The following is a 55,828-nucleotide window of genomic DNA, read 5'->3' on the forward strand; positions in this document are numbered from 1 at the left end:
CGTCGACCACGCCGCCCAGGTCTACGAAGAAGCCCGCGCGCTGGCCGAGCGCACCGGCGGCCACTACATGGACCAGTTCACCTACGCCGAACGCGCGACCGACTGGCGTGGCAACAACAACATCGCCGAGAGCATGTTCCAGCAGATGGCGCGCGAGCGCCATCCGGTGCCGAAGTGGATCGTGGTGGGCGCCGGCACCGGCGGCACCAGCGCCACCATCGGGCGCTACCTGCGCTTTCGCTGCCACGACACGCAGGTGTGCGTGGCCGACCCCGAAGGCTCGGTGTTCTCGGCCTACCACCGCACCGGCGACACCACGCTCACCGCCGCAGGCTCGCGCATCGAAGGCATCGGCCGCCCGCGCGTGGAACCGAGCTTCATCCGCACGCTGGTCGACCGGATGATCGAGGTGCCCAACCTCGATTCGGTGGCCGCCATGCATGCGCTGTCGGCGCTGCTGGGACGCAAGGTCGGCCCGTCCACCGGCACCAACTTCGCCGGCATGCTGGCCATTGCGAACGAGATGCGCGCGGCCGGCCAGCAGGGCTCGATCCTGTCGCTGCTGTGCGACGCGGGCGAGCGCTACCTGCCGAGCTACCACGACGCCGCATGGGTGAAGAACGCGTTCGGCGACATCGCCCCCGTGCAGCAGCGCATCGACGCGCTGGTGGCCGCGTGATGTCTCGCCCCCCGCGGCTGTCGCGCCGCGCCCTGCTGCTGGCGGCACTCGCGGCCGGGCCGTTGGCAGCCTGGGCCTTGCCCGAACGCCGGCTCGAGTTCCCGCGCGACTTCGGCAGCCACCCCGACCTGCACACCGAGTGGTGGTACATCACCGGCCACGCGAAGACGCCGGCGGGCCGCGAGTTCGGCTTCCAGGTGACCTTCTTCCGCTCGCGCGTCGAGGCCGCGCTGGGCATGCGCTCGGCTTTCGCCGCCAAGCACCTCGTGTTCGCGCACGCGGCCGTCACCGATCTCGAAGGCCGCGTGCTGCTGCACGACCAGCGCATCGCGCGCGCCGGCTTCGGCGTGGCGGAGGCGAGCGCGAGCGACACCGACGTGCGCATCCGCGACTGGTCGCTGATGCGCGAGAACGGCATCTACGCCGCGCGCATTCCCGCCGGCGAATTCATGCTCGACCTGCGCTTCACGCCGACGCAGCCGGTGCTGCTGCAGGGCAAGGCCGGCCTGTCGCGCAAGGGACCTGAAGAATCGCAGGCAAGCTACTACTACAGCGAACCGCAGCTCAAGGCGCAGGGCAAGCTCACGCTCAAGGGCCAGGCCTTCGACGTCGGTGGCTCCGCCTGGCTCGACCACGAATGGAGCGAGGCGCTGATGCACCCGCAGGCCGTGGGCTGGGACTGGATCGGCATGAACCTCGACGACGGCAGCGCCCTCACCGCCTTCCACCTGCGGCGCAGCGACGGCAGCGCGCTGTGGGGCGGCGGCTCGTTCCGCCCGCGCGACGGCGCGGCGCGCATCTTCGCAAACGACGAGGTGCACTTCGACGCCATCAAGTCCTGGGACAGCCCGCGCACCCAGGCGAAGTACCCGACGCAATGGCGCGTGCGCACGCCCTCGGGCAACTTCGAGGTGCGGGCCCTGCTCGACGACCAGGAGCTCGACAGCCGCGGATCGACCGGCGGCGTGTACTGGGAAGGCCTGAGCGACCTGCTCGACGCGCAGGGGCGCCGCGTGGGGCGCGGCTACCTGGAGATGACGGGCTATGCCGCGCCGCTGAAGTTGTAGTTGCGCGGTGGCTGCTGGCCGCCGTGACCCGGCCCCCGACAACCGATTCCGCGCCAAGGGCGTTGGAACCCATGTTCCCCAAAAAATCACTCGAAAAACCAAGGACCCCCATGAAGATTCGACTTGCCGTGCTGGCCGTGGCCGGCGCCCTTTCCATCCTCGCGAGCCCGCCGGCGGCCAACGCGCAGGTCTCGGTCAACATCAACGTGCCCGGCCTCGTGATGGCCGCGCCGCCGCCGCCGCGCTACGAACCGCTGCCGCCACCGCGCGGGGGCTTCGTCTGGATGCCGGGCCGCTGGGCCTGGGACGGCCGTGCCTATGCATGGCGCCAGGGCGGCTGGCAGCGCGAGCGCGCAGGCTATGTGTACGCGCCGGGCCGCTGGACCGAAGACCGCGGCGGCTGGCGCTGGGCGGAAGGCGACTGGCGCCAGCGCGAGGCCTACCGCGAAGCCCGCCACGAACGCGAGCGTGAACGCGAATGGAACGACCGCGACGACCATCGCCGGCACGACCGCGACCATGGGCGCGGCCATGACCACGGTGACCGCGGTGATCGCGGTGATCGCGGTGATCGCGGTGATCGCGGCCGCGATTTCTGCCCGCCGGGACAGGCGAAGAAAGGCAACTGCTGAACGGCGGAGCGACAAGGAAGAAAGGGAGCCTCGGCTCCCTTTCTTCATGCAGGCCCTGCGCCTTGCGTTGCGTTGCTCAGGGCGCTACTTCGTGCGCCGCCGGTCGATGAACGCAATGATCTCGCCCATGATCCCCTTGCGGAACGCAAGCACGCAGATCACGAAGATCAGGCCCGTCACCATGGTCACCGACTCGCCCAACGTGTTGAACCAGTCGAGCGTGGTGATGCGCGCGAGCAGGTTGCCCAGTTCGCCGATCTTGTTCTCCAGCAGCACGACCACGGCGGAGCCCACCAGCGGACCCGACAGCGTGCCCAGGCCGCCGACCAGCGTCATCAGGATGACCTGGCCCGAAGCGGTCCAGTGCACGTCGGACAGCGTGGCGAAGCCCAGCACCAGCGTCTTGAGCGAACCCGCGAGGCCCGAGAGCGCGGCGGAGATCACGAAGGCCAGCAGCTTGAAGCGGCTCACGTCGTAGCCCAGCGACAACGCACGCGGCTCGTTCTCCTTGATGCCCTTCAGCACCTGCCCGAACGGCGAGTGGATGGTGCGCACGATCAGCAGGAAGGCCAGTACGACCACCACCAGCGCCACGTAGTACATGGTGAGGTCGTTCGACAGGTCGATGAGGCCGAAGAGCTTGCCGCGCGGCACGCCCTGCAGGCCGTCTTCGCCGCCCGTGAACTTGGCCTGCAGCGCAACGAAGAACATCATCTGCGCGAGCGCCAGCGTGATCATCGCGAAGTAGATGCCCTGGCGGCGGATGGCCAGCACGCCGAAGAGCCAGCCGAGGAAGGCGCCGGTGAGCGTGCCCGCAACCAGGCCCAGTTCGGGCGTGAGGCCCCAGACCTTGATGGCATGCCCCGCAACGTACGCGGAGCCGCCCAGGAAGGCCGCATGCCCGAACGACAGCAGGCCCGTGAAGCCCAGCAGCAGGTTGAAGGCCGCAGCGAACAGTGCGAAGCACATGAGCTTCATCACGAACACCGGGTACGCACCAAAGAACGGCGCCGCCAGCAGCGCGGCCAGCAGCAGTGCGTAGACGACGAGAGAGATCTTTTTCGTGTTCATGCCGCTCGCCTTATTTCTCTTTGCCGAACAGGCCGGCGGGGCGGATGAGCAGCACGATGACCATGATCACGAACACAACCGTTGACGATGCCTCCGGGTAGAAGACCTTGGTGAAACCTTCGATCACGCCCAGGCCCAGCCCGGTGAGGATGGCGCCCATGATCGAGCCCATGCCGCCGATGACGACCACGGCGAACACCACGATGATGAGGTTCTGCCCCATCAGCGGCGACACCTGGATGACGGGCGCGGCCAGCACGCCGGCGAAGGCCGCGAGCGCGCAACCGAAGGCGTAGGTCAGCGTGATCATCAGCGGCACGTTGACGCCGAAGGCCTCCACCAGGCGCGGGTTCTCGGTGCCAGCGCGCAGGTAGGCGCCCAGGCGGGTCTTCTCGATCACGTACCAGGTGGCGAAGCACACCGCCAGCGAAGCCACGACGACCCAGGCGCGGTAGTTGGGCAGCACCATGAAGCCGAGGTCGGTGGCGCTCGACAGCGCGTCGGGCGCGTCGTAGGCCAGGCCCGAGACGCCGTAGACCGAGCGGAACACGCCTTCGATCAGCAGCGTGAGGCCCAGCGTGAGCAGCAGGCCGTAGAGGTGGTCGAGCTTGTAGATCCAGCGCAGCAGCAGGCGCTCGATCAGGATGCCGAAGATGCCGATGACGATGGGCGCCGCGATCAGCATCACCCAGTAGTTGATGCCGAGGTACTCCATGGCCATCCAGGTCAGGATGGCGCCCATCATGAACAGCGCGCCGTGCGCGAAGTTGATGACGTTGAGCAGGCCGAAGATCACCGCCAGCCCGAGGCTCAGGATGGCGTAGAAGGAGCCGTTGACCAGCCCCAGGAGGAGCTGGCTCAACAGGCCGGAAAGGGAAATGTTCATGGGCGTTTCAACGAACCCGGGCGCCGCGATGGCGCCCGCGGAGGGTCACTTCCAGAGGGCGCACCGGCTCTCGGCCTTCGTCGTGTAGACGTCTTCGCCCTTGAGCTTCTGGACCACCTTGTAGTAGTCCCACGGCTGCTTGGACTCGGCCGGCGACTTGACCTGCATCAGGTACATGTCGTGCACGAAGCGGCCGTCCTCGCGCACATAGCCCTTGGCGTAGAAGTCGTCGATCGGCGTCTTCTTGATCTGAGCCATCACCGTGTCGGCGTCGGTGCTCTTGGCGGCCTGCACGGCCTTCAGGTAGGTCATGGTGGCCGAGTAGTCGGCGGCCTGGATGTCGGTGGGCATGCGCTTGGTCTTCTCGAAGAAGCGCTTGCCGAAGGCGCGCGTCTTGTCGTCGAGGTTCCAGTCCCAGCTGGTGGTCAGCAGCAGGCCTTCGGTGTTCTTCAGGCCCAGGCTGTGCACGTCGGTCACGAACACCAGCAGGCCGACCATCTTCATGGTCTTGGAGATGCCGAATTCCTTCGCTGCCTTGATCGCATTCTGCGTGTCGCCGCCCGCATTCGCGAGCGCCAGCACCTGGGCCTTGGAGTTCTGCGCCTGCAGCAGGAACGACGAGAAGTCGGAGGTGTTCAGCGGATGCTTCACGCTGCCCACCACGGTGCCGCCCTTCTCCTTCACGACCTTGGAGGCATCGGCTTCCAGGGCCTGGCCGAAGGCGTAGTCGGCCGTCAGGAAGTACCAGCTCTTGTCGCCGCGTGCGATGACCGCGCTGCCCGTGCCCTTGGCCAGCGCCACGGTGTCGTAGGCGTAGTGCACGGTGTAGGGGCTGCACTGCTCGTTGGTGAGCGCCGAGCTGCCGGCGCCGTTCACGACGAACACGCGCTTCTTCTCCTGCGCCACCTTGGCCATGGCCAGGCCGGTGCCCGAGCTGGTGCCGCCGAACAGCATGGTCAGGCCTTGCGTGTCGATCCACTCGCGCGCCTTGGAGGCGGCGATGTCGGCCTTGTTCTGGTGGTCGGCCTGCAGCAGCTCGATGGGCATGCCGTTGACCTTGCCGCCGAAGTCGTCGATGGCCATCTGGATCGCGAGGGCGCCGTTCTTGCCCTCCACGTCCGCGTAGAGGCTCGACATGTCGGTGATGAAACCGATCTTGACCTTCTCCTGGGCCTGCGCCGCGCCGGCGGCCATGAGGCCCGCGAGGCCGGTCGCGACGAGACAGGCGGAGGCGGTGAGCGTGCGTTTCATGGGATGGTTCTCCTCGTTGACTTCGGTGGTTGTGTCTGCGGCGGCTTCAGCCGTTCATTTCCAGGCGGCGCACTTGGTCTCGGCCTTGGTCGTGAAGACCTGGTCGCCCGGCAGCGTCTTGAGCACCTTCAGGTAGTCCCAGGGCTTCTTCGACTCGGCGGGCGACTTCACCTCGACCAGGTACATGTCGTGGATGAAGCTGCCGTCGGCGCGGATCTGGCCCTTGCCGTAGAAGTCGTCGATCTTCATGCTCTTGAGCTGCGCCATCACCTTGTCGGAGTCGGTGGTCTTGGCGGCGGCCACGGCCTTCAGGTAGGTCATGGTGGCCGAGTAGTCGGCGGCCTGCACGTCGGTGGGCATGCGCTTGGTCTTCTCGAAGAAGCGGTTGGCGAACTTGCGCGACTCGTCGTTCAGGTCCCAGTACCAGCTGGTGGTGTGCAGCAGGCCTTCGGTGTTCTTCAGGCCCAGGCTGTGGATGTCGCTCAGGAACACCAGCAGGCCGGCGGTCTTCATCGTCTTGTTGATGCCGAATTCCCTGGCCGCCTTGATCGCGTTGATGGTGTCGCCACCGGCATTGGCCAGGCCCAGGATCTGCGCCTTCGAGTTCTGCGCCTGCAGCAGGAACGAGGAGAAGTCCGACGCGTTCAGCGGATGGCGCACCGCGCCCACCACGGTGCCGCCCTTCTCCTTCACCACCTTGGTGGTGTCGGCTTCGAGCGCATGGCCGAAGGCGTAGTCGGCGGTCAGGAAGAACCAGCTCTTGCCGCCGCGGTCGACCACCGCGGCGCCCGTGCCCTTGGCCAGCGCCACGGTGTCGTACGCGTAGTGGATGGTGTAGGGGCTGCACTGCTCGTTGGTGAGCACCGAGCTGCCCGCGCCGTTGTTGAAGTACACGCGCTTCTTCTCTTCGGCCACCTTGGCGGTGGCCAGCGCCACGCCCGAATTGGTGCCGCCGAAGACCATCGTCACGCCGGCGGTGTCGATCCATTCGCGGGCCTTGGAGGCGGCGATGTCGGCCTTGTTCTGGTGGTCGGCGGTGAGCAGCTCGATGGGCTGGCCCAGCGCCTTGCCGCCGAAGTCGTCGATGGCCATCTGGATGGCCGTGGCGCCGCCCTTGCCTTCGAGGTCGGCGTACAGGCTCGACAGGTCGGTGACGAAGCCGATCTTCACTTTTTCCTGTGCCTGCGCGGCGCCTGCGCCCAGTGCGAGGATGCCGACGGCGGTGGCGATGAGGCCGAGTTTCTTGTTCATGCTGTTGTCTCCTGAAGGAATCTTTGTGGGATGGGAGGGAGGGTCTTGTGGACGTGCGCTTGTCTCAGACGCCCAGCAGCTCGGTGAGCACGGGCATCTTGGCTTCGAGCTCGGCGGCGCCGAACTTCAGCGCGATGCGGCCGTGCTCCATCACGTAGAAGCGGTCGGCCAGCGGCGCGGCGAAGCGGAAGTTCTGCTCCACCATCACGATGGTGTAGCCCTTGGCGCGCAGCGTGGTGATCATGCGGGCCAGCGCCTGCACGATGACCGGCGCGAGGCCTTCGGAAATCTCGTCGAGCAGCAGCAGCTTGGCGCCCGTGCGCAGGATGCGCGCCACGGCCAGCATCTGCTGCTCGCCGCCCGACAGGCGCGTGCCCTGGCTGTGGCGGCGCTCGGCCAGGTTGGGGAACATGGCGTAGATCTCGTCGACCGACATGCCCGGCCCGGCGCCCTTGAGCTCGGGCGGCAGCAGCAGGTTTTCCTCGCACGAGAGGCTGGCGAAGATGCCGCGCTCTTCGGGGCAATAGCCGATGCCCAGGTGCGCGATGCGGTGCGTCGGCATGCCGATGGTCTCTTTGCCGTTGACCTCGATGCTGCCCTTGCGCGCGCCCGTCAGGCCCATGATGGCGCGCAGCGTGGTGGTGCGGCCCGCGCCGTTGCGCCCCAGCAGCGTGACGACCTCGCCGGGCTGCACGACCATGTCGACGCCGTGCAGCACGTGCGACTCGCCGTACCAGGCTTGCAGGCCCTTGATTTCCAATGCGGCGGTCATCGGGCCTCCTGCCGGGCCGCCCCAAAGGAGGCCCGCGCCCCCTCGGGGGGCAGCGAATACACGAAGTGAGAAGCGTGGGGGCTCATGTCAGTGCGCCCCCTGCAGTTGGCCGTCGGTGGTGCCCATGTAGGCCTCCATGACCTGGGGGTTGCGCGAGACTTCGGCGTACGGGCCTTCGGCCAGCACGGCGCCGCGTTGCAGCACGGTGATGGTGTCGGCGATGGTCGAGACCACGCTCATGTTGTGTTCGACCATCAGGATGGTGCGTCCGGCCGACACGCGCTTGATGAGCTCGGCCACGCGGTGCACGTCCTCATGGCCCATGCCCTGCGTGGGTTCGTCCAGCAGCATCAGCTCGGGCTCCATGGCCAGCGTGGTGGCGATTTCGAGTGCGCGCTTGCGCCCGTAGGGCAGGTTCACGGTCTGCTCGTCGGCAAGGTCTTCCAGCCCCACTTCGGCCAACAGTTCGCGCGCACGCGCGTCCAGCGGCTTGAGCGACTTCTCGCTCTTCCAGAAGTGGTACGAGGTGCCCAGCCGGCGCTGCAGGCCCAGGCGCACGTTCTCCAGCAGCGTGAGGTGCGGGAACACGGCCGAGATCTGGAACGAGCGGATGATGCCGCGCCGCGCAATCTGCGCGGGGCGCTCGCGCGTGATGTCCTGGCCGTTGAAGAGGATCGTGCCGGTGGTCGGCTCGAGGAACTTCGTCAGCAGGTTGAAGCAGGTCGTCTTGCCGGCGCCGTTGGGACCGATGAGTGCGTGGATCGAGCCGCGCACCACCGACAGGTTGACCTTGCTGACCGCGGTGAACCCTTTGAATTCCTTGGTGAGCTGGCGTGTTTCGAGAATGACGTCGCTCATCTCGCGAAGTCGCCCGGGTTCTGAAGAAGAATGTGAGTCATGCGGTCCATCTCGATACGCCACCAGCGGGCGCGGACTGATTGTTGGTGGGCGAGTTGCAATTGCATACTGGGGCAAATGCCTATGCTGCAGTGCAACCTTCACGGCCCCGCCGACGCACGCCGAAGCACGCGTTCGGGCGACTGTCGTCGCAACGACAATGCCGCCGCACACGGCCTGTTCTCGACGGGCGCCCGCCCCCGCGCGCAGCACGACCGATGCCCTCCACGCCCGTGACCATCCGCGACGTGGCCGATGCGGCCGGCGTGTCGATCAGCACCGTGTCGCGCGCGCTGAAGAACCAGCGCGGGCTGTCGGACGCCACGCGGCGCCACGTGCGCCAGGTGGCGCGGAAGATCGGCTACGACGCCGCGCGGCTGCGCAGCGCGAAGGCCGCCCGGCTGGTGTTCATGGTGCACCGCCAGCACAGCCACTTTGCGAGCAACCCGTTCTTCTCCGACGTGCTGCAGGGCGTGGAGGCCGCGTGCCGCGAAGCGGGCCTCGTGCCCACGCTGCTGAGCTGCGGGCCGACCGACCCGATCCGCGAACAGTTGCGGCTGCACGAGCCCGACATGATCCTGGCCGCGGGCTTCTTCGAGACCGAGGTGCTCGACCTGGTGACGGCGCTGGAGCTGCCGGTGGCACTGGTCGACTTCTCGCTGCGCGACCTGCCCGCGGTGAACCCCGACAACGAGACCGGCGGCTTCCTCGCGACGCGGCACCTGCTGGACATCGGCCGGCGCCGCATTGCATACATCGCAGGGCCGCTGGCGCACACCAGCATCCGCGAGCGCGCGCACGGCTACCGGCGCGCGCTGTTCGAAGCCGGCATGCTGGCCGACCCCGAACTCGAAGCGACGGCCACGCCGGGCCTGCCGCACGACGTGGGTGCGGCGCAGGCTATGCAGCAACTGCTGCGGCTGCGCGAGCCGCCCGATGCCGTGTTCGCATGCAACGACGCGGCGGCGCTCGCGGCCATCGGCGCCTGCCACGCGGCCGGACTGCAGGTGCCGCGCGACGTCGCCGTGGTGGGTTTCGACGACATCCGGATGGCTGCAGCCACCCAACCTTCGTTGACGACGCTGCGCGTCGACCGGCAGGCGCTGGGGCGCATGGGTGTCGAGCTGCTGTTGCATGGAACCTCGATGCCGCGGCTCAACACGTTGCCGGTGGAGCTGGTGGTGCGTCAAAGCACGGGCGGCCGCTAGACCGCCTGCCGCGCGCGGCCTGCCTGTTGCGCGCCGCTTGTTGCGCGGCCGACGCCGTGTTCCCTCGGGGAAACCACAAGCCCGCGCGGGTGGGGTGCCTGCCTACACTGGCCTGGCGACCCACGCCCCACCCTGCTTGCCATGCCGAACTTTCGCTCGACCGATTTCCTGACCGACCATATCCTGCACACGCTCGCGTTCTACGAGCCGCGCTGCATCGACGCCTCGGGCGGCTTCTTTCATTTCTTCAAGGACGACGGCACGGTGTACGACCGGCGCACGCGCCACCTGGTGAGCAGCACGCGCTTCGTGTTCAACCACGCCATGGCGCACCGCCGCTTCGGCAACCCGGAACACCTGGCGGCCGTGCGGCACGGGCTGGCCTTTCTTCACCGCGCCCACGCGCAGCCCGAAGGGGGCTACGCCTGGCAGATCGACTGGCACCAGCAGCGCGCCACCGTGCAGGACGGCACCCGCCATTGCTACGGCCTGGCCTTCGTGCTGCTGGCGCACGCGCATGCGCTGATGGCCGGCGTCGAGGAGGCCTATGCGGGCCTCACGCACACCTGGCAGTTGATGGAGCAGCATTTCTGGGAGCCGCTGCACCAGCTGTACGCCGACGAGGCTGCGGCCGGCTGGCAGGTCGGCCCCTACCGCGGGCAGAACGCCAACATGCACGCCTGCGAGGCGATGCTGGCGGCCTTCGAGGCCACGCAGGAAGTGCGCTACCTCGACCGCGCGCTGGCGCTGGCCCAGTCGGTCACCGGCAAGCTGGCCACGCAGGCCGACGGGCTGGTGTGGGAGCACTACGGCGAAGACTGGTCGGTCGACTGGGCCTACAACCGCGGCGACAAGACCAACATCTTCCGGCCCTGGGGATTCCAGACCGGCCACCTGACCGAGTGGGCCAAGCTGCTGCTGCAACTGGAGCGCCAGCTGGCAACCGCCGACCGCACGGCCGACTGGGCCTTGCCGCGCGCGCGCCATTTCTTCGACACCGCCATGTTCCGCGGCTGGGACGCCGACAACGGCGGGCTGGTGTACGGCTTTGCGCCCGACGGCGGCGTGTGCGACGGCGACAAGTACTTCTGGGTGCAGGCCGAGAGCTTCGCGGCGGCCGCGCTGCTCGCGGTGCGCACCGGCGAGGCCAGCTACTGGGACTGGTACGACAGCATCTGGACCTACAGCTGGGCGCACTTCGTCGACCACCGGCACGGCGCGTGGTACCGCATCCTCTCGCCGACGAACGAAAAGCTCAGCGACGAGAAGAGCCCAGCCGGCAAGACCGACTACCACACGATGGGCGCGTGCCACGACGTGCTGCGCGCGCTGGAATCGTGACGCTCCGAATGTGAAAACCCCCGGGTCTTCATGAAGAAGCCCGGGGGTTCGTGGGTCGATCGCTCGGCTTTGGCCGCTCAGTGCGCGCCCGCCGCGGCATCGCCGCCGGCGCCGCCCTTCTGCGGCCTGGCGAACCACACCAGCGGAATCAGCAGCAGGAACAGGATCGCCGACGCATAGAAGATGTCGTTCGTGGCCAGCATGAAGGCCTGCTGGTCGACGATGCGGTTGATCTGCCCCATCACCTGCTCGGTGCTGAAGCCGCTGCCCGTGAGGCCCGAGATCGCGCTGGTGGCCGCGCTGTTGCCCTGGGTCACGCTCTCGGCCAGCTGCGAGTGGTGCAGCGCCGCGCGGTTCTCCCACAGCGTGGTGGTGATCGACGTGCCCATGGCGCCCGCGGTGATCCGCAGGAAGTTCGACAACCCCGAGGCGGCCGGAATGCGGTCGGGCGTGAGGCCCGACAGCGTGATGGTCACCAGCGGAATGAAGAAGAACGCCATTGCCACGCCCTGGATGATCGTCGGGATGATGATCGTCACGAAGTCGGCCTGCGTGTTGAAGTTCGAGCGCATCCACAGCACCAGCGCGAACACCAGGAACGAGAAGGTCGCATAGCGGCGCGGATCGATCTTGGACACCGTGAGCCCCACCACCGGCGAGAAGAAGATCGCCAGCAGCCCCACGGGCGCCATGATCATCCCCGCCTGCGTGGCGGTGTAGCCCATCCACTGCTGCAGCCACAGCGGCAGCAGCACCACGTTGCCGAAGAACAGGCCGTAGGCCACGGCCGTTGCCACGGCGCCCGACCAGAAGTTGCGGCGCTTGAACAGCGACAGGTCGACCACCGGGTGCTTGTCGGTCAGCTCCCAGACCAGGAAGAACGCGAAGCCGACCACCGCCACCACCGCCATCAGGACGATCTGCGGCGAGTGGAACCAGTCGAGCTCCTTGCCCTTGTCGAGCATGAGCTGCATCGAGCCGACCCACAGCACCAGCAGCGCCAGGCCGATGGCGTCGATGGGCACCTTGTGCGTGTTGCTCTCGCGCTTGCGGTACAGCGTCCAGGTGATGGCCGCGGCCACGATGCCCACGGGGATGTTGATGTAGAAGATCCACGGCCACGAGATGTTGTCGGTGATCCAGCCGCCGAGCAGCGGCCCCATCACCGGCGCGACCAGCGTGGTCATCGACCACATCGCCATGGCCAGGCCCGCCTTGGCGCGCGGATAGCTCGACAGCAGCAGCGTCTGCGACAGCGGGATCATCGGCCCCGCGACGAAGCCCTGCAGCGCGCGAAACGCGATCAGCGTGGTCATGTTCGGCGCCAGGCCGCACAGCAGCGAGCTGATCATGAACAGGATCACGCTGGCCATGAACAGGCGCACCTGTCCGAAGCGCTGGGTCATGAAACCCGTGAGCGGCACCGCGATGGCGTTGGCCACCGCGAAGCTGGTGATGACCCAGGTGCCTTGCGTGGTGCTCACGCCCAGGTCACCCGAGATGGCGGGCAGCGACACGTTCGCGATCGACGAATCGAGCACGTTCATGAACGTTGCCGCAGACAGCGCAATCGTGCCCCAGACGCGGGCTGCGCCCTCGAGCGGGGGATGCGCGACGTAAGCAGGAGCGGCGGTGGCCATTGAGCTCGCGCGAACTGTTCAGTGAAAGGGTGCGCCGGCGATCAGCCCGGCTGGCCCTGCACGGCAACCGAGGCGCCGCCGGCCGGGGCCGGGGCCTTCGACGGCGCGTTGGCCGTGGCCGGTGCGCTGCGCCCGAGGTTGGCCGCGACGATGCGGTCCACTTCGGCGTCGGCGCCGCGGTCGAGCTGGCTGTACACGGCGGTCTGCGTCAAGGCGGCGGCGCGCGGCGCGTCGGCCAGCATCTTGCCGCTCTTGGACGAGATGTCGATCTCGGCGTCCATCGACAGGCCGATGCGCAGCGGGTTGGCCTTGAGCTGCTCGGGGTCGAGCGCAATGCGCACGGGCACGCGCTGCACCACCTTGATCCAGTTGCCGGTGGCGTTCTGCGCGGGCAGCAGCGCAAAGGCGCTGCCGGTGCCCACGCCCAGGCCCGCGACCTTGCCGCTGTACTCGACCTTCTTGCCGTACACGTCGGCGGTGAGCTTCACGGGCTGGTCGATGCGGATGTTGCGCAGCTGCACTTCCTTGAAGTTGGCGTCGACCCACAGCTGGTTGAGCGGCACGATCGACATCATCGGCGTGCCGGCCGCGACGCGCTGGCCGAGCTGCACGGTGCGCTTGGCAACATAGCCGTCGACCGGCGCGGGCATGGCGACGCGCTGCGTGGCCAGGTAGGCCTCGCGCACCTTGGCGGCGGCGGCCAGCACGCTCGGGTGCTGCGCCACGCTGGTGCCGTCGGTCAGCGACTGGTTGCTGGCCAGCGCTTCCTTGGCGGCGACCACGCCGGCCTGCGCGGCGGCGAGCTGGCTCTTGGCGGTGTCGAGCTGCGTCTCGGCATGGTTGAGTTCTTCCTTCGACACGGCGCCGTTGCCCGACAGCGCACGGCGGCGCTGCAGGTCGTCCTGCGCCTTGGCGATGTCGCTCTGCGCCTTCACGATGTCCGACTGGCGCAGCGTGACCTGCGCGGCCAGCGAGCCGTTGTTGGCGTACAGGGTGCGCACCTGGCGCACGGCCTGCGCGAGCGCGGCCTCCGACTGCTCCAGCGACACCTTGGCGTCGGCCGGGTCGAGCTGCACCAGCGGCTGGCCGGCCTTCACGAAGTCGGTGTCGTCGGCGTTGATGGCCATCACGGTGCCGCCGATCTGCGGCGTGATCTGGATCACGTTGCCTTGCACGTAGGCGTTGTCGGTGTCCTCGTAGTGGCTGGCGACCAGCCATTCGTAGACGCCCCAGCCGCCGCCGGCGACGATGACCACCGCGGCAAGCGCGGTGAGTGCGCGGCGGCGCTTGCCGTTGCCGGCGGGCGCCTCGGGGGCTGCGGAAGCTGTGGCTGCAGCGGGCGTCGGAGTGTTGTTGTCGCTCATGATGAAGTTCTTTCCGAAGACGAAATGGTCAGTTCAAGCCGGTTCAGTTCACTGCGCCCGGGGCAGCGCCCGACGCCGATGCCGAGGCCGTGTTGCTGGCCGGAGGCTGCCAGCCGCCGCCCAGTGCACGCGCCAGGCCCACCTGCGTGTCGAGCGCGCGCGCGGCGAGGTCGACCGCCAGTCGGCGTTGCGCCAGCACGGAGGTTTCCGCGGTCAGCACGTTGAGGTAGTTGCCCAGGCCCGCGCGGTAGCGCTGCACGGCGATGTCGTAGGCGCCCTCGGCCGCGGTCTGCGCGGCGCGCTGCTCGGCCTGCTGGCGGGCGATGGATTGCGCGCTGGAGAGCTGGTCGGCCGCGTCGCGCACGGCGTCGATCACGGTGGCGTTGTAGCTTTCGATGGCCACGTCGAGGTCGGCCGACTTGCCGCGCAGGTTGGCGCGCAGCTTGCCGCCTTCGAAGATCGGCAGCGTGACGGCCGGGCCCACGCCCCACTGCTCGCTGCCCGACTTCAGCAGCTTGCCGAAGCCCAGGCTCTGGAAGCCGGCGAAGGCCGTGAGGTTCACGTTGGGATAGAACAGCGTCTTGGCGTTCTTCACGTCGCTGGTGGCGGCCTCGACGCGCCAGCGCGCGGCGGCGATGTCGGCGCGGCGGCCCAGCAGGTCGGCCGGAATGTTGGCCTGCAGCGCCATCGGCTTCACGTTGCCTAGCAGCGGCGGCTTGAGCGACTGCGACACGTTGGGCTGGCCCACGAGCGCGTCGAGCGCGTGCTGCTGCAGCGCGATCTGTTCGTTCAGCGCTTCGATCTGCTGGCGTGCCTCGGGCAGGCCGCCTTCGCTCTGGCGCAGTTCGAGGCGGGTGTCCAGGCCGGCGGAGACGCGGTCGCGTACCAGCTTGAGGGTTTCGTCGCGCTGGGCCAGCGTGCGCTGCGCCACGGTGAGCTGGTCGTTCAGGCGCGCCCACTGGAAGTAGCTGCGTGTCACGTTGCTGGCCAGCAGCACGCGGGCCGCGTCGGCATCGGCGGCCGCGGCGTTGGCCGTGCCGATGACGGTGTCGAGCGCGCTGCGGTTCTTGCCGAAGAAATCGAGCTCCCAGCTCGCGCTGAGCTGCAGCAGGCCGATGTTCTGCGTGGAGCCGCCCAGCGGCGCCGGGTAGATGTAGTTGCTGTTGAACTTCTGGCGGTTCAGGTTCAGGTCGCCCTTGACCTGCGGCAGCAGCGCGGCGCCCGCGATTTCGGCCGAGGCCTGCGCGCGCGCGAGGCGGGCCTGCGCGACCTGCAGGTTCGGGTTGCCGGCCACGGCCTGGCCGATCAGCGTGTCGAGTTGGGTGTCGCCGAACGCGGTCCACCATTGGCTGTCGAGCGTGGCGGCGGGTGCGGCGGCGCTGTCGGGCGCGATGCCCAGCGACGAGGCGTCGCGCAGCGAGGCCTGCGAGCCGATGCCGGCCATGTCGGCACAGCCGGCCAGCGCGATCACCAGCAGCGCGGCGGCCACGACGGGTGTGCGACGCAGCGTGCGCACGGCGAAGGAATCAGTCATTTTTATCTCCACGGACCGCAATGGCCTGGGCGTTGTCGAGGATGCGGCGCAAGTAGCCCTTGAGCTGCTCCCATTCCTCGTTGGAAAAACCTGCAAGATGTTCGTTCTGCACGCGGCTCAGCACGTACGGCACTTCCTTGGCGGCGGAGCGGCCTTCGTCGGTGAGCTCGATGTTGACCACGCGGCGGTCTTCGAGCGAGCGCACCCGGCGGCACAGGCCCTTGGCCTCGAGGCGGTCGAGCAGGCGCGTCATGGCGCCGGTGTCGAGCTCGCAGGCGCGGGCCAGTTCGGCCACCGTGGTGGCGGCGCCAACGTGCAATTTGTAGAGGGGCACCCACTGCGGATAGGTCGGGCTGCCAGGCTCGCAGATGCGGCTTTCGATGGACTGGCCCACGGCCGTCACGATGCGGCGCATCAGGTAGCCGATGCTCTCCTCGGCCTGGTAGGTTTCCGGCCGGTAGAAGGCGGCAGGCGCGCGACGCTCGGCGTCGGCTAGCGCAGACGTGGCTTTGGTGGAATTTGCATCGCTCATGGGTCAAATATTAGTTGCCGCGGCAGTTATTGTCAAGGCTGCCTTTGTAGGGGCAAGGGATCGTTAGAATCGCCGGATGGCTTCTAACCCTCCGTCTTCCATGGCCAAGGGCTCGCCCCGGTCGCTGTCGGGCCTGAGCCCTTTTCTCCGCCCCTACCGGGTCCAGATCGTCCTGGCGGCCGTCTTTCTGGTGATGGCGGCGATCACTACGCTGGCTTTCCCTATCGCCTTGCGCAGCCTGATTGACGGAGGCTTGATCAACCCCGACAAGGGCGCGCAGACCATGGCGCTGCGCGAGCACTTCGGCGCCCTCTTCGCGGTGGCGGTGGCGCTGGGCCTTTTCTCAGCGGCGCGCTTCTATACGGTGAGCTGGCTGGGCGAGCGCGTGACGGCCGACATCCGCAATGCGGTCTACGGCCACGTTCTGACGCAGAGCCCCGCGTTCTTCGAGACGACCCAGACCGGCGAGGTGCTGTCGCGCCTCACGGCCGACACCACGCTCGTGCAGACCGTCGTCGGCTCGTCCCTGAGCATGGGCCTGCGCAACGCGGTGATGGGCGTGGGCGCGCTGGCGGTGCTGGTGTGGACCAACCCTTACGTGATGGTGCAGGTGCTGGGCATCCTGGTGCTGGTGGTGCTGCCGAGCATGTGGTTCGGCCGCCGCGTGCGCAAGCTGTCGCGCGCCAGCCAGGACCGCGTGGCCGATTCGAGCGCCATCGCCGCCGAAGTGCTGAACGCCATTCCGGTGGTGCAGAGCTACACGGCCGAAGGCCGCGAGGCGACGCGCTTCAACGGCTCGACCGAGAACGCCTTCCGCACCGCCGTGCGGCGCACCAAGGCGCGCTCGGTGCTGGTGGCGTTCATCATCATCGCGACCTCAGCGGCGCTGCTCTGGGGCCTGTACCAGGGCACGCAGGCGGTGCTGCGCGGCGACATCACGGCCGGTCACCTGGGCCAGACCGTGGTCTACGTGGCGATCCTGGCGAGCGCGACCGCCGTGCTCGGCGAGGTCTACGGCGACCTGCTGCGCGCCGCCGGCGCAACCGAGCGCCTGATGGAGCTGCTGCACGCGCCCGCGGCCATCGTGTCGCCGGCAAGACCGGCTGTCACGCCCGTCCCCGTGGCGGGCAGCGCCATCCAGTTCGACGCGGTGACCTTCCACTACCCGTCGCGGCCCGGCACGCCGGCGCTGCGCGATTTCAGCCTGGCCGTCGCGCCCGGCGAGACGGTGGCGCTGGTGGGCTCGAGCGGCGCGGGCAAGAGCACGGTGTTCCAGCTCCTGCTGCGCTACTACGACCCGCAATCGGGCCGCCTCACGCTCGACGGGACGCCGCTCGCCTCGCTCGCCCTGCCCGACCTGCGCACCCGCATCGGCTTGGTGCCGCAGGACGCGGTGATCTTCTCGGCCAGCGCGTTCGAGAACATCCGCTACGGCCGCCCGGAGGCCACGGCCGACGAAGTGCACGCCGCCGCGCGCGCCGCCTTCGCGCACGACTTCCTGCAGGCGCTGCCCGAGGGCTACGACACCTTCCTGGGCGAGCGCGGCACGCGCCTGTCGGGCGGGCAGCGCCAGCGCATCGCGATCGCGCGCGCGATCCTCAAGAACCCGCCGCTGCTGCTGCTCGACGAAGCCACGAGCGCACTTGACGCGGAAAGCGAGCGCATGGTGCAGGCGGCATTGGAATCGGCGATGGAAAACCGCACGACGGTCGTGATCGCCCACCGCCTGGCGACCGTGCAGAAGGCCGACCGCATCGTGGTGCTGGACCACGGCGGCATCGTCGAACAGGGAACGCACGCGACGCTGGTCGCGCAAGGCGGGGTCTACGCGCGCCTGGCGGCGCTGCAGTTCGCAGCCTGAGCGGCTGCGCCGTGCAAGCCGATGGCCGCTGGCCGCTGGCCGATCGCGACGCTTACTGCAGGGTTTCCTTGAGCGCCGCCGGAATCGGCAGCGCCATCACCGCAATGCCTTCGTCGAGCAGCGCTTCCGTCTGCTCGGGCGTGGCCTGGCCGCGGATGCCGCGCTCCTGGGCTTCGCCGTAGTGCATCTTGCGGGCCTCGTCGGCAAAGCGCTCGCCGACGTCCTCGGTCTTCGCCAGCACCTCGCGCACCGCGCGCATCCAGCGGGCTTCGGGCGAGAGTTCGGCGGGAACCTTGGAAGAAGACGGTGAGGACGAAGAAGACGAACCGGACGCAGCCGATTCCTTCGGCGCCTTGGCATTGCCCAGGTTGATGCGCGGTGCGCTCAGCAGCTTGACGATGGCGGTGTCGCCGCAGACCGGGCATTCGACCAGCCCGCCGGCCAACTGGGTGTCGAAGGCCTCGTTGGACGCGAACCAGCCTTCGAAGCCATGGCCGTGCGCGCAGCGGAGATCGAGAACCTTCATGCGCGGATTATCCCGCGCTGCCTTCTGCCGGCACGGGCTGCCAGTCCAGAGCCCATGCGCCCGAAAGGACGTTCTGCAGCCACAGCGTGCAGGTCAGCGTCTTGGCGTCGGTCACGGTGCCGTCGCGGCACCAGCCGGCCAGCTCTTCGGGCGTGGCCGTGAACACGTCGAGAAACTCGCCGTGGTCGAGCTGGCGCTCGCCCAGCGAGAGGCCGCGTGCAAAGTAGATGTGGATGATTTCGGTGGAGTACGCCACCGCCAGGTGCATCGCACCCGCATGCGCCCATTCGCGCGCGGTGTAGCCCGTTTCCTCGAGCAGCTCACGCCGGCCGCACACGAAAGGGTCTTCGCCCGCATCGAGCTTGCCCGCCGGGAACTCGGTCATCACGTGGCCGATCGGGTAGCGGAACTGGCGCTCCAGCACCACGCGGCCGTCGTCCAGCAGCGGAATGACCACCACGGCACCGGGATGCACCACGTACTCGCGCGTGGCGGTATGGCCGTCGGGCAGGCGAATGGTGTCGCGCTTGGCTTTCAGGAAGTTGCCCTTGACGAGCTCTTCGCTGCTGATCAGCTCTTCGCGCAGATGGGAATCGGTGGTCGAGGAAGTCATGTCGTCAGTGCCTGTGTTTCATCAGGTAGCGCCAGGTGAACCCGGGAAAGGCCAGCACGATGAACAGCGTGCCGGTCACCGCATAGAACTCCCAGCCCTGCGAAGCGATCTGCCCTGCCCTGCGCTCGAACAGCAGCCCGACCGCGCCCGACAGAAAGTACAAGACCACCAGCTCGGCGAGCCGCACCGCGAGCGACTTGGGCTTTGTCGCCAGCGGCACGACGCCGAACAGGCGGTCGTTGAAGAAAGGCAGGTTGGCGGCCACCAGGGCCACCAGCAGCACGACCCAGACCGACGCGGTTTGCGACACCGTGAATGACGGAACGGAACGGGCCGGGGCCGCGTCAGTGGGCCAGGGTCGCCACGATCGCGTCGTAGCAAAGGGTCATCAGGCCGCCGGGCAGGATGCCCAGGATCAGGATCAGCGCGCCGTTGATCGTGAGCACGGTGCGCACGTCGCGCGGTGCCGACACGGTGGTGGCCGTGACGGGCGCGTCGAAGTACATGACCTTGACCACGCGCAGGTAGTAGAAGGCGCCGATCAGCGACATGATCACCGCGAACACGGCCAGAGCGATGTAGATGGCCTGGCCCGAGGCGATCAGTGCCTGCAGCACCGCCAGCTTGGCGTAGAAGCCCACCAGCGGCGGCAGGCCGGCCAGCGAGAACATCGCGATAGCCATCACGCCGGCGTACAGCGGGCTGCGCTGGTTCAGGCCTGCGAGGTCGGTGATCTCTTCGCTTTCGAAGCCTTCGCGCGCCAGCAGCAGGATGATGCCGAAGCTCGCGAGCGTCGTCAGCACGTAGGTCACGATGTAGAACATCGAGGCGCTGTAGGCGTACTGGGCGTTGTAGGTGCCCTGCTGGTCCGAACCCGCCACCAGGCCCAAGAGCATGAAGCCCATCTGCGAAATGGTCGAGTACGCCAGCATCCGCTTCAGGTTGCTCTGCGCAATGGCGGCCAGGTTGCCCACCAGCAGCGAGGCGATGGCCATCACGGCCAGCATCTGCTGCCAGTCGATGGCCAGCGGCTGCAGCGCGTCGACCAGCAGGCGGATGATGATGGCGAAGGCAGCCAGTTCAGGCGCGGCGCCGATCAGCAGCGTGACCGCGGTCGGTGCGCCCTGGTAGACGTCGGGCACCCACATGTGGAACGGCGCAGCGCCCACCTTGAATGCCAGGCCGGCCACGATGAACACCAGGCCGAACACCAGCACCTGGTGGTTCACCTTGCCGCTGGCGATGGTCTTGAACACTTCGTTGACGTCCAGCGAACCGGTCGCGCCGTACATCATCGACAGGCCGTACAGCAGGAAGCCGCTGGCCATGGCGCCGAGCACGAAGTACTTCATGGCGGCTTCGCTGGCCACCGCGTTGTCGCGGCGCAGCGCCACCAGCGCGTAGCTCGACAGCGTGAGCAGTTCCAGGCCCAGGTAGATCAGCAGGAAGTTGCTGCCCGAGATCATCACGAACATGCCCAGCAGCGCGAACATGCTGATGGTGAACATCTCGCCGCCGCGCAGCATCTCGCGGTCGGCCGCATAGGGACGGCCGTAGACCAGCGTGACCATCAAGGCGACGGTGGCGAAGCACTTGAGCCAGTTGCCCATCGGGTCGCTGACCACCATGCCGCCGAAACCGTAGATCGTCTTGGCATCGAGGGCCTGCAGGCCCGAAAGCACGGCCACCACGGCGAGCGTGAGCAGCGTGAGCACGTAGGTGCGCGTGCGGCGCGGGCTCGTGGTGGACAGGTCGACCAGCGCAATGATGCAGGTCATGACCAGCAGCACGATTTCCGGGTAGATCGTGACCCAGCTGAGTTTGTCAATCATCTCGTTCTCTTCTTCAGCGTGGCATCAGGAGGGCAGCTTCGACACTGCCACATGGCGCAGGAGCTCGGTCACCGAGGCGTCCATGGCATCGGTGAAGGGCTTCGGATACAGGCCCATCCACAGCACGGCGATGGCCAGCAGCGCCAGCATCAGGAATTCGCGGGCGTTGATGTCCTTGAGTTCCTTGACGTGGTCGTTGCCGACCGGGCCCAGGTACACGCGCTTGTACATCCACAGGGTGTAGGCCGCGCCGAAGATCAGCGCGGTGGCAGCGCCCAGGCCGACCCAGAAGTTGGCCTTCACGGCGCCCAGGATCACCATCCACTCGCCCACGAAACCGGCGGTGCCCGGCAGGCCGCAATTGGCCATGGCGAACAGCAGCGCGAACGCGGCGAACTTGGGCATGGTGTTTACCACGCCGCCGTAGTCGGCGATCTGGCGCGAGTGCACGCGGTCGTACAGCACGCCGATGCCCAGGAACATGGCGCCCGACACGAAGCCGTGGGCAATCATCTGCACGATGCCGCCGGACACGCCGAGCTCGTTGAAGATGAAGAAGCCCAGCGTCACGAAGCCCATGTGGGCGACCGACGAGTAAGCCACCAGCTTCTTCATGTCCTGCTGCACCAGCGCGACCAGGCCCACGTAGATCACGGCGATCAGCGACAGCGCGATCATGAGCCAGGCCCATTCGTGCGAAGCGTCGGGCGCGATCGGCATCGAGAAGCGCAGGAAACCGTAGGCACCCAGCTTCAGCATGATGGCCGCCAGCACGGCGGAGCCGCCGGTGGGCGCTTCCACGTGCACGTCGGGCAGCCAGGTGTGCACCGGCCACATCGGCACCTTCACCGCGAAGGCCGCAAAAAAGGCGAAGAACAGGAAGGTCTGCGCGGTCGACCCCAGCGGCAGCTTGTGCCAGGCCAGGATGTCGAAGCTGCCGCCCGACTTGTTGTACAGGAAGATCAGCGCCACCAGCATCAGCAGCGAGCCGAGCAAGGTGTACAGGAAGAACTTGAACGCCGCGTAGATCTTGTTCGGGCCGCCCCAGATACCGATGATCAGGTACATCGGGATCAGCGTGGCTTCGAAGAACACGTAGAACAGGATGCCGTCGAGCGCGGAGAACACGCCGATCATGAAACCCGACAGGATCAGGAACGCGCCCATGTACTGGTTCACGCGTTCGGTGATCACTTCCCAGGCCGAGATCACGACGATCACCGTGATGAACGACGTCAGCAGCACCAGCCAGAGCGACATGCCGTCGATTCCGAGGTGGTAGTTGACGTTGAAGCGCGAGATCCAGCTCGTCTTCTCGACGAACTGCATGGCGGCGGTACCGTTCTGGAATCGCGTGAACAGCGGCACCGTGACCAGGAAGCTCACGATGGCACCGACGAGCGCGACCCAGCGTACGCCTCTGGCGTGCTCGTCACGGCCAAACGCCAGCAGCGCGACGCCGAATGCAATCGGCACCCAGATGGCAAGGCTCAACAAACCCATTTTTCTTTTTCTCCAGCGCTTAGGCTCAGCGTTTGAACCAGACGAAATACGTCATGAGGACGAAGATGCCGAGCAGCATCGCGAAGGCGTAGTGATAGATGTAGCCCGACTGCATCCAGCGCACCACACCCGAAATCCGGCCGACCAGTTTCCACGAACCATTCACGATGGCACCGTCGATCACGGCCTGGTCGCCACCCTTCCACAGACCGGTACCGAGCGCACGCGTACCGCGGGCGATGATGTTCTCGTTGATCCAGTCCATGTAGTACTTGTTTTCCAGCAGGCGGTAGATCGGACCGCACGCACGCTTGATCGCCGCCGGCAGCGCCGGGTTGATCATGTACATGTAGTACGACAGCACCACGCCTGCCAGTGCCAGCCAGAACGGCGCGGCCGTCAGGCCGTGGATGGCCATGGCCACCGGGCCGTGGAAGGCTTCTTCCAGTTCCTTCATGGCGTGGTGCTTGGCACCGTCCACGAAGATCGCGTTCTTGAAGAACTCGCCGAACAGCATCGGCTCGATCGTCATGAAGCCGATCACCACCGAGGGAATGGCCAGCAGCACCAGCGGCAGCCAGACCACCATGGGCGACTCGTGCGGCTTGTGGGCGTCGTGACCATGCCCGTGATCGTCATGGCCATGGGCGTCGTGCGCATGGTCGTCGTGGTGGGCGTCGGGGTTCTGGTCGTAGCGTTCCTTGCCGTGGAAGACCAGGAAGTACATGCGGAACGAGTAGAACGCCGTGATGAACACGCCGGCCAGCACCGCGTAGTACGCGAAGTTCGCGCCCCACAGGTGGCTTTCGTGCACCGCTTCGATGATGCTGTCCTTCGAGTAGAAGCCGGCGAAGAACGGCGTGCCGATCAGCGCGAGCGAACCCAGCAGCGAAGTGATCCAGGTGATCGGCATGTACTTGCGCACGCCGCCCATCCAGCGGATGTCCTGGTTGTGGTGCATGCCGATGATGACCGAGCCGGCACCGAGGAACAGCAGCGCCTTGAAGAACGCGTGCGTCATCAGGTGGAACACCGCGACCGAGTAGGCCGAGGCACCGAGCGCCACCGTCATGTAGCCGAGCTGCGAGAGCGTCGAGTACGCGACCACGCGCTTGATGTCGTTCTGGATGATGCCCAGGAAGCCCATGAACAGCGCGGTGATGGCGCCGATCACGAGGATGAAGCTCAGGGCCGTGTCGCTCAGCTCGAACAGCGGCGACATGCGCGCCACCATGAAGATGCCGGCCGTGACCATGGTCGCGGCGTGGATCAGCGCGGAGATGGGCGTCGGGCCTTCCATCGAGTCGGGCAGCCACACGTGCAGCGGGAACTGCGCGCTCTTGCCCATGGCGCCGATGAACAGGCAGATGCAGATCACCGTGATGAGCATCCACTCGGTGCCCGGGAAGGTGATGCCGGCCAGGGTGTTGGCCTTGGCGAAGGCTTCGGTGTAGTTCAGCGTGCCGGCGTAGGCGGCGATCAGGCCGATACCGAGGATGAAGCCGAAGTCGCCCACGCGGTTGACCAGGAAGGCCTTCATGTTCGCGAAGATCGCGGTCGGCTTGTTGAACCAGAAGCCGATCAACAGGTACGACACCAGGCCCACCGCCTCCCAGCCGAAGAACAGCTGGAGCATGTTGTTGCTCATGACGAGCATCAGCATCGAGAACGTGAACAGCGAGATGTACGCGAAGAAACGGTTGTAGCCGTCGTCTTCTTCCATGTAGCCGATGGTGTAGATGTGGACCATCAGCGACACGAAGGTCACGACGCACATCATCATGGCGGTGAGGCCGTCGACCATGAAGCCGACTTCCATCTTCAGGCCGCCGACCACCATCCACTCGTAGAGGGTGGCGTTGAAGCGGGCACCGTCGGCCACCACGCTCTTGAGCGTCATGGCCGAGATGATGAAGGCCACCAGCACGCCCAGGATGGTCAGCGAATGCGTGACCTTGCGCCCGATGTGATTGCCGCCGAATTTGGTGCCGAACAGGCCTGCGACGGCGGCGCCGACCAGGGGTGCCAGCGGCACGGCCAGCAGTGTGGATGCGGAAAGGGTTGCGCTCATGTTGCTGTCAACCCTTGAGCGAGTTGAGTTCGTCCACGTTGATGTTCGACTTGTTGCGGAACAGCAGAACCAGCAGTGCCAGCCCGATGGCCGACTCGGCCGCCGCCACCGTCAGGATGAAGAACACGAAGATCTGTCCGTGCATGTCGCCCAGGAAGTGGGAGAACGCCACGAAGTTCATGTTGACCGCCAGCAGCATCAGCTCGATGGCCATCAGCAGAACGATCAGGTTCTTGCGGTTCAGGAAAATGCCGATCACGGACAGCGCGAAGAGCATCGCGCCGAGCGAAAGAAAGTGTCCGAGCGTGAGCGTCATGCCTTGTTTTCCTTTGCAGCGTCCGCAGCTGCTGCTTCAGCCGCCACGGGTTCGGCCGCACGCGTCACCGGCATCTGCACGATGCGCACGCGGTCACGCGCCTTCACGCGGACCTGGTCGCCCGGGTTGACGTACTTGCTGTCCTTGCGGGTGCGCAGCGTCAGCGCGATGGCGGCCACGATGGCCACGAGCAGGATGACTGCGGCAATTTCCAGCGGGTAGAGATATTCGGAGTACAGCAACTTGCCCAGTTCGAGCGTGTTGGATGCATTGGCCGCCATGGCACCCGTGGCGCGCGGTGCTTCGCCGAGGCGGAAGCCGCCCATGAGCACGGCCGCCATTTCGAGCGCAATGAGCGCACCCACGCCGGCAGCCAGCGGGAAGTGCTTCCAGAAGCCCTCCCGCAAGCCGTCGACGTTGATGTCCAGCATCATCACGACGAACAGGAACAGCACCATCACGGCGCCGACATACACCAGCACCAGCGAGATCGCGAGGAACTCGGCGCGCAGCAGCAACCAGATGGCCGATGCCTGGAAGAAGGCCAGCACCAGGTACAGCGCGGCGTACACGGGGTTGCGGGCGGTGATGACGCGGAACGCTGCGAACAGCAGCACCACGGCAAACAGATAGAACAGACCGGTCTTGACGTCCATTGGAATTCGAATTGGTACGGGGTTCGGGCTGGTCGGAATCAGCGGTACTTGGCGTCAGCCGCCTTGTTCGCTGCTATTTCGTTTTCGTAGCGATCGCCCACGGCAAGGAGCATGTCCTTGGTGAAGTACAGGTCGCCACGCTTCTCGCCGTGGTATTCGAAGATGTGCGTTTCCACGATCGAGTCGACCGGGCAGCTCTCTTCGCAGAAGCCGCAGAAGATGCACTTGGTCAGGTCGATGTCGTAGCGCGTGGTGCGGCGCGAGCCGTCGTCACGCACATCCGATTCGATGGTGATGGCCAGCGCCGGGCAGACGGCTTCGCAGAGCTTGCAGGCAATGCAGCGCTCTTCGCCGTTTTCGTAGCGGCGCAGGGCGTGCAGGCCCCGAAAACGCGGCGACAGCGGCGTCTTCTCTTCGGGGAACTGCACCGTGATCTTGCGGGCGAAGGCGTACTTGCCGGTGATGGCCAGGCCCTTGAACAGCTCGAACAGCATGAAGCTGCTCAGGAAGTCCTTGAGCGAGAACGGCGCGGACGGTGTTGCGGTGTGCGCAGCAGACATGGTGTTGGCGCTTCCTGTTATTTCCAGATGTTGAACGGCGTCTGCATCCAGCCACCGACCACGACCAGCCACACGAGGGTGACGGGAATGAAGATCTTCCAGCCCAGACGCATGATCTGGTCATAGCGAAAGCGCGGGAATGTCGAGCGGACCCACAGGAACATGGTGACCACGCAGAAGGTCTTGGCACCCAGCCAGATCCAGCCCGGAATGAAGCTCAGGAAGTCGAACGGCGGCAGCCATCCACCCAGGAACAGCACGACGGTCAGGATCGAGACGAGCCACATGTTGGCGTACTCGGCCAGGAAGAACATCGCGAAGCTCATGCCCGAGTACTCGATCATGTGGCCGGCCACGATTTCCGACTCGCCTTCCACCACGTCGAACGGGTGGCGGTTTGTTTCGGCGAGACCGGAGATGAAGTACACGACGAAGATCGGCAGCAGCGGCAACCAGTTCCACGACAGGAAGCCGACGCCCAGGTTGGCGAACATGCCCTTGCCCTGAACGTTCACGATTTCGGTCATGTTCAGGCTGCCGGTGACCATCAGCACCACGACGAAGCAGAAGCCCATCGCGATTTCGTAGCTCACCATCTGTGCCGAGGCGCGCAGCGCGCCCAGGAAGGCGTACTTCGAGTTCGAGGCCCAGCCGGCGATGATCACGCCGTACACCTCGAGCGAGGTGATGGCCATCACGAACAGCAGGCCGGCGTTGATGTTGGCCAGCGCCACGTCGGGACCGAAGGGAATCACGGCCCATGCGGCGAGCGCCGGCATGATGGTCATGACCGGGCCGAGCAGGAACAGGCCCTTGTTGGCGACCGTCGGAAGAATGATTTCCTTGGTCATCAGCTTGAGCGCGTCGGCGATCGGCTGCAACAGGCCCAGCGGGCCGGTGCGGTTCGGGCCGATGCGGATCTGCGTGAAGCCGATGGCCTTGCGCTCCCACAGCGTGAGGTAGGCCACGGCCCCCATCAACGGAAGCACGACCACGATGATCTTGATCAGCGTCCAGATCACGGGCCAGACCACGGCGGTCCACCAGCCTGCGGCGACCAGCCCCTGGCCGAAGCCATGAATTGCGTCGATCATGCCAGTGCCTCCTCGGCCCGAGCCGGTGCGGCCGGTGCGCTCGATGCATTGCGTGCATCGGCGGTCAGTTGCAGCGACGGTGCGCGGCGCACGATCGAATCCAGCTGGTAGATGCTGGCGACCACGGGCGCTGCGACAGCACCGTCGGCAGCCACGGCAGCGGCGGAGGTGGCGTTGCTCAGCGCATTCGCCGGCACCGCGCCCTTGTCACCGATGGTGGCCAGCACGTCGGCGGTCGATTCGAACGCGAAGCCCGGCAGGCCCAGCAGGTTGGCGAGCACGCGCAGCACCTTCCACGCCGGACGCGTTTCGCCTTGCGGCTTCACGACGGCATGGAAACCTTGCAGGCGGCCTTCGGCATTGACGAAGGTGCCCGGCGTTTCGGTGAACGGAGCGATCGGGAGCAGCACGTCGCTGAACGCGAGGTTGGCCTTGAAGGGGCTGAGCGTGACGACCATTTGCGCATTGCCGATGACATCGGCAGCGGCGGCGCCAGCGGCCGAGTCGAACACCGGCTCGGTGTTCAGCAGCATCACGGCCTTCAGGCCGGAGCCCGCAGCAAGCATGCGGCCGGCATCGAGGCCGCCGTTCTTGGGGAACGCGCCGACGATCTGCGCGCCCACGGTGTTGGCGGCTTCGGTCAGGTAGCCGACGGTGGCGCCGGTTTGCGCGCCGATCCAGTTCGCCAGGGCCAGCAGGCTGCCGGCCTGGGCGTGGTGGGCGGCGGCATTGCCGAGCAGCACGGCCTTGCGCTCGCCGCTCAGCAGCGAGGCAGCAATGGCCTTGGCGGCATCGCCGGGTGCGTTCTTCGGTGCCAGCGGTGCGGCTACGCCGTTGGTTTCACCAATGGCGGCGGCCACGGCGGCCAGGGCCTCGACCCACTGGTCGGCTTCGACGATGGACGACTGCGCCACATCGATGGCCCAGGCGTCGCGCTCGGCCATCAGGCCGGCCGAGGTGATCACCGACAGCGCGGCGCCCTTGCGCACGGCTTGGCGGATGCGCTGTGCGAACAGCGGATGTTCCTTGCGCAGGTTCGAGCCGACGACCAGCGCGCGCTGCACTTGCGTGAGCGAAGCGATCGAGGTGCCCAGCCAGCGCACGCCTTCGAACGCCGTGAATTCAGCGTTGCGCAGGCGGTAGTCGATGTTGTCGCTGCCGAGTTCACGCGTGAGCATGGCGGCGAGTTGCAGCTCTTCGAGCGTGCTGTGCGGGCTGACCAGCGTGCCGATGCTCTGGGCACCGTGGTCGGCCTTGATCTGGCGCAGGCCGTTGGCGACGTACTCGAGCGCCGTCTGCCAGTCGACCTGCTGCCATTGGCCGCCCTGCTTGAGCATGGGCTGCGTCAGGCGTTCCGGGCCGTTGAGCGCTTCGTACGAGAAGCGGTCGCGGTCGGCGATCCAGCATTCGTTGACGTCTTCGTTCTCCAGCGGCACCACGCGCATCACGCGGTTGTTCTTGACCTGGACGATCAGGTTGGCACCGGTGGAGTCGTGCGGGCTCACCGACTTGCGGCGCGACAGTTCCCAGGTGCGGGCGCTGTAGCGGAACGGCTTGCTCGTGAGCGCGCCGACCGGGCAGATGTCGATCATGTTGCCCGACAGCTCGGAGTCGACCGAGTCGCCGAGGAAGGTCTCGATTTCGGAGTGCTCGCCGCGCTGGGTCATGCCGAGCTCCATCACGCCGGCCACTTCCTGGCCGAAGCGGACGCAGCGCGTGCAATGGATGCAGCGGCTCATCTCTTCCATGCTGATCAGCGGGCCCACGTCCTTGTGGAACACGACGCGCTTTTCCTCTTCGTAACGCGAAGAGGAACCGCCGTAGCCCACGGCCAGGTCCTGCAGCTGGCATTCGCCGCCCTGGTCGCAGATCGGGCAATCCAGCGGGTGGTTGATCAGGAGGAACTCCATGACCGACTGCTGCGCCTTGATGGCCTTCTCGCTCTTGGTGCGAACGATCATGCCTTGCGTGACGGGCGTGGCGCAGGCCGGCATCGGCTTGGGCGCTTTTTCCACGTCCACGAGGCACATGCGGCAGTTGGCCGCGATGCTGAGTTTCTTGTGATAGCAGAAGTGCGGAATGTACGTGCCCGCCTTGTCGGCCGCATGCATGATCATGCTGCCTTCGGTCACGTCGACCTTCTTGCCGTCGAGTTCGATTTCAACCATATGTGTTTTTCTCGCGCTCAGGCCTGGACCGGCGCTTTGGGAACGTAGCCCGGAATCAGGGCTTCGAACTCATGACGGAAGTGCTTGATCATGGCGCGCACCGGCATGGCCGCTGCGTCGCCGAGCGCGCAGATCGTGCGGCCCTGGATGTTGTCTGCCACGGAGTTCAGCAGGTCCATGTCGTTCGCCCTGCCCTGCCCGTTGTGGATGCGCTCCACCACGCGGTAAAGCCAGCCCGTGCCTTCGCGGCACGGCGTGCACTGGCCACAGGACTCGTGCATGTAGAAGTACGACAGGCGCTTGAGCGACTCGACCATCGAACGGCTGTCGTCCATGACGATCACCGCGCCCGAACCGAGCATCGAGCCGGCCTTGGCGATGGAGTCGTAGTCCATGGTGCAGGCCATCATGATGTCGGCCGGCAGCACCGGCGACGACGATCCGCCAGGGATCACGGCCTTCAGGGTGCGACCCTTGCGCACGCCACCGCACAGCTCCAGCAGCTTGGAGAACGGCGTGCCCATGGGCACTTCGTAGTTGCCGGGCAACTCGACGTCGCCGCTCACCGAGTAGATCTTGGTGCCGCCGTTGTTCGGCTTGCCGCATTCGAGGTAGGCCGGACCGCCGTTGCGGATGATCCAGGGCACCGCCGCGAAGGTCTCGGTGTTGTTGATGGTGGTCGGCTTGCCGTACAGGCCGAAGCTGGCCGGGAACGGCGGCTTGAAGCGCGGCTGGCCCTTCTTGCCTTCGAGCGACTCGAGCAGCGCGGTTTCTTCGCCGCAGATGTAGGCGCCGAAGCCGTGGGCGGCGTGCAACTGGAAGTTGTACGTGCTGCCCATGATCTTGTCGCCGAGGTAGCCGGCGGCGCGCGCTTCTTCGAGGGCTTCCTCGAAACGGTCGTAGCTCTGGAAGATCTCGCCGTGGATGTAGTTGTAGCCGACGCTGATGCCCATCGCATACGCGGCGATGGCCATGCCTTCGATCACGATGTGCGGGTTGAACTGCAGGATGTCGCGGTCCTTGCACGTGCCGGGTTCGCCTTCGTCCGAATTGCAGACGAGGTACTTCTGGCCCGGGAACTGGCGGGGCATGAAGCTCCACTTCAGGCCGGTCGGGAAACCCGCGCCGCCACGGCCGCGCAGGCCCGAGGCCTTCACTTCGGCAATCACCTGGTCGGGCGTGAGGCCCTCCGTCAGGATCTTGCGCAGCGCCTGGTAGCCGCCGCGCGCTTCGTAGTCGGCCAGGCGCCAGTTGGTGCCGTCGAGGCCCGCATAGATCTGCGGCTCGATGTGGCGGTCATGGAAACAGGTCTGGACGCCCGTTGCCTGGAACTGCTGGAGAACTTGTTCGGGTGACATCACGAAGCCTCCCCCTTGGTGGCGGGCGTGGAACCACGCAGGCCGTCGATGAGCTGGTCGAGCTTTTCGTTGCTCATGAAGCTGCACATGGTGCGGTCGTTGACCAGCATCACGGGCGAATCGGCGCACGCGCCCAGGCATTCGCTCTGCTGCAGCGTGAACACGCCGTCGGCCGTGGTCTCGCCCATCTTGATGCCGAGCTTCTTCTCCAGGTGCACGAGGGCGGTGACGCCGTCACGCAGCTGGCAAGGCAGGTTGGTGCACACGTTGAGCTTGAACTTGCCCACCGGATGCTGGTTGTACATGTTGTAGAAGGTCGTCACTTCGTGCACGGCGATGGGCGCCATGCCGAGGTACTCGGCAATCTCGCGCTCGCGCTGCAGGCTGACGTAGCCCTCGTCCTGCTGGACGATGGCCAGGCAAGCCATCACGGCGGATTGCTTGCCTGCTTCGGGATACTTGGCGGCCTCGCGCGCAAAGCGCTCGAGGATCGCGGGCTCAAGAGGTGCGCAAGGCGCCGAAGGCGCCGTGTCATGGTGGGTCGAGGAAGTCATTCGCTCTTTCTCACCTGTCGATCTCGCCGAACACGATGTCCATCGTGCCGATCACCGCGACAGCGTCGGCGATCATGTGACCGCGCGACATTTCGTCGAGGGCGGCGAGGTGCGGGAAGCCAGGGGCGCGGATCTTCAGGCGGTACGGCTTGTTGGCGCCGTCGCTCACGAGATAGATGCCGAACTCGCCCTTCGGATGCTCGACGGCGGCATACGCTTCGCCTTCGGGCACATGGAAGCCTTCGGTGAAGAGCTTGAAATGGTGGATCAGCTCCTCCATGTTCGCCTTCATCGATTCGCGCGCAGGCGCGGCGACCTTGTGGTTGCTGGTGATGACCGGACCCGGGTTGACACGCAGCCAGGCCGAGCACTGCTGGATGATCTTGTTGGCCTGGCGCATTTCTTCCACGCGCACCAGGTAACGGTCGTAGCAGTCGCCGGTCTTGCCCACGGGCACGTCGAAGTGCATCTGGTCGTAGACGTCGTAGGGCTGCTTCTTGCGCAGATCCCATTCGATGCCCGAGCCACGCAGCATCGGGCCGGTGAAGCCGAGGTTCAGCGCGCGCTCCGGCGTGACCACGCCGATGCCCACGGTGCGCTGCTTCCAGATGCGGTTGTCGGTGAGCAGCGTTTCGTACTCGTCGACCATCTTCGGGAAACGCTTGCAGAAGGCGTCGATGAAGTCGAGCAGCGAGCCTTGGCGGTCTTCGTTCAGGCGCTCGATGGCCTTCGCGTTCTTGATCTTGCTGACCTTGTACTGCGGCATGGCATCCGGCAGGTCGCGGTAGACGCCGCCCGGACGGAAGTACGCCGCGTGCATGCGCGCGCCGGACACGGCCTCGTACATGTCGAACAGGTCTTCACGCTCGCGGAAGCAGTAGATGAGCATGTTCATCGCACCGCAGTCCAGACCGTGCGCGCCGAGCCACAGCAGGTGGTTCAGCAGGCGGGTGATCTCGGCGAACATCACGCGGATGTACTGCGCGCGGATCGGCACGTCCAGGCCCATCATCCGTTCGATGGCCAAGCAGTACGCGTGCTCGTTGCTCATCATCGACACGTAGTCGAGACGGTCCATGTACGGCAGCGACTGGATGAAGGTGCGCGATTCGGCAAGCTTCTCGGTCGCGCGGTGCAGCAGGCCGATGTGGGGGTCGGCGCGCTGGATCACTTCGCCGTCCAGCTCGAGCACCAGGCGCAGCACGCCGTGTGCCGCAGGATGCTGGGGACCGAAGTTGAGTGTGTAGTTCTTGATTTCGGCCATATCAGTGCAAACCGCCGCCGTAGTTGTCTTCGCGGATCACGCGCGGAGTGATTTCGCGCGGCTCGATCGATACCGGCTGGTAGACCACGCGCTTTTGTTCTTCGTCGTAACGCATCTCGACGTGACCCGACACAGGGAAGTCCTTGCGGAACGGGTGGCCGATGAAGCCGTAGTCGGTCAGGATGCGGCGCAGGTCGTCGTGACCATCGAACACGATGCCGTACAGGTCGAACGCCTCGCGCTCGAACCAGGTGGCGGCATTCCAGACGGGCTGCAGCGAGTCGACCACGGGCAGGTCTTCGCTCGGCGCGAACACCTTCAGGCGCACGCGCTGGTTGAGGCTCACCGACAGCAGGTGGGTGACGACGCAGTAGCGTTCGCCCTGCCACTCGCCTTCGCGGTAGTCGGAGTAGTCCATGCCGCAGAGGTCGATCAGCTGCTCGAAGCGGCAGCCGGGCGCATCGCGCAGCAGCAAGGCGGCTTCGATGTAGTCGGCAGCGCCGACCACCACGGTCACTTCCCCAAGGGCGAGCGTCACGCTCTTGGCCTTGGCACCGAGCGTCTCGGCGATCGTGGCGCGCAGCACCTCCGGAGAAATTGCAAAGTCAGTCATCGTGGGCAATCTCTCAGGCGCGGGCGATGGTGTTGGTGCGGCGAATCTTCTGCTGCAGCTGGATCACGCCATAGAGCAACGCCTCGGCGGTGGGCGGGCAGCCCGGCACGTAGACGTCGACCGGCACGATGCGATCGCAGCCGCGCACCACCGAATAGCTGTAGTGGTAGTAGCCACCGCCGTTCGCGCACGAGCCCATCGAGAGCACCCAGCGCGGCTCGGGCATCTGGTCATAGACCTTGCGCAGAGCGGGCGCCATCTTGTTGCACAGCGTGCCGGCCACGATCATCAGATCGGACTGGCGCGGGCTGGGACGGAACAGCATGCCGAAACGGTCGATGTCGTAGCGGGCGGCGCCCGCGTGCATCATTTCCACCGCACAGCATGCGAGGCCGAACGTCATCGGCCAGAGAGATCCGGTCTTCGCCCAGTTCACGACCGAGTCGTACGTCGTGGTGACGAAACCTTCTTTGAGAACGCCTTCAATGGCCATCGTGTGCTTTCTTTGTCATTCCCAGTCGAGCGCGCCTTTTTTCCACTCGTAGGCGAAGCCCACGACGAGGATGGCGAGGAAGATCATCATGGCCCAGAAGCCGACAGCACCGATCTCCTTGAGCGCAATGGCCCACGGAAAGAGAAAGGCAATTTCGAGATCGAACAGGATGAAGAGAATGGCGACGAGGTAGTAGCGCACATCGAACTTCATGCGCGCATCCTCGAAGGCTTCAAAGCCACACTCGTAGGGAGCGTTCTTTGCGGCGTCGGGCCGGTTGGGGCCGAGAATGTATCCGATGACCTGAGGGGCGACGCCTACGCCGACTCCGACCAAAATGAACAAAAGGACGGGGAGGTAGGAGTCGAGATTCATCGAGAGTTTTTCACCGCTTGCCACCGGCAAGAAGAACCCCTGGATGAGGTTTTCTGCCGATGAGATTTGGTGCGGTCGGCGAGACTCGAACTCGCACAGCTTTCGCCACTACCCCCTCAAGATAGCGTGTCTACCAATTTCACCACGACCGCGGTTTTTACTGTTCAGATGGCATGAGGTACCTGGAAACAGGCATTTGGCTTTCTGAACAGATTTAGAGTTTACCCTGAAATGAAGCTATTTTTCACAGGGTACTCATGAAAACGAGTTGATTACTTGCTCGGGATCTGACCGGCACCCGAAGCAGGTGCGGCAGGAGCCGAAGCACCCGCGCTCGGAGCCGCTGCGCCGGGGATTTCGTTCGATGCGCCAGGGGCCGCAGGCGCAGCAGGCGCGCCCACTGCGGCGCGTTCGAGCAGACTGCCGCCGCCCACAGGACGTGCATGGCTGAAGTAAGCCAGCAGCAGCGTGCATGCAAAGAACACGGCGGCGAGCACTGCGGTGGTGCGCGACAGAAAGTTCGCACTGCCGCTTGCACCGAACAGGCTGCCCGCGCTGCCGCTGCCGAAGGCCGCGCCCATGTCGGCACCCTTGCCGTGCTGGATCAGGATCAGGCCGATCATGGCGAGGGCTGCCAGCATCTGCACGCCGACCAATAGATTGAGGACCAGGTTCATTCGTTCTTACTCCTAAGTGATACAGCCGTTGCGCGTTCAGCGCGCAGCGGCGGAAATGATCTGCAGAAAGTCAGGCGCCTTGAGCGACGCGCCGCCGATGAGGCCGCCGTCGATGTCGGCCTGCGACAGCAGCTCCGCGGCGTTGGCCGCATTCATGCTGCCGCCGTAAAGGATCTTGATGCCCGCGGCATGCTCGCTCGCCGCGTGATGCAGCTGCGCACGCAACACGGCATGCACCGCCTGCGCCTGCTCCGGCGTGGCCGTCTTGCCCGTGCCGATGGCCCAGACAGGCTCGTAGGCCACCACGATCTCGCTGATGCAATGGCCGTTCACGTGAATGACCGCGGCCAGCTGGCGCTTGACGACCTCTTCGGTCTGCCCTGCTTCTCGCTGTGCCAGCGTCTCGCCCACGCAGACGATCGGCGTGATGCCGTTCGCCAGCGCCGCAGCGGTCTTCGCAGCCACCGCGTCGTCGGTCTCGCCGTGGTACTGGCGACGCTCGGAGTGCCCGACGATCGCATAGCGCACGCCGAAGTCCTTCAGCATCGCGGCCGATTGCTCGCCGGTGAACGCACCTTGCGGATGCGCCGAGATGTCCTGCGCGCCAATTGCCAGCGCCGGCGAACCCGCCAGCAGCGACTGCAGTTGCGCAAAGTACGGCGCGGGCGCGCAAAGCGCCACGTCGCAAGCCGCCGGGCTTGCGGCCAGGCCTTGCTGCAGGGCCTTCACCAGCGCCTCGTTGGCAGCCAGGCCGCCATTCATCTTCCAGTTGCCGGCGATCAGTTTCTTGTGGGTTGTCATCGCGTTGTCTTCACCATGTCAGCACGATCTTGCCGATGTGCTGGTTCGATTCCATCAGCGTGTGAGCCTGGGCTGCGCCGCTGGGCTCACCCGTTGATTCACCCGCCGCCGCGAAGGTGCTGTGGATCACGGGCTTGATCGCGCCGCTCTCCAGCAGCGGCCAGACCTTCTCGCGCAGCGCCTTGGCAATGGCCGCCTTGAACGCCACCGGCCGCGGACGCAGCGTCGAGCCGGTGACGGTGAGACGCTTGCGCAGCACGAGGCCCGCATTGATCTCGCTCTTCACCCCGCCCTGCACCGCGATGATCACCAGCCGGCCGTCTTCGGCCAGGCAATCGATCTCGCGCGCCACGTAGTCGCCCGCCACCATGTCGAGCACCACGTCCACGCCCTTGCCGCCCGTGAGCTTCTTCGCCTCTTCGGCGAAGTCGCTCGTGCGGTAGTTGATGGCATGGTCGGCGCCGAGCTTCTTGCAGGCTTCGCACTTCTCGTCGCTGCCGGCCGTGACGATCACGGTGGCACCGAGCGCCTTGGCGATCTGGATCGCCGTGACGCCGATGCCGCTCGAGCCGCCCTGGATGAGCAGCGTCTCGCCCTTTTGCAGGCGGCCGCGCTCGAACACGTTGCTCCACACGGTGAAGAAGGTCTCGGGCAGCGCAGCCGCGTCGACATCGCTCCAGCCCTTGGGCACCGGCAGGCACTGCGCGACAGGCGCCACGCAGAGTTCGGCATAGCCGCCGCCCGCGATGAGCGCGCACACGCGGTCGCCGACCTTGAAGCCGGCCTCGGCCAACGCCGCGGCGTCGCCCGACACGATCTCGCCGGCCACTTCGAGGCCCGGCAGGTCGGACGCACCCGGGGGCACCGGGTAGTTGCCCTTGCGCTGCAGCACGTCGGGGCGATTGACGCCACTTGCCGCGACGCGGATCAGCAGTTCGCCCGCGCCCGCGACCGGGTCGGGACGCTCCGCCACGCGCAGCACCTCAGGGGCGCCGTACGAAGTGATTTCAATGGCTTTCATGGTCTTTCGGCCTCCAACGCCCGCAGATGGGGCGAAGCTTGCTGTTCAAAAGATAGCAACGGCGGCGCATGGCCGCCGTTGCGCCCTTCTTACTCCTGAGGCTCGCGCGGGGCTTGCTGCTGCTCGCCGGCCGGAGCCTGCGGCTGCTCGTTGCGCGGCTGCTGTTGCTGCTCGTTGTTGAAGCGCGGTGCGCGCTCGCCACGGTCACCGCCACGGTCGCCGCGATCACCACCGCGGTCGCCACGGTCACGGCGCTCGCCGCGATCGCCACGGTCTTCACGGGGCGGGCGCTCGCTGTATTCCATGCCGGCCGGACGCTCGGTCAGGGCCTTCATGGACAGCTTGACGCGGCCCTTTTCGTCGGTTTCCAGAACCTTGACCTTCACGATCTGGCCTTCGCTCAGATAGTCGGTCACCTTCTCGACGCGTTCGTGCGCGATCTGGCTGATGTGCAGCAGGCCGTCCTTGCCGGGCAGCAGGTTGATGAGCGCGCCGAAGTCCAGGATCTTGGTGACCGGGCCTTCGTAGACCTTGCCGATTTCGACTTCGGCCGTGATCTGCTCGATGCGGCGCTTGGCGAACTCCGCCTTTTCCGGATCGGTCGAGGCGATGGTGATGGTGCCGTCTTCGTCGATGTTGATCGTCGTGCCGGTTTCTTCCTGCAGGCCACGGATGACCGAGCCGCCCTTGCCGATCACGTCGCGGATCTTCTCGGGGTTGATCTTCAGCGTGGTCAGGCGCGGAGCGAAGCTGGAGACTTCGGCCTTGGCCTCGCCCATGGCTTCCTGCATCTTGCCCAGGATGTGCATGCGCGCTTCCTTGGCTTGCGCCAGTGCGACCTGCATGATTTCCTTGGTGATGCCCTGGATCTTGATGTCCATCTGCAGCGCGGTGATGCCGTTGGTGGTGCCCGCAACCTTGAAGTCCATGTCGCCCAGGTGATCTTCGTCGCCCAGGATGTCGGTCAGCACCGCGAAGCGGTTGTCTTCCTTGATCAGGCCCATGGCGATACCGGCCACGTGCGCCTTCATGGGCACGCCGGCGTCCATCATCGACAGGCAGCCGCCGCAGACCGAAGCCATCGACGAGGAGCCGTTCGACTCGGTGATTTCCGACACCACGCGAACCGTGTACGGGAATTCTTCCTTGTTCGGCAGCACGGCGACGAGCGCGCGCTTGGCCAGGCGGCCGTGGCCGATTTCGCGGCGCTTGGTCGAGCCCATGCGGCCCACTTCGCCGGTGGCAAAGGGAGGCATGTTGTAGTGGAACAGGAAGCGGTCTTCGTACTCGCCGGCCAGCGCGTCGATGCGCTGTGCGTCGCGTTCGGTGCCCAGCGTGGTGATGACCAGCGCCTGCGTCTCACCGCGCGTGAACAGGGCCGAACCGTGGGTGCGGGGCAGCACCGAGTTGCGGATCTCGATGGGGCGCACGGTGCGCGTGTCGCGGCCGTCGATGCGGGGCTCGCCCGACAGGATCTGGCTGCGCACGATCTTCGATTCGATCGAGAACAGCAGGTCGTTGACCTTGCCGGCGTCGAAGGGCTCGCCGCTTTCCTTGAGCGAGGCCATCACGCTGGCGTTGGCTTCGCGCAGGGCTTGCGTACGGGCTTGCTTGCTGCGGATCTGGTACACGGCGCGCAGCTTTTCTTCGGCCAGGCCCTTGACCTTGGCGACGAAGGCTTCGTCTTCGGCGGGCGCTTGCCAGTCCCACACCGGCTTGCCGGCGTCGCGCACGAGTTCGTGGATCGCGTTGATGGCGATGCCGGCTTGTTCATGGCCGAACACCACGCCGCCGAGCATGATTTCTTCGCTCAGCTGCTGGGCTTCGGACTCGACCATCAGCACGGCGGCTTGCGTGCCGGCGACGACGAGGTCCATCTGCGAATCCTTGCGGGCCGTCTGACCCGGATTCAGCACGTACTGGCCGTTGATGTAGCCCACGCGGGCGGCACCGATGGGGCCGCTGAACGGGATGCCGGAGATCGACAGGGCGGCGCTCACGCCGATCATGGCGGCGATGTCGGCGTCGACTTCGGGGTTGAGCGACACGGTGTGGATGACCACGTGCACTTCGTTCAGGAAGCCTTCGGGGAACAGCGGACGGATCGGACGGTCGATCAGGCGGCTGGTCAGCGTTTCGTGTTCGCTGGGCTTGGCTTCGCGCTTGAAGAAGCTGCCGGGGATCTTGCCCGCGGCGTAGGTCTTCTCGATGTAGTCGACGGTCAGCGGGAAGAAGTCCTGGCCGGGCTTGGCCGACTTGGAGGCGACCACGGTCGCCAGGATCACGGTGCCGTCGATGTCGACCAGCACAGCGCCGTTGGCTTGGCGGGCGACTTCGCCCGTTTCCATGACGACGGTCTTGTCGCCCCATTGGAACGACTTGGTGACTTTGTTGAAGAGGCTCATTTTTGCTCCTGTTTTGATAGCAGACCACACAGGATCTGCAAGGGCCGGAGGCTTCTCAGAACACGATGCCATTCCAGTGAAGATCGCCCGAACTTCATTGGAATGACACAGCTTCGCTCTGTTTGGGCACTCCGAAAAGTGGATCGCGAAGTAAAAAACGCCTGAGCTAGCGGACTAACCCAGGCGTTTTTTCATGCGATTCGAATTACTTGCGCAGACCCAGCTTGGCGATCAGCGCGGTGTAACGTTCAGCGTTCTTGGACTTGAGGTAGTCCAGGAGCTTGCGGCGGCGGCTCACCATGCGCAGCAGACCGCGACGGCCGTGGTGGTCCTTGGCGTGGGTCTTGAAGTGGGGGGTGAGCTCGTTGATGCGGGCGGTCAGCAGTGCGACTTGCACTTCTGGGCTGCCAGTGTCGTTGGCGGCGCGGGCGTTGTCCTTGACGACTTCGGCCTTGATGGAGGCTGCGATCATGATGATTTCCTTGTTCCGGGATATTTGACTTGCGAAAAGAGCTGGAACTGCCCTCTCCGTGCGCCTTGCGGCATGCAAAGCCTCGGGATTATAGCCCGGGCACTTTCACCGGGCTTTCAAGCCGCCCGGAACCCTGCCGTCGAGCGACGCCAGCCCCACCGCGCCGAGCACGCAGGCGGCCCCGGCAAGCTGCGCCAGGCTGATGCTTTCGCCCAGCCAGAGCGCCGCCAGCACCAGCGCCGAGACCGGCAGCACCGCCGTGAAAAGCGCCGCCTCGGCCCCGCGCAACCGCGACGACCCGGCAAACCACAGCACGAAGCCGAGCACCGTCGGCACCAGCGCGTAGTACGCCACCCCGGCCAGCGCCGCCGCCGGCACCGGCTGCTCCCAGGCCCGTTCGAACAGCGCCGGAACCAGCGACAGCAGCAGCCCGAAGGCGGTCATGAGCGCCGACAGCGCCAGGGGACGCACCGGCACCCGCAAGCGCTTGTTGAGCAGGATGAACCCCGCCTCGCAGACCACCGCGGCCAGCACCAGCAGGTTGCCCAGCATCGCCGCGGGGGATTTCGAGTCCCCTGCCGCCGCCGCACCCGTGCCGGGCCAGCTGATGGCCAGCACCCCGGCCGTCGCCAGCACGATGCTTCCGAGCAGGAAGCGGCCTGGCCGCTCGCGCAGCGCGATCACCGCCACCAGCGCCGCAACCGCCGGCAGGGTGCCCGCCACCACGCCCGCGCTGGCGGCCGGCGCCCAGCGCACGCCCAGGATCAGCAGCACCGTGTAGCCCACGCTCCCCAGCCCCGCCTGGCACGCCAGCAGCGCCAGGTCGCGCCGATCGGGCCGCGGCCACGGCGTGCGGGTCAGCCGCAGCAGCAAAAGGAAAACCGGCAGCGCCATCGCAAAGCGCAGCGCCGTCGCCGTGAACGGCGGCAGGCCGCCCGCGATGACCTTGCTGGCCACCACCGTGCTGCCCACCGTGACCATCGCCAGCGCGCACAGCGCCATGCCCTTCAACCGTTCCGACATGCCAGACCTTTCGCTTTCAAGGAAAGGCCGAGCTTCGCGGCCCGGTCGCGCCGCGTATTGAACGAAATTGCAGCCGGGTTCGGGCCCGGGTTCAGGCTCGGCTTCAGCCCTTGGGCTGCGGCTGCTCCGCCAGCCAGCCGCGCAGGCGCTCCACGCCCTTCACCAGCCGCTGCGGGTCCTTCGACGCGAAGCACCAGCGCAGCCAGCCCTGCGCCTCGGGCGCGAAGGCGTTGCCCGGCGCCAGGCCCAGGCCCGCTTCGGCCACCAGCCGCTTGGCCACTTCGAACGAATCGTCGAAGCCCTCGAGCCGGAAGAAGGCATACATGCCGCCCTTGGCCGGCGCCACCTGCACGCCCGGCAACGCGGCCAGCAGCGGCACCAGCGTGTCGCGGCACAGCTTCAGGTGCGCCACCACGCGCGGCGTGATCTCGCCCGTGTGCGCGATGGCGGTGATGGCCGCGCGCTGCGTGAACACGCTGGCGCACGAGGTGTTGAACTCGATCAGCTTGCCGATGCCCTCCACCATCGACGGCGGCAGCACCAGCCAGCCGAGGCGCCAGCCCGTCATGAGGAAGCTCTTCGAGAAACTGTGCGTCACCACGAGCCGGTCGTCGGGCTTCGAGATGTCGAGAAAGCTCGGCGCGCACGCGTTGGGCGTCGGCTCGAAGTACAGGCGCTCGTACACCTCGTCGGCCAGGATCCACGTGCCGGTCTGGCGGCAGTGGTCGAGCACGGCCTGCTGCTCGTCGCGCGTCATGGTCCAGCCCGTGGGGTTGTTGGGCGCGTTGACGATCAGCAGCCTGGTCTTCGACGTGACCGCCGCGCGCAGCGCGCCCAGGTCGAGCGTCCACTGCCCGTTCACCGGCACCAGCGGCAGCGTGCGCACCCGCGCGCCCATGATGGCGGGCTGCGCCGTGAGGTTGGGCCACACCGGCGTCACCGCGACCACTTCGTCGCCCGCGTCGACCAGCGCCTGCACCGCGAGCATCAGCGCGCTCACGCCGCCCGAGGTGACGGCGATGCGTGCCGCGTCGACCGCCGGATGCAACGCGCTGGTGTAGCGCGCGATGGCTTCGCGCAGCTCGGGCAGGCCGAGGTTGTGCGCGTAGAAAGTCTCGCCGCGCTGCAGCGATTCGATGGCCGCCTGGCGGATCACCTCGGGCGTCACTTCGTCGCTCTCGCCGAACCAGAAGGCCAGCACGTCGTCGCGGCCCATGCCGGCATTGGCGACTTCGCGGATCTTCGAGGCTTCGAGGTTGTGGATGGCTTCACGCATGGCTGGGGGTCCTGTTGTTCATCTTCAAGGTCTTTTCATCTTGCACGAAGTGGGCAGCTCGGCGCGCTCCGGGGCAATGGTCTTCACCACGCGAAAACCGTAGCCCGAACCTTCGACGTCGAACTGCACGCCCGGCCTGCCCTTGCGGTCCATCACGCCCACCACCAGCTGCTGCTGGAACTGGTGGTCCGCCGCGCGCATGCGCCCGCGCTGGCCGTACAGGCTCACGTCGGCCTGCTCGAGCGCACGCGCAACCGGCACCGCATCGGCATTGCCCGCGCGTTCGATCGCCTGCACGAGCGCCTCGATCATCAATTGCAGGCGCATGTGCACGTAGTCGTCGGCCGGCTTCGGAAAGCGCGCGCGAAAGGCGCGGTAGAACGCTTCCGACTGCGCCGTCTGCACGTTGGGCAGCCAGTCGGCCACCGCGATCACGCGGCCGATGCCCGCGTCTCCGATGGCCGCCGGCGCGCCCAGCGCATTGCCGTAGAAGGTATAGAAGGTGCCGTTGAAACCCGCTTCGCGCGCGGCCTTCACCAGCAGCGTGAGGTCGTTGCCCCAGTTGCCCGTGACCACCGCCTGCGCGCCGCTCGCGATGATCTTGGTGGCGTAGGGCGCGAAGTCCTTCACCTTGCCCATCGGATGCAACTCGTCGCCCACGATCTGCACGTCGGGCCGCTGCGCGCCGAGCTGCCGGCGCGACTCGCGCAGCACCGCCTGGCCGAAGCTGTAGTCCTGCCCGATGAGGTACACGCGCTTGAGTGAAGCGTCGTCCTTCACCGCGTCCATCAGCGCGGCCACGCGCATGTCGGCATGCGCGTCGAAGCGGAAGTGCCAGAAGCTGCAGCGCTCGTTGGTCAGCGCCGGGTCGACCGCCGCGTAGTTGAGAAAGATCATGCGACGCGACGGGTCGCGTTCGTTGTTCTTGTCGATGGCATCGACCAGCGCCGCGGCGGTGGCCGACGAGTTGCCCTGCAGCACGATGCGCGCGCCGTCGTCCATTGCGGCGCGCAATGCGGAGAGCGCCTCTTCGTTCTGGCCCTTGCTGTCGTAGCGGTCGAGTTGCAGCGGCCTGGCACCACCCGGCACACCCGGCAGCTTCACGCCGCCGCGCGCATTCACGCGCTCCACCGCCCACAGCAGGTTGCGGAAGACGGCCTCGCCGGTGTTCGCAAAGGGGCCGCTCAAGCTTTCGATGAGGGCCAGCCGGATGGGCGCGGAAGGCGCTGCAGGTACCGAAGAAGTGGCTTGCGCCAGCGCGGCGAAGGGGCGCGCGCATAGCGCCAGCGCCGCGAATTTCAAGGCCTCGCGACGCCAAATAAAGGGGGGATTCATTGTCTTGAAACGCGTGCCGGCGCGCCTAGATGAGGTCTCAAGCGGCACTCACGATTGAACGGCCGCGCAGTGTAAGGGACACACATTCCTTGTCCCCATTGTGTTGATTCAGGAGTTCTTCATCATGTTTTTCGCCCCCAACGTTCGCACCGCCCGCTTCGCTCCCCGCGCCTATGACCGCGCCTTCGAACGCTTCGCCAGCGAGGCCTTCGCCGGTGCCCGCCGTTCGCCGCTCGTGGAGCAGGACGACAAGAGCTGGACCCTCTCGCTCGACGTGCCGGGTTTCGCGCGTGAAGACCTCGCCATCGGCATCGAAGGCGCCGTGGTGCGCATCGACAGCAAGGCCGAAGCCAAGCGCCAGTTCAAGGCCGCGTACGAGCTGCCGCTGGACATCGACGTGGCCACCAGCGAGGCCAGGCTCGAGAACGGCGTGCTCACGCTGAAGCTCGGAAAGCGGGTGCCGGTGAGCCAGGCTGCGCAGTTGCAGATCAACTAGCCAGCCCTAAGCCCACAAGAAGAAAGTGTCAGCAAAGGTTCTTTTTGACTTTGATCGTGCTCCCTATTCACAATAGGGCCGCATAACGTCACATGATGTGACGTTTTCTTAGAACTTTCTTCTTCGTGGGCGTCTCGTAAACGCATCGAGTTCCATGACGGTGCGGGTCGGGTGCCCTCTCACGGCACCATGCAAACACACCTTCAGCCCGCCAACCCCGACGAGCAATCCGACGCCCTGCTGATCTTTCTGCCGGGTGCCTACCTCAAGCCCGACGAGTTCGAGCGAGAGGGCTTCATCAGCGCGGTGCGAGAGCGCCACCTGGCAGCCGACGCGCTGCTCGTGGACGCGGATGTCTCCTACTACTACGAGCAGACGCTCAGCGAGCGCCTGCACACCGATGTCATCGAGCCGCAGCGCGCCAAGGGCTACAAGTCGATCTGGCTGGTGGGCATTTCGATCGGCGGCTTCGGCGCGCTGATCCACGAACTGGCGCGCCCGGGCTCGGTCGACGGCATCGTGGCCCTCGCCCCCTACCTCGGGCGGCGCGTGCTCGGCGCGGAGATCAAGAAGGCCGGCGGCCTGCGCATGTGGCAGGCGCCCACGGGCCCGCAGCCCGACGAGGAACCCGACCGCAAGCTCTGGCCCTTCTTCCAGCAGTACCTGAAGGACCAGACCTCGAAGAACCTGCCGCCGCTGTACCTGGGCTTCGGCCTCGAGGACCGCTTCGTCAGCAACCACAAGCTGCTGGCCGACGCGCTGCCGTCGGGCCAGGTGTTCACCACCGAGGGCGGCCACGACTGGCCGCAATGGCGCCAGCTCTGGCGCAACATGCTCGACGTGCTGCCGCTGCCTGCGCTGGGCCGCGCACGCCAGGCCGCTAAGCAGCCTCAGCCGACAGCGACGCCATGGGCCATCGCGGCTTGACGTCGAAGGCGTAGCGCTCGCTCGCCTGCGACAGGCCCGACTGCAGCCGCATGGCCGCGGCCATCGCGATCATGGCGCCGTTGTCGGTGCACAGGTGCAGCTCGGGGTAGTGCACGCGCACCTTGCGCTTGGCGCATGCCGCATTCAACTGCTCGCGCAGGTTCTTGTTGGCCCCTACCCCGCCCGCCACCACCAGGCGCTTGAGCCCGGTCTGCTCGAGCGCGGCCAGCGACTTCTTCAGCAGCACCTCGACGATGGCCGCCTGCGTCGACGCGGCCAGGTCGGCCTTGTTGGCTTCGAGCTGGTCGCCGAGCTTCTTGGCCTGCGTGAGCACGGCCGTCTTCAGGCCGGCGAACGAAAAGTCGAGGTCGCCGCTGTGCAGCAGCGGGCGCGGCAGCTTGAAGGCCGTGGCATTGCCGTCTTCGGCCAGCTTCGCGAGCCACGGGCCGCCGGGGTACGGCAGGCCCATGAGCTTGGCGCTCTTGTCGAAGGCCTCGCCGGCGGCGTCGTCGATGGTTTCGCCGAGCAGCTCGTAGCGGCCCACGCCGTCGACCCGCATCAGCTGCGTATGGCCGCCCGACACCAGCAGCGCGACGAACGGAAACTCCGGCGGATCGGCGCTCAGGAACGGCGACAGCAGGTGCCCTTCGAGGTGATGCACTCCCAGCACCGGCTTGCCCAGCGCCACGCCCAGCGCGCAGGCCACGCCCGCGCCCACCAGCAGCGCGCCGGCCAGGCCGGGGCCGCGCGTGTAGGCCACCACGTCGATCTCGGCCAGCGAGCGGCCGGCCTCGGCCATCACGGTTTCGGTGAGCGGCAGCACGCGGCGGATGTGGTCGCGGCTGGCCAGTTCGGGCACCACGCCGCCGTAGGCCTGGTGCATGGCGATCTGGCTGTGCAGCGCGTGCGAACGCAGCAGCGGCAGCGCGTCGCCGTGCGACTCGACCAGCGCCACGCCGGTTTCATCGCAGGATGATTCGATTCCCAACAAGAGCATGCCGCCGAGTGTAGGTGCCGCCTGCCGCGGTTGCCCGCGAAGGGACAAGCGGCACGGATGTTGCAGCGACCGGTTCGTCTCCCCTCGCCCCCACGCATGAAAACCGGACTGAGCTTCCTGATCGCCGCCCGCCGCTGCGAAATCGACGAGCTGGACCAGCTCGCCCGCACCAGCGAGCTGGTGAGCGTGATCGGCCGCCTGGTCCACGCACTGCAGCGCGAGCGCGGCATGTCGAACATCTTCCTGGCCACGCGCGGCAGCCGCTTCGCCGGGCAGCGCGCCCCGCAGATCGCCGAATGCCTGGCGCTCGAGCAGGAGGTGCGCGCCGGCTTCGACCAGCTGGAGGCCGAGAGCCAGCGCGGCGCCGGCACAGGCAACGGCGCGCGGCTCTTCAGCCGCATCGCCTGGGTGCTGCCCGGGCTGGACGCCCTGCCCGCCTTGCGCAAGCGCGTCGACACGCTGGCGCTGAAGCCGGCGCAGGCCGTCGCGGCCTTCGCCAAGCTCGTGGCCGGGCTGCTGTCGGTGGTGTTCGAGGCGGCCGACGGCGCCTCCGACCCCGAAATTTCGCGGCTGCTGGTGGCCATGTTCAATTTCATGCAGGGCAAGGAATTCGCCGGCCAGGAGCGTGCCTTCGGCGCCGCGGCACTGGCGCTGGGCCGCAGCGACGAGGCGCAGCGCCTGCAGTGGCTGCACCTCATCGAGTCGCAGGAGCGCTGCTTCCAGGTCTTCACCGATTTCTCGGGCGACACCGTGCTCGCGCTGTGGCGCGACAGCCAGCCCGACGCCATGCTGGCCGAGCTCGAACGCATGCGCCGGCGCGGCGCCACCACCGCGCCGGCCGACGGTGCGCTGAGCCAGGACTGGTTCGACTGTTGCACCCGCCGCATCGACGCCATGAAGACCGTCGAGGACCGCCTGGCCGCCGACCTGCGCGCGCTGTGCGACCGCAAGACCGCCCAGGCGCGCAGCGAGCTGCAGGAATACCGGCAACTGCTCGACACGCTGGCGCCGCAGGCCGGCGCCACGTTCTTCGACGACGCCGATGCCCAGTCGGCGGCGCCCGCGCAGTTCGGGCGCCACCTCGAGCGCTCGGTGCTCGACATGGTCCAGGAGCAATCGCGCCGGCTGCAGGCCATGAGCGACGAGCTCGAGACCGTACGTGCCTCGCTCAACGAACGCAAAGTGGTCGAGCGCGCCAAGGGCCTGCTGATGGCGCACCGCCGCCTCAGCGAGGACGAGGCGCACAAGATGCTGCGCCAGACCGCCATGAACCAGAACCGGCGGCTGATCGACGTGGCCGAGTCGATGCTGGCCATGGCCGACTACCTGCCCATGCTCGACCGCGCGCCGCCGCGCTGAGCACCCCCGCGTCCAAACACGTTCCAAGGCGTTCAAGGGCGTTCAAGTTGGTGCAGTGCACAACAACCGTGCCTGCCCCCGGACCCGGAGGCCTTTGATCCCCTCCCCCGCGCCGGCAGGCCGCATCGCGCTACCCCATTGATAGCAGGCAAGCCGCCGCAAGAGCTGGCACACCGCTTGCAAGCAGCCAGCCCACAGGCCCCTCACCGGGCCTTCAGGCAGGCGGCACCCAACGGCGGGTGCTTCCCACCCACCGGACAAAGGCGTCCCCACCCCGCAAGGGCTCGTTTTCGAGCAGCCCCTGCGCGGTGCGGACGCCTTTTTTGTTTTTGTCTTTCCCGTCTTGTTCGTTTTCAACCGGAGCCCCGCCCCATGACCGATCTGCTCAAAACCCGCCTCAGCCGACGCCGCGTACTGCAAGCCGCCGCCATCGGCGCCGTGGGCATCGACCCCGCCCTGCGCGCGGCCGTCTGGGCCCAGGGCTCCGACAAGCCCGAGAAGCAGGAGGTGAAGATCGGCTTCATTCCGCTGACCGACTGCGCCAGCGTGGTCATGGCTTCGGTGCTGGGCTTCGACAAGAAGTACGGCGTGAAGATCGTGCCGAGCAAGGAGGCCAGCTGGGCCGGCGTGCGCGACAAGCTGGTCAACGGCGAACTCGACATGTCCCACGTGCTCTACGGCCTGGTCTACGGGGTGCACGTCGGCGTCGGCGGCCCGAAGAAGGACATGGCGGTGCTCATGGGCCTGAACCGCAACGGCCAGGCCATCACGCTGTCCAAGGCGCTGGCCGACAAGGGCGCGGTCGACGCGCCCTCGCTGGCGAAGCTCATGGCCAAGGAGAAGCGCGAATACACCTTCGCCGGCACCTTCCCCACCAGCACCCACACCATGTGGCTGAACTACTGGCTGGCCTCCGCCGGCATCAGCCCGGTGGCAGACGCCAAGGTGATCGTGGTGCCGCCGCCGCAGATGGTGGCCAACATGCGCGTGGGCAACATGGACGGCTTCTGCGTGGGCGAGCCCTGGGGCCAGCGCGCCATCATCGACAAGATCGGCGTCACGGCCATCACGACCCAGGACATCTGGAAGGACCACCCCGAGAAGGTGCTGGGCACGCGCGCCGAGTTCGTCAAGCAGAACCCCAACACCTGCCGCGCCGTGATGATGGCCGTGATGGAGGCCAGCAAGTGGATCGACGCCAACCTCCAGAACAAGGCCAAGATGGCCGACACGGTGGCCGAGAAGAGCTACATCAACACCAGCGCCGACGCCATCAACCAGCGCATCCTGGGCCGCTACGACAACGGCATGGGCAAGACCTGGGACGACCCCAACCACATGAAGTTCTTCGACGACGGCGCGGTCAACTTCCCGTACCTGTCCGACGGCATGTGGTTCCTCACGCAGCACAAGCGCTGGGGCATCCTGAAGGAGCACCCCGACTACGTGGCGGTCGCCAAGCAGATCAACCAGATCGACCTGTACAAGGACGTCGCCGGCGCCATGAAGGTCAGCGTGCCCAAGGACCTCATGCGCACCAGCAAGCTGATGGACGGCACCGTCTGGGACGGCAAGGACCCGAAGAAGTACGCCGATTCGTTCAAGGTCCACGCCTGAGGAGCACACCATGGTCAGCGCCGTCTTTCATTCGCCGCTCGATGCGGCCACCGCACACGCCACGCCCGCCGTGGCGGCCAAGCCCCCGGTGACCGCCGTGGCCGCCACCCCAGCCCCAACTCTTGCCCCGGCGCCCACGCCCCGCGTTCGCACGCCCCTCGACCTGCGCGCCTTCTGGATGCGCGTGCTCCCACCGCTGGCGGGCTTCGGCCTGCTGCTGCTGGTGTGGGAGCTGGTCGCCATGAGCAGCACCACCGGCTTTCCCACGCCGCTGGCCACCTGGCAACAGGCCGTGACCGTGTTCAGCGATCCGTTCTACAGCAAGGGCCCGAACGACCAGGGCGTGGGCTGGAACGTGCTCTCCTCGCTGCAGCGCGTGGCGCTGGGCTTCGGCTTGGCGGCGCTGGTGGGCATTCCGGCGGGCTTTGCCATTGGCCGCTTCGAGTTCCTCTCGCGCATGTTCAACCCGCTGATCAGCCTGCTGCGTCCGGTGTCGCCGCTCGCGTGGCTGCCCATCGGCCTGCTGGTGTTCAAGGGCGCCAACCCGGCCGCCATCTGGACCATCTTCATCTGCTCGATCTGGCCGATGATCATCAACACCGCCGTGGGCGTGCAGCGCGTGCCCACCGACTACATGAACGTGGCCAAGGTGCTGAACCTCAGCGAGTGGAAGATCCTCACGAAGATCCTGTTCCCCGCCGTGCTGCCCTACATGCTGACCGGCGTGCGGCTGGCCGTGGGCACCGCGTGGCTGGTGATCGTGGCGGCCGAGATGCTCACGGGCGGCGTCGGCATCGGCTTCTGGGTGTGGGACGAGTGGAACAACCTCAACGTCGCCAACATCATCATCGCGATCTTCGTGATCGGCATCGTCGGCCTGGTGCTGGAGTTCGCGCTCATCAAGCTCGCCACGGCGTTCACGTTCGAAGAGGTGAAGTCATGAGCCGCACGGCCGCTCCGAAGGCGAATACCGCAGCGCTGCTGCGCGGAGGTTTCCAATGAACGACGACAGCAAGTACATCGAGATCCACGGCGTGGAGCAGGCGTTCAAGACGCCCAAGGGCCGCTTCGTCGCGCTGCGCGACGTGAACCTGAATGTGGCCAAGGGCGAGTTCATCACGCTCATCGGCCACTCGGGCTGCGGCAAGTCGACGCTGCTGAACCTGATCGCCGGGCTCACCGTGCCCACGCAGGGTTCGCTGCTGTGCGCCAACAAGGAAATCACCGGCCCCGGCCCCGAGCGCGCCGTGGTGTTCCAGAACCACTCGCTGCTGCCCTGGCTCACCTGCTTCGAGAACGTGTACCTCGCGGTGGAGCGCGTGTTCGCGGCCACCGAGAACAAGGCGCAGCTGCGCGCGCGCACCGACGCGGCGCTGGCGCTGGTGGGCCTCACGCCCGCCGCGCAGAGGCGGCCCGGCGAGATCTCCGGCGGCATGAAGCAGCGCGTGGGCATTGCGCGCGCGCTGTCGATGGAACCCAAGGTGCTGCTGATGGACGAGCCCTTCGGCGCGCTCGACGCACTCACCCGCGCCAAGCTGCAGGACGAGCTGCTCGCCATCGTGCAGAAGACGCACAGCACCGTCGTCATGGTCACGCACGACGTCGACGAGGCCGTGCTGCTGAGCGACCGCATCGTGATGCTCACCAACGGCCCGGCCGCCACCATCGGCGACGTGCTCCCGGTGAACATTCCGCGCCCGCGCAACCGCGTCGAGCTGGCGGAAGACCCGGCCTACGTGCACGCGCGCAAGGCGGTGATCGACTTCCTCTACACGCGCCAGGCGCACGTGGAGAAAGCCGCGGCCTGAAGCGCTGCACCGCCTGGCATCACCAACTCGCGCCTGCCCACCCACCGGCGTCAGGACATGATCACTTGCAGGCTGTGTTCATACGAGGCGGTGAGGCGCTCGAAGGTGTCGACCAGCGCGTCGCTCGAACGCACCAGCGCGGCACGGCCGTCGGCGCTGTCGAGCGTGCGCACGCCGCCCACCAGCCGCAGCCATTCGTCGCGCGCGCTCGCCAGTGACGCGCGAATTTCCGAGGTGCTGAGCGGCGCGCGCTCCAGCTCCAGCAGCGCGGCCTCGAACTCGTCCATGGTCGGCACCAGCCGCGCGTGGGCGGTGCCTTCCTTGAGCACGGACGCCAGCAGCGCGTCTTTGGCGAGGCGCTGCGCGCGCATGCGCTGCCGCCCGCAGATGTTGACGATGCGCAGCGCGCGCCGCGCACCGGAAGCCTCCAGCGTCTTCGTCAGCGTTTCGGCGGCCGCGAGCAGCATCTCGGCGCGCTGGTCGATGTCGGTCAGGCCCGCGGCGCTCGGGCGCGCCGCCAGCGCGGTCGACAACCCCGTCCAGGCGCCCTGCGCCTCGGCCAGCGCCTGCGCGCCCGTGGCCGCCAGGCCGAGGGCCGCGAGATGATCGAGGTTGTGCTGCACCCGCTCGGCCGACTGCGTGCGCAGCACGCGCGCGCGCTGCGCGTCGATGCCGGCGAGCTGCTGCGCGGCCAGGCGCACCAGGCGCTGCGAGAGCATGCGCAGCTGCCCCGCGCGGTTGATCGCGTCGGCCCACTGCGCGGCCTCGATGACCGAACGCGACACCTCGCCCAGCCGCAGGTTGGCGTGCATCGCGGCGCCGCGCAGCAGGCCGAAGGCCTCGTCCTCGCCGATGCCGCGCGCGGACATCAGCAGGCCCTTGGCACGGTCGACCCACTTGCGCTCGTCCATGCGGGTGCGCAGGTTCTCCAGTTCGGTGCGCAAGGCGCTCTCGCGCTGCCAGCGGGCCTGCGCGCGAGCGGCCAGCGCGGCGAGCGAGGCGGCATCGACCGCCTCCACCGCATCGATTTGCAACCAGGCGTGTACGCCCAGCGCCACCAGTTCGTCGTGCTGCGCGGCGCTCAACGGCGCGCTGGCCAGGCTCAGCGCGCACGGCGGCACGCCCGCCCATGCGCGCAAGGCCTCGAACAGTGCAGGTGTGGTCACGGGTGTGGGGGAAGGCAGCCAGATCAAGGCCTGCCGGGGCGCCAGGGCCTCGACCTGCCGCGCGAAACTCGCACTGCCGGCAACGCCGAGCACCTCGAGCCCGGCCTCGGACAGTGCGTTCGCAAGCGCCACGGGCAGCACCGGGCCGGCGGGTTCATCGGGCAGGACAACGAGAAGGGACATCGTGGGGAAGCGGTATGGGAACGCACCGCAAGCATAGGCCACGCCCGCGCGAAATCGCGGGCACGTCTCTTGCGTGAAACGGGGCACGGTGTAACGAAGCACCGCTTTGGTGAGGCTGCAGGCTCCTGCATCCAGCGCGGCAATGCACATGCCGCGAACACCCCCACGCCGACAGCATTCGCTGGCGGCACTCCGACCCCAACCCCCTCCGTCGACACGACCGCCTCCCGGTCGGGCCGCGGCTTTTTGCATCGTTGAACGCCATGTCCAGTTTCAAGAACTTCTTGCAGTCCGGCCACAGTCCGACGCTGTTCGCTGCCTTCCTGTACTTCTCGTTCTCCTGCTGCATCTGGGTGCTGAACGGCGCCATGGCGCCCTTCATCGGCGAAACCTTCAACCTCTCGCCGGCGCAGAAGGGCCTGATGCTGTCGGTGCCGATCATCGCGGGCGCGCTCATGCGCTTTCCGCTGGGCATCCTGTCGCAGTACATCGGCCGCAAGAAGGCCACGCTGGTCGAGATGGGCCTGATCGCCGTGGCCATGCTGTTCGGCTTCTTCTACGTGAAGAGCTTCAACGACCTGCTGGCCATGGGCGTTCTGCTGGGCATTGCCGGCGCGAGCTTCGGCGTGGCGCTGTCGCTGGGCTCGGGCTGGTTCCCGCCGCAGCACAAGGGCCTGGCCATGGGCCTGGTGGGCGCGGGCAACGTGGGCACGGCGGTGTCGGTGCTGGTGGCGCCGCCGCTGGCCAACTGGCTGGGCTGGCAGGCCGTGTACGGCGTGGCCGCCGTCGCCATCCTGATCCCGATGGCGGTGATGGTGGTGTTCGCCAAGGAGCCGCCCGACGTCAACGCCCATTCGAGCCTGCGCGAGCACATCGCCTGCCTGTTCGAAAAAGACGGCTGGGTGTTCAGCCTGATCTACGGCGTGACCTTCGGCGGCTTCATCGGTCTCACCACCTTCCTGCCTTCCTACTACTACGACCAGTTCGGCGTGAGCAAGGTGCAGGCCGGCCAGCTGACCATGCTCGCGGCCTTCATGGGCGCGGCGGTACGCGTGGTGGGCGGCTGGATCTCCGACCGCTGGGGCGGCGTGAACACGCTCACGGTGGTGCTGCTGGTGGTGGCCGTGAGCCTGGTGCTGGTGGGCGCGTCTTCGGGCTCGCTGGTTGTCACCACGCTGGTGCTGATCGTCTGCTTCGCCGCGCTGGGCGCGGGCAACGGCGCGCTGTTCCAGCTGGTGCCGCTGCGCTGGCCCGCGAGCACGGCCGTGGCCGGCTCGATGATCGGCGAGATCGGCGCGCTCGGCGGCGGGCTGGTGCCCAACGCCATGGGCTTGTCGAAGCAGTACCTGGGCAGCTACCTGTGGGGCTTCGTGTTCTTCGCGCTGCTGTCGCTGGTGATGCTCGGCGTGATGCGCGTGATGCAGATCCGCTGGACCCGCACCTGGGCCGAGAAGGGGGGCCGTGCGCGCCTCACGCCTGCGCACGCTGCGCACGCTGCAAGCTCCAAAGCCTCCTCGCGCGTTCGCAAGGCCGCCCGCTCATGACCCTCGCCGCCCGCCCCCGCCCTCGCCCTCGTCCTCGTCCTCGCTCAACGTGGCAGGAACAGCAGCCACACGATGAGCAGCACGTTGAACAGCACCGACACGCCCAGCGCGAGCTTGTAGAGCGCCAGCGGGTCGCGGCGGATCAGCGGCGTGGCGGCGGGCGCGTTCACCGGGCGGGACGCGCCGCGCTCCAGCGCGAGCAGCAGCTCCTCGGCGGTTTCGAAGCGCTCGCGCGGGTCGCGGGCCACGGCCTTGCGCACCAGATGGTCGAGCCAGATCGGCACGTCGGGGCGGATGCGCGACAGGGCCACCGGGTCGCGCCGGTAGCGCGCCACCTGGTAGGGCTCGATCTCGCCGTACGGCAGGTGGCCGGTGAGCCACTGGTACAGCGTGACGCCGAATGCGAACAGGTCGCTGCCCGCGTCGGCCACGCCGCCCTCTTCCCACTGCTCGGGGTTGATGTAGCTCGGCGTGCCGGCATGCAGCTCGCGCTGCGCCGCGCCTTCGCGCCCGGACAGCGCCACGCCCAGGTCGAGCACGCGCCAGCGGCCGTCTTCGCCCAGGTGCAGGTTGCCCGGCTTGATGTCGCGGTGCACCACGCCCTGGCGGTGCAGCCGGCCGAGTGCACGGCTCAGTTCGATGGCGGCGCCCACCACCTCGGCCACGGCGCCGCGCGCGTTGGCCTTGCGCAGCTGCTCCAGCGTGCGCCCGCCGTGCCAGTCGAACACGATGTACAGCGCGCTGGCCTGCGCGGCGCGCTCGTGCACGCGAACGAACCCGTTGCCGCCGACGCGCAGGCCGAGCCAGGCTTCGTGCGCCAGCATCGCGCGCTCCTGCGGGTCGCTGGCGCGCGAGGGGTGCAGCGTCTTCAGCGCGACCAGCTCGCGCGTGACCGGGTGCCGCGCCTGGTACAGCAGGTGCACGCCGGTGTCGGCCACCCGCGCGGTGACGGCGTAGCCGTCGAGCACGTCGCCCACCTTCAGGGCGCCCGGCGGCGCCAGCCGGCGGCCGTCGCCGAGTTCGTCGTCGAGTTGCCGCGCGTCGAGCCCCACCACGCGGATGACCAGCGCGGTCGCGTTGTCGTGCGTGCCGGCCTCGAGCGCCGCATTCACCAGCGCCTCGCTCGCGGCCTCGGCGTCGCCCTGCAAGGCCAGCGCGGCCACCTGCTTCGGCTTGAGCACGCCGTGCACGCCGTCGGAACTCAGCACGAAGCAGTCGCCCACGCGCACGTCGCCCTGCAGGTAGTCCACGCGCACCTGGTCGTCCAGGCCGATGGCGCGTGTCAGGCGGCTGCGCATGTCGGGATGGTCGAAGGCATGGTCCTGCGTGAGCAGCACGGCCGGCTCGCCGTCGTCGCGCACGCGCCAGGCGCGCGTGTCGCCCACGTGGGCCAGCGTGTAGCCCTGGCCGTGCAGCACCAGCGCGGTGAGCGTGGTGAGCGCCGTGCCACCGGCCTCACTGCCCTCGCCGCTTTGCCTGCTCTGCCGCCGGCGGTTGTGGTCGGCCAGCCAGCCGTTCTGCGCGCCGATCAGCCGGTCGAGCGCCGCGGTCGGCTCCCAGGTGTCGGGCGTGGCGAAGTAGTCGGCCAGCAGGCCCATCACCGTGGTCTGCGCCGCTTCGCGTCCGCGACCGCCGCTGGACACGCCGTCGGCAATGGCCGCTATGAGCCCGCGCGCCTCGTCGCCGCGCGGCGCATGCACCGCACCGGCGAAGTCTTCGTTCAGCTCGCGCGGTCCGCGCTGGCTGCTGTAGCCGATGTCCACTTCAAAGCTCATGGCGCGATTCTGACCGCGCGCCACGGGCGTCCGCTCGCTCTGATCCCCTGAAAGGACCCGCCCCATGAAGAAAATGAAACTCGTGATGGTCGGCAACGGCATGGCCGGCGTTCGCACGCTCGAGGAGCTGCTGAAGATCGCGCCCGACCTGTACAACATCACCGTCTTCGGCGCGGAGCCGCATCCCAACTACAACCGCATCCTGCTGTCGCCGGTGCTGGCCGGCGAGCAGACGGTGGACGAGATCGTGCTCAACAGCTGGGAGTGGTACACCGACAACCACATCACGCTGCACGCGGGCAAGAAGGTGGTCGAGGTCGACCGCGTGAAGCGCACCGTGCGCGCCGTGGATGCGCAAGGCGACGTGACCGAGGCCGCTTACGACCGCCTGCTGATGTGCACCGGCTCCAACCCCTTCATGCTGCCGGTGCCCGGCAAGGACCTGAAGGGCGTCATTGCCTACCGCGACATCGCCGACACCGACTACATGATCGAGACCGCGCGCACGCACAAGAACGCGGTGGTCATCGGCGGCGGCCTGCTGGGCCTGGAAGCCGCCAACGGCCTGATGCTGCGCGGCATGAGCGTGACGGTGGTGCACGTGATGCCCTGGCTCATGGAGCGCCAGCTCGACGATGTGGCCGGCAAGCTGCTGCAGAAGTCGCTGGAAGACCGCGGCCTGAAGTTCCTGATGGGCGCGCAGACGCAGGACATGCTCGGCGACGGCGACGATGGAAAGGGCGGCCGCGTGAAGGCCATCCGCTTCAAGGACGGCACCGAGGCCGCGGCCGACCTGGTGGTGATGGCCGTGGGCATCCGCCCCAACGTGGAGCTGGCCGAGAAGATGCGCCTGCACTGCAACCGCGGCATCGTGGTGACCGACACCATGCAGACCGTGACCGACGCGCGCATCTACTCGGTGGGCGAATGCGCGGCGCACCGCGGCATTGCCTACGGCCTGGTG

Annotated in this window: 52 protein-coding genes and 1 tRNA gene (2 of these 53 running past the window's edge); 14 read left to right on the forward strand and 39 right to left on the reverse strand. The window is 67.0% G+C overall.

The genetic code is table 11. The features are described 5' to 3' along the window. The 3 genes from BM004_RS07145 to BM004_RS07155 all read left to right on the forward strand — a co-directional run. Positions 1-679, forward strand: the 3' portion of a protein-coding gene (locus BM004_RS07145; protein ID WP_093212201.1) for a PLP-dependent cysteine synthase family protein. It extends 407 nt beyond the left edge of the window; 679 of the gene's 1,086 nt are visible here — the last part of the coding sequence; the start codon falls outside the window, past its left edge; it ends in the stop codon at positions 677-679. Further along, entirely contained in the window at positions 679-1,746 is a 1,068-nt protein-coding gene (locus BM004_RS07150) for a lipocalin-like domain-containing protein (protein ID WP_093212203.1), read from the forward strand. Before BM004_RS07145 ends, BM004_RS07150 begins: the two co-directional genes overlap by 1 nt. 110 nt (positions 1,747-1,856) lie before the next feature. Beyond that, positions 1,857-2,378 (forward strand): YXWGXW repeat-containing protein, encoded by a 522-nt coding sequence (locus BM004_RS07155; RefSeq protein WP_093212205.1) that lies wholly within the window; start codon positions 1,857-1,859, stop codon positions 2,376-2,378. 84 nt (positions 2,379-2,462) lie between these two features. Here BM004_RS07155 and BM004_RS07160 read toward each other — a convergent pair whose 3' ends face one another. From BM004_RS07160 to BM004_RS07185, 6 genes are all read right to left on the reverse strand, one after another. Next, on the reverse strand, positions 2,463-3,449 hold the full coding sequence (locus BM004_RS07160; RefSeq protein ID WP_093212207.1) for a branched-chain amino acid ABC transporter permease: 987 nt from the start codon (positions 3,447-3,449) through the stop codon (positions 2,463-2,465). A 10-nt stretch (positions 3,450-3,459) separates the two neighbouring features. Continuing rightward, positions 3,460-4,335 (reverse strand): branched-chain amino acid ABC transporter permease, encoded by an 876-nt coding sequence (locus BM004_RS07165; RefSeq protein WP_093128610.1) that lies wholly within the window; start codon positions 4,333-4,335, stop codon positions 3,460-3,462. Positions 4,336-4,380: 45 nt separating this feature from the next. Next, complete coding sequence (locus BM004_RS07170) at positions 4,381-5,586, reverse strand: ABC transporter substrate-binding protein (RefSeq protein WP_093128609.1); 1,206 nt, start codon at positions 5,584-5,586, stop codon at positions 4,381-4,383. A gap of 54 nt (positions 5,587-5,640) precedes the next feature. Continuing rightward, on the reverse strand, positions 5,641-6,837 hold the full coding sequence (locus tag BM004_RS07175) for an ABC transporter substrate-binding protein (RefSeq protein WP_093128607.1): 1,197 nt from the start codon (positions 6,835-6,837) through the stop codon (positions 5,641-5,643). A gap of 64 nt (positions 6,838-6,901) precedes the next feature. After that, complete coding sequence (locus BM004_RS07180) at positions 6,902-7,609, reverse strand: ABC transporter ATP-binding protein (protein ID WP_093128605.1); 708 nt, start codon at positions 7,607-7,609, stop codon at positions 6,902-6,904. An 87-nt stretch (positions 7,610-7,696) separates the two neighbouring features. After that, on the reverse strand, positions 7,697-8,467 hold the full coding sequence (locus tag BM004_RS07185; RefSeq protein ID WP_093128604.1) for an ABC transporter ATP-binding protein: 771 nt from the start codon (positions 8,465-8,467) through the stop codon (positions 7,697-7,699). Between the two features lie 257 nt (positions 8,468-8,724). Between BM004_RS07185 and BM004_RS07190 the strand changes: the two genes are divergently transcribed. Together BM004_RS07190 and BM004_RS07195 are read left to right on the forward strand one after the other, a co-directional pair. Next, the gene (locus BM004_RS07190; protein ID WP_093212209.1) at positions 8,725-9,714 is read left to right on the forward strand and encodes a LacI family DNA-binding transcriptional regulator; all 990 of its coding nucleotides are present in this window, start codon (positions 8,725-8,727) and stop codon (positions 9,712-9,714) included. 141 nt (positions 9,715-9,855) lie between these two features. Continuing rightward, the gene (locus BM004_RS07195) at positions 9,856-11,055 is read left to right on the forward strand and encodes an AGE family epimerase/isomerase (protein ID WP_093212211.1); all 1,200 of its coding nucleotides are present in this window, start codon (positions 9,856-9,858) and stop codon (positions 11,053-11,055) included. 77 nt (positions 11,056-11,132) lie between these two features. Here the strand turns inward: BM004_RS07195 and BM004_RS07200 are convergent, their stop codons facing one another. Genes BM004_RS07200 through BM004_RS07215 form a run of 4 tightly spaced genes read right to left on the reverse strand, consistent with a single transcriptional unit; the run spans position 11,133 to position 16,125 of the window. Next, entirely contained in the window at positions 11,133-12,695 is a 1,563-nt protein-coding gene (locus BM004_RS07200; RefSeq protein WP_093128600.1) for a DHA2 family efflux MFS transporter permease subunit, read from the reverse strand. A 41-nt stretch (positions 12,696-12,736) separates the two neighbouring features. Next, entirely contained in the window at positions 12,737-14,059 is a 1,323-nt protein-coding gene (locus tag BM004_RS07205; RefSeq protein WP_093128598.1) for an HlyD/EmrA/EmrK family protein, read from the reverse strand. A 43-nt stretch (positions 14,060-14,102) separates the two neighbouring features. After that, positions 14,103-15,593 carry an efflux transporter outer membrane subunit gene (locus BM004_RS07210; RefSeq protein WP_093212213.1) on the reverse strand — a complete coding sequence of 497 codons (1,491 nt, stop codon included), beginning with the start codon at positions 15,591-15,593 and terminating at the stop codon, positions 14,103-14,105. Next, positions 15,586-16,125 carry a MarR family winged helix-turn-helix transcriptional regulator gene (locus BM004_RS07215; RefSeq protein WP_093212215.1) on the reverse strand — a complete coding sequence of 180 codons (540 nt, stop codon included), beginning with the start codon at positions 16,123-16,125 and terminating at the stop codon, positions 15,586-15,588. The genes BM004_RS07210 and BM004_RS07215 overlap by 8 nt, the downstream gene beginning before the upstream one ends. 76 nt (positions 16,126-16,201) lie before the next feature. Here BM004_RS07215 and BM004_RS07220 point away from each other — a divergent pair, with 76 nt between their 5' ends. Continuing rightward, a complete protein-coding gene (locus BM004_RS07220; RefSeq protein WP_093128594.1) occupies positions 16,202-17,986 on the forward strand; it encodes an ABC transporter transmembrane domain-containing protein in 1,785 nt (594 codons plus the stop codon). A 52-nt stretch (positions 17,987-18,038) separates the two neighbouring features. Here BM004_RS07220 and BM004_RS07225 read toward each other — a convergent pair whose 3' ends face one another. The 26 genes from BM004_RS07225 to BM004_RS07350 all read right to left on the reverse strand — a co-directional run bounded on the left by BM004_RS07225 (position 18,039) and on the right by BM004_RS07350 (position 42,992). Next, on the reverse strand, positions 18,039-18,512 hold the full coding sequence (locus BM004_RS07225; protein ID WP_093212217.1) for a DUF1178 family protein: 474 nt from the start codon (positions 18,510-18,512) through the stop codon (positions 18,039-18,041). A 7-nt stretch (positions 18,513-18,519) separates the two neighbouring features. After that, a complete protein-coding gene (locus BM004_RS07230) occupies positions 18,520-19,125 on the reverse strand; it encodes an NUDIX domain-containing protein (protein ID WP_093128592.1) in 606 nt (201 codons plus the stop codon). Between the two features lie 4 nt (positions 19,126-19,129). After that, the gene (locus BM004_RS07235; RefSeq protein WP_093212219.1) at positions 19,130-19,435 is read right to left on the reverse strand and encodes a DUF2818 family protein; all 306 of its coding nucleotides are present in this window, start codon (positions 19,433-19,435) and stop codon (positions 19,130-19,132) included. Between the two features lie 34 nt (positions 19,436-19,469). Further along, complete coding sequence (nuoN, locus tag BM004_RS07240) at positions 19,470-20,957, reverse strand: NADH-quinone oxidoreductase subunit NuoN (RefSeq protein WP_093212221.1); 1,488 nt, start codon at positions 20,955-20,957, stop codon at positions 19,470-19,472. Between the two features lie 24 nt (positions 20,958-20,981). Then, positions 20,982-22,460, reverse strand: coding sequence for an NADH-quinone oxidoreductase subunit M (locus tag BM004_RS07245; protein ID WP_093128588.1), 1,479 nt, complete (start codon positions 22,458-22,460; stop codon positions 20,982-20,984). A 25-nt stretch (positions 22,461-22,485) separates the two neighbouring features. Further along, positions 22,486-24,531 carry an NADH-quinone oxidoreductase subunit L gene (gene nuoL, locus BM004_RS07250; protein WP_093128586.1) on the reverse strand — a complete coding sequence of 682 codons (2,046 nt, stop codon included), beginning with the start codon at positions 24,529-24,531 and terminating at the stop codon, positions 22,486-22,488. A 7-nt stretch (positions 24,532-24,538) separates the two neighbouring features. Then, positions 24,539-24,847 carry an NADH-quinone oxidoreductase subunit NuoK gene (nuoK, locus tag BM004_RS07255; protein ID WP_019653383.1) on the reverse strand — a complete coding sequence of 103 codons (309 nt, stop codon included), beginning with the start codon at positions 24,845-24,847 and terminating at the stop codon, positions 24,539-24,541. Next, positions 24,844-25,503, reverse strand: a complete 660-nt coding sequence (locus tag BM004_RS07260) for an NADH-quinone oxidoreductase subunit J (protein ID WP_093212222.1) — start codon at positions 25,501-25,503, stop codon at positions 24,844-24,846. The genes nuoK and BM004_RS07260 overlap by 4 nt, the downstream gene beginning before the upstream one ends. A gap of 38 nt (positions 25,504-25,541) precedes the next feature. After that, positions 25,542-26,063, reverse strand: a complete 522-nt coding sequence (gene nuoI, locus BM004_RS07265; RefSeq protein ID WP_093128583.1) for an NADH-quinone oxidoreductase subunit NuoI — start codon at positions 26,061-26,063, stop codon at positions 25,542-25,544. A 17-nt stretch (positions 26,064-26,080) separates the two neighbouring features. Further along, positions 26,081-27,157 (reverse strand): NADH-quinone oxidoreductase subunit NuoH, encoded by a 1,077-nt coding sequence (gene nuoH / locus BM004_RS07270; protein WP_093128582.1) that lies wholly within the window; start codon positions 27,155-27,157, stop codon positions 26,081-26,083. Continuing rightward, positions 27,154-29,325, reverse strand: coding sequence for an NADH-quinone oxidoreductase subunit NuoG (gene nuoG, locus BM004_RS07275; protein ID WP_093212224.1), 2,172 nt, complete (start codon positions 29,323-29,325; stop codon positions 27,154-27,156). The genes nuoH and nuoG overlap by 4 nt, the downstream gene beginning before the upstream one ends. A 17-nt stretch (positions 29,326-29,342) precedes the next feature. Next, the gene (gene nuoF, locus BM004_RS07280) at positions 29,343-30,683 is read right to left on the reverse strand and encodes an NADH-quinone oxidoreductase subunit NuoF (protein ID WP_093128580.1); all 1,341 of its coding nucleotides are present in this window, start codon (positions 30,681-30,683) and stop codon (positions 29,343-29,345) included. Further along, positions 30,683-31,237, reverse strand: coding sequence for an NADH-quinone oxidoreductase subunit NuoE family protein (gene nuoE / locus BM004_RS07285; protein ID WP_256219822.1), 555 nt, complete (start codon positions 31,235-31,237; stop codon positions 30,683-30,685). The genes nuoF and nuoE overlap by 1 nt, the downstream gene beginning before the upstream one ends. Before the next feature lie 10 nt (positions 31,238-31,247). Then, complete coding sequence (locus BM004_RS07290; protein ID WP_093212226.1) at positions 31,248-32,501, reverse strand: NADH-quinone oxidoreductase subunit D; 1,254 nt, start codon at positions 32,499-32,501, stop codon at positions 31,248-31,250. Between the two features lies 1 nt (position 32,502). Further along, complete coding sequence (locus BM004_RS07295; RefSeq protein ID WP_093212228.1) at positions 32,503-33,114, reverse strand: NADH-quinone oxidoreductase subunit C; 612 nt, start codon at positions 33,112-33,114, stop codon at positions 32,503-32,505. 13 nt (positions 33,115-33,127) lie between these two features. After that, positions 33,128-33,607: a NuoB/complex I 20 kDa subunit family protein gene (locus tag BM004_RS07300; RefSeq protein WP_007837763.1), complete on the reverse strand. Its 480-nt coding sequence runs from the start codon at positions 33,605-33,607 to the stop codon at positions 33,128-33,130. Between the two features lie 15 nt (positions 33,608-33,622). After that, a complete protein-coding gene (locus tag BM004_RS07305) occupies positions 33,623-33,982 on the reverse strand; it encodes an NADH-quinone oxidoreductase subunit A (protein ID WP_012748607.1) in 360 nt (119 codons plus the stop codon). Between the two features lie 67 nt (positions 33,983-34,049). Then, positions 34,050-34,134: transfer RNA gene (locus BM004_RS07310), tRNA-Leu, on the reverse strand. A 120-nt stretch (positions 34,135-34,254) separates the two neighbouring features. Beyond that, complete coding sequence (secG, locus tag BM004_RS07315; RefSeq protein WP_093212230.1) at positions 34,255-34,659, reverse strand: preprotein translocase subunit SecG; 405 nt, start codon at positions 34,657-34,659, stop codon at positions 34,255-34,257. Positions 34,660-34,695: 36 nt separating this feature from the next. Then, positions 34,696-35,460, reverse strand: a complete 765-nt coding sequence (gene tpiA, locus BM004_RS07320) for a triose-phosphate isomerase (RefSeq protein WP_093212232.1) — start codon at positions 35,458-35,460, stop codon at positions 34,696-34,698. A gap of 10 nt (positions 35,461-35,470) precedes the next feature. Further along, on the reverse strand, positions 35,471-36,481 hold the full coding sequence (locus BM004_RS07325) for an NAD(P)H-quinone oxidoreductase (RefSeq protein ID WP_093212234.1): 1,011 nt from the start codon (positions 36,479-36,481) through the stop codon (positions 35,471-35,473). Between the two features lie 89 nt (positions 36,482-36,570). Beyond that, positions 36,571-38,886 carry a polyribonucleotide nucleotidyltransferase gene (pnp, locus tag BM004_RS07330; protein ID WP_093212236.1) on the reverse strand — a complete coding sequence of 772 codons (2,316 nt, stop codon included), beginning with the start codon at positions 38,884-38,886 and terminating at the stop codon, positions 36,571-36,573. A gap of 205 nt (positions 38,887-39,091) precedes the next feature. Then, positions 39,092-39,358 (reverse strand): 30S ribosomal protein S15, encoded by a 267-nt coding sequence (gene rpsO, locus BM004_RS07335; RefSeq protein ID WP_093128570.1) that lies wholly within the window; start codon positions 39,356-39,358, stop codon positions 39,092-39,094. A gap of 105 nt (positions 39,359-39,463) precedes the next feature. Then, on the reverse strand, positions 39,464-40,381 hold the full coding sequence (locus tag BM004_RS07340; RefSeq protein WP_093212238.1) for a DMT family transporter: 918 nt from the start codon (positions 40,379-40,381) through the stop codon (positions 39,464-39,466). Between the two features lie 103 nt (positions 40,382-40,484). Further along, a complete protein-coding gene (locus tag BM004_RS07345; protein WP_093128568.1) occupies positions 40,485-41,657 on the reverse strand; it encodes a pyridoxal phosphate-dependent aminotransferase in 1,173 nt (390 codons plus the stop codon). Positions 41,658-41,681: 24 nt separating this feature from the next. Then, positions 41,682-42,992, reverse strand: a complete 1,311-nt coding sequence (locus BM004_RS07350; RefSeq protein ID WP_093212240.1) for a branched-chain amino acid ABC transporter substrate-binding protein — start codon at positions 42,990-42,992, stop codon at positions 41,682-41,684. A 124-nt stretch (positions 42,993-43,116) separates the two neighbouring features. On the opposite strand from BM004_RS07350, the gene BM004_RS07355 reads away from it, so the two are divergent. Together BM004_RS07355 and BM004_RS07360 are read left to right on the forward strand one after the other, a co-directional pair. Beyond that, complete coding sequence (locus BM004_RS07355) at positions 43,117-43,488, forward strand: Hsp20/alpha crystallin family protein (RefSeq protein WP_093213007.1); 372 nt, start codon at positions 43,117-43,119, stop codon at positions 43,486-43,488. A 189-nt stretch (positions 43,489-43,677) separates the two neighbouring features. Next, entirely contained in the window at positions 43,678-44,415 is a 738-nt protein-coding gene (locus BM004_RS07360) for an alpha/beta hydrolase-fold protein (RefSeq protein ID WP_093128563.1), read from the forward strand. On the opposite strand, the gene tsaD is transcribed toward BM004_RS07360, so the two are convergent. Continuing rightward, complete coding sequence (gene tsaD / locus BM004_RS07365) at positions 44,369-45,412, reverse strand: tRNA (adenosine(37)-N6)-threonylcarbamoyltransferase complex transferase subunit TsaD (protein ID WP_093128562.1); 1,044 nt, start codon at positions 45,410-45,412, stop codon at positions 44,369-44,371. The genes BM004_RS07360 and tsaD overlap by 47 nt on opposite strands. A 96-nt stretch (positions 45,413-45,508) precedes the next feature. Here tsaD and BM004_RS07370 point away from each other — a divergent pair, with 96 nt between their 5' ends. The 4 genes from BM004_RS07370 to BM004_RS07385 all read left to right on the forward strand — a co-directional run bounded on the left by BM004_RS07370 (position 45,509) and on the right by BM004_RS07385 (position 50,196). Further along, complete coding sequence (locus BM004_RS07370) at positions 45,509-46,771, forward strand: nitrate regulatory protein (protein ID WP_093212242.1); 1,263 nt, start codon at positions 45,509-45,511, stop codon at positions 46,769-46,771. A 372-nt stretch (positions 46,772-47,143) separates the two neighbouring features. Beyond that, complete coding sequence (locus BM004_RS07375; RefSeq protein WP_093212244.1) at positions 47,144-48,388, forward strand: CmpA/NrtA family ABC transporter substrate-binding protein; 1,245 nt, start codon at positions 47,144-47,146, stop codon at positions 48,386-48,388. Between the two features lie 10 nt (positions 48,389-48,398). Beyond that, entirely contained in the window at positions 48,399-49,331 is a 933-nt protein-coding gene (gene ntrB / locus BM004_RS07380) for a nitrate ABC transporter permease (RefSeq protein WP_093212246.1), read from the forward strand. Between the two features lie 55 nt (positions 49,332-49,386). Then, complete coding sequence (locus BM004_RS07385) at positions 49,387-50,196, forward strand: ABC transporter ATP-binding protein (RefSeq protein WP_093212248.1); 810 nt, start codon at positions 49,387-49,389, stop codon at positions 50,194-50,196. Between the two features lie 50 nt (positions 50,197-50,246). Here the strand turns inward: BM004_RS07385 and BM004_RS07390 are convergent, their stop codons facing one another. After that, entirely contained in the window at positions 50,247-51,545 is a 1,299-nt protein-coding gene (locus tag BM004_RS07390) for an ANTAR domain-containing protein (protein WP_093212250.1), read from the reverse strand. Between the two features lie 263 nt (positions 51,546-51,808). On the opposite strand from BM004_RS07390, the gene BM004_RS07395 reads away from it, so the two are divergent. Continuing rightward, complete coding sequence (locus BM004_RS07395) at positions 51,809-53,089, forward strand: MFS transporter (RefSeq protein ID WP_143072408.1); 1,281 nt, start codon at positions 51,809-51,811, stop codon at positions 53,087-53,089. Between the two features lie 44 nt (positions 53,090-53,133). On the opposite strand, the gene BM004_RS07400 is transcribed toward BM004_RS07395, so the two are convergent. Then, complete coding sequence (locus tag BM004_RS07400; protein ID WP_093213009.1) at positions 53,134-54,864, reverse strand: bifunctional protein-serine/threonine kinase/phosphatase; 1,731 nt, start codon at positions 54,862-54,864, stop codon at positions 53,134-53,136. 64 nt (positions 54,865-54,928) lie between these two features. On the opposite strand from BM004_RS07400, the gene nirB reads away from it, so the two are divergent. Beyond that, positions 54,929-55,828 carry the 5' portion of a nitrite reductase large subunit NirB gene (gene nirB / locus BM004_RS07405; protein WP_093212252.1) on the forward strand. Its footprint extends 1,557 nt past the window's final position, so the window shows 900 of its 2,457 coding nt (coding positions 1-900); it begins with the start codon at positions 54,929-54,931; its stop codon lies beyond the right edge, outside the window.

This window comes from Variovorax sp. OK212, from assembly GCF_900112425.1.
GTDB lineage: Bacteria > Pseudomonadota > Gammaproteobacteria > Burkholderiales > Burkholderiaceae_C > Variovorax.

Bases quoted from the DNA above. Each gene is read 5' to 3' on its own strand.
- BM004_RS07150 (WP_093212203.1), top strand. From the start codon at position 679: ATGTCTCGCCCCCCGCGGCTGTCGCGCCGCGCCCTGCTGCTGGCGGCA.
- BM004_RS07155 (WP_093212205.1), top strand. From the start codon at position 1,857: ATGAAGATTCGACTTGCCGTGCTGGCCGTGGCCGGCGCCCTTTCCATC.
- BM004_RS07160 (WP_093212207.1), bottom strand. From the start codon at position 3,449: ATGAACACGAAAAAGATCTCTCTCGTCGTCTACGCACTGCTGCTGGCC.
- BM004_RS07165 (WP_093128610.1), bottom strand. From the start codon at position 4,335: ATGAACATTTCCCTTTCCGGCCTGTTGAGCCAGCTCCTCCTGGGGCTG.
- BM004_RS07170 (WP_093128609.1), bottom strand. From the start codon at position 5,586: ATGAAACGCACGCTCACCGCCTCCGCCTGTCTCGTCGCGACCGGCCTC.
- BM004_RS07175 (WP_093128607.1), bottom strand. From the start codon at position 6,837: ATGAACAAGAAACTCGGCCTCATCGCCACCGCCGTCGGCATCCTCGCA.
- BM004_RS07180 (WP_093128605.1), bottom strand. From the start codon at position 7,609: ATGACCGCCGCATTGGAAATCAAGGGCCTGCAAGCCTGGTACGGCGAG.
- BM004_RS07185 (WP_093128604.1), bottom strand. From the start codon at position 8,467: ATGAGCGACGTCATTCTCGAAACACGCCAGCTCACCAAGGAATTCAAA.
- BM004_RS07190 (WP_093212209.1), top strand. From the start codon at position 8,725: ATGCCCTCCACGCCCGTGACCATCCGCGACGTGGCCGATGCGGCCGGC.
- BM004_RS07195 (WP_093212211.1), top strand. From the start codon at position 9,856: ATGCCGAACTTTCGCTCGACCGATTTCCTGACCGACCATATCCTGCAC.
- BM004_RS07200 (WP_093128600.1), bottom strand. From the start codon at position 12,695: ATGGCCACCGCCGCTCCTGCTTACGTCGCGCATCCCCCGCTCGAGGGC.
- BM004_RS07205 (WP_093128598.1), bottom strand. From the start codon at position 14,059: ATGAGCGACAACAACACTCCGACGCCCGCTGCAGCCACAGCTTCCGCA.
- BM004_RS07210 (WP_093212213.1), bottom strand. From the start codon at position 15,593: ATGACTGATTCCTTCGCCGTGCGCACGCTGCGTCGCACACCCGTCGTG.
- BM004_RS07215 (WP_093212215.1), bottom strand. From the start codon at position 16,125: ATGAGCGATGCAAATTCCACCAAAGCCACGTCTGCGCTAGCCGACGCC.
- BM004_RS07220 (WP_093128594.1), top strand. From the start codon at position 16,202: ATGGCTTCTAACCCTCCGTCTTCCATGGCCAAGGGCTCGCCCCGGTCG.
- BM004_RS07225 (WP_093212217.1), bottom strand. From the start codon at position 18,512: ATGAAGGTTCTCGATCTCCGCTGCGCGCACGGCCATGGCTTCGAAGGC.
- BM004_RS07230 (WP_093128592.1), bottom strand. From the start codon at position 19,125: ATGACTTCCTCGACCACCGATTCCCATCTGCGCGAAGAGCTGATCAGC.
- nuoN (WP_093212221.1), bottom strand. From the start codon at position 20,957: ATGATTGACAAACTCAGCTGGGTCACGATCTACCCGGAAATCGTGCTG.
- BM004_RS07245 (WP_093128588.1), bottom strand. From the start codon at position 22,460: ATGGGTTTGTTGAGCCTTGCCATCTGGGTGCCGATTGCATTCGGCGTC.
- nuoL (WP_093128586.1), bottom strand. From the start codon at position 24,531: ATGAGCGCAACCCTTTCCGCATCCACACTGCTGGCCGTGCCGCTGGCA.
- nuoK (WP_019653383.1), bottom strand. From the start codon at position 24,847: ATGACGCTCACGCTCGGACACTTTCTTTCGCTCGGCGCGATGCTCTTC.
- BM004_RS07260 (WP_093212222.1), bottom strand. From the start codon at position 25,503: ATGGACGTCAAGACCGGTCTGTTCTATCTGTTTGCCGTGGTGCTGCTG.
- nuoI (WP_093128583.1), bottom strand. From the start codon at position 26,063: ATGTCTGCTGCGCACACCGCAACACCGTCCGCGCCGTTCTCGCTCAAG.
- nuoH (WP_093128582.1), bottom strand. From the start codon at position 27,157: ATGATCGACGCAATTCATGGCTTCGGCCAGGGGCTGGTCGCCGCAGGC.
- nuoG (WP_093212224.1), bottom strand. From the start codon at position 29,325: ATGGTTGAAATCGAACTCGACGGCAAGAAGGTCGACGTGACCGAAGGC.
- nuoF (WP_093128580.1), bottom strand. From the start codon at position 30,683: ATGTCACCCGAACAAGTTCTCCAGCAGTTCCAGGCAACGGGCGTCCAG.
- nuoE (WP_256219822.1), bottom strand. From the start codon at position 31,237: ATGACTTCCTCGACCCACCATGACACGGCGCCTTCGGCGCCTTGCGCA.
- BM004_RS07290 (WP_093212226.1), bottom strand. From the start codon at position 32,501: ATGGCCGAAATCAAGAACTACACACTCAACTTCGGTCCCCAGCATCCT.
- BM004_RS07295 (WP_093212228.1), bottom strand. From the start codon at position 33,114: ATGACTGACTTTGCAATTTCTCCGGAGGTGCTGCGCGCCACGATCGCC.
- BM004_RS07300 (WP_007837763.1), bottom strand. From the start codon at position 33,607: ATGGCCATTGAAGGCGTTCTCAAAGAAGGTTTCGTCACCACGACGTAC.
- BM004_RS07305 (WP_012748607.1), bottom strand. From the start codon at position 33,982: ATGAATCTCGACTCCTACCTCCCCGTCCTTTTGTTCATTTTGGTCGGA.
- secG (WP_093212230.1), bottom strand. From the start codon at position 34,659: ATGAACCTGGTCCTCAATCTATTGGTCGGCGTGCAGATGCTGGCAGCC.
- tpiA (WP_093212232.1), bottom strand. From the start codon at position 35,460: ATGACAACCCACAAGAAACTGATCGCCGGCAACTGGAAGATGAATGGC.
- BM004_RS07325 (WP_093212234.1), bottom strand. From the start codon at position 36,481: ATGAAAGCCATTGAAATCACTTCGTACGGCGCCCCTGAGGTGCTGCGC.
- pnp (WP_093212236.1), bottom strand. From the start codon at position 38,886: ATGAGCCTCTTCAACAAAGTCACCAAGTCGTTCCAATGGGGCGACAAG.
- rpsO (WP_093128570.1), bottom strand. From the start codon at position 39,358: ATGATCGCAGCCTCCATCAAGGCCGAAGTCGTCAAGGACAACGCCCGC.
- BM004_RS07340 (WP_093212238.1), bottom strand. From the start codon at position 40,381: ATGTCGGAACGGTTGAAGGGCATGGCGCTGTGCGCGCTGGCGATGGTC.
- BM004_RS07345 (WP_093128568.1), bottom strand. From the start codon at position 41,657: ATGCGTGAAGCCATCCACAACCTCGAAGCCTCGAAGATCCGCGAAGTC.
- BM004_RS07350 (WP_093212240.1), bottom strand. From the start codon at position 42,992: ATGAATCCCCCCTTTATTTGGCGTCGCGAGGCCTTGAAATTCGCGGCG.
- BM004_RS07355 (WP_093213007.1), top strand. From the start codon at position 43,117: ATGTTTTTCGCCCCCAACGTTCGCACCGCCCGCTTCGCTCCCCGCGCC.
- BM004_RS07360 (WP_093128563.1), top strand. From the start codon at position 43,678: ATGCAAACACACCTTCAGCCCGCCAACCCCGACGAGCAATCCGACGCC.
- tsaD (WP_093128562.1), bottom strand. From the start codon at position 45,412: ATGCTCTTGTTGGGAATCGAATCATCCTGCGATGAAACCGGCGTGGCG.
- BM004_RS07370 (WP_093212242.1), top strand. From the start codon at position 45,509: ATGAAAACCGGACTGAGCTTCCTGATCGCCGCCCGCCGCTGCGAAATC.
- BM004_RS07375 (WP_093212244.1), top strand. From the start codon at position 47,144: ATGACCGATCTGCTCAAAACCCGCCTCAGCCGACGCCGCGTACTGCAA.
- ntrB (WP_093212246.1), top strand. From the start codon at position 48,399: ATGGTCAGCGCCGTCTTTCATTCGCCGCTCGATGCGGCCACCGCACAC.
- BM004_RS07385 (WP_093212248.1), top strand. From the start codon at position 49,387: ATGAACGACGACAGCAAGTACATCGAGATCCACGGCGTGGAGCAGGCG.
- BM004_RS07390 (WP_093212250.1), bottom strand. From the start codon at position 51,545: ATGTCCCTTCTCGTTGTCCTGCCCGATGAACCCGCCGGCCCGGTGCTG.
- BM004_RS07395 (WP_143072408.1), top strand. From the start codon at position 51,809: ATGTCCAGTTTCAAGAACTTCTTGCAGTCCGGCCACAGTCCGACGCTG.
- BM004_RS07400 (WP_093213009.1), bottom strand. From the start codon at position 54,864: ATGAGCTTTGAAGTGGACATCGGCTACAGCAGCCAGCGCGGACCGCGC.